Genomic DNA, 57,671 nt, shown 5'->3' with positions numbered 1-57,671 from the left:
AACAGTTGCAACAGGACTATGAAACCGCCAAACAGAACCAGCATCAAGCTAAACAACGGGCTTTTACGCTGGTGGAAGTGGTACAGCGTCGTGCGCATTTTAGCTACAGCGATTCTGCCGGTATGCTCAACGAAAATGCGGATCTGAATGACAAACTGCGTCAGCGTCTGGAACATGCAGAATCGGACCGCAGCCGCGCCCGCGAACAATTGCGTCAACAGCAAGCGCAGTATTCCCAATTTAACCAAGTGCTGGCATCGCTAAAAAGCTCTTACGAAACCAAACAGGATATGTTGAAAGAGTTGCAACAGGAGATGAAAGATATTGGTGTTCAGGCAGATGCCAATGCAGAAGCGCGTGCTCGTGAACGTCGTGATCACCTGCATGAAGCGCTTAGCGCTAACCGTTCCAGAGTCAATCAGCTTGAGAAACAGATTGCCTTTTGCGAAGCGGAAATGGAAAGCTTGCAGAAAAAACTGCGTAAACTGGAACGCGATTACCATCAAATCCGTGAGCAGGTGGTTTCTGCCAAAGCGGGTTGGTGCTCAGTGATGCGCATGGTGAAAGATAATGGTGTTGAGCGTCGTCTGCATCGCCGTGAACTGGCGTATATGGAGGGGGGCGCATTGCGTTCCATGTCGGATAAAGCACTGGGTGCATTGCGTCTGGCAGTAGCTGATAACGAACATCTACGTGATGCGTTGCGTTTATCCGAAGATCCAAAACGCCCTGAACGTAAAATTCAGTTCTTTATTGCTGTGTATCAGCACCTGCGTGAACGTATTCGTCAAGATATTATCCGCACTGACGATCCGGTGGATGCCATTGAACAGATGGAAATTGAGCTGGCCCGTCTGACAGAAGAACTGACCGCTCGCGAGCAAAAGTTAGCCATCAGTTCAAAAAGCGTGGCGAATATTATCCGCAAAACCATTCAGCGTGAGCAGAACCGTATCCGAATGCTAAATCAGGGATTGCAAGCGGTCTCCTTTGGTCAAGTGCGTGGTGTACGGTTGAATGTGAACGTGCGTGAAAGCTACGCGATATTGCTGGATGTGCTGTCTGAACAGCAGGAACAGCATCAGGATCTATTTAACAGCCAGCGATTAACCTTCTCGGAGGCAATGGCGAAACTGTATCAGCGCCTGAATCCGCAAGTAGATATGGGGCAGCGCTTGCCGCAAACCATAGGTGAAGAGTTGCTGGATTACCGTAACTACTTGGAACTGGACGTTGAAGTTAACCGTGGATCTGATGGCTGGTTAAAAGCAGAGAGTGGGGCGTTATCGACCGGTGAAGCTATCGGTACCGGCATGTCGATTTTGGTGATGGTGGTGCAGAGTTGGGAAGAGGAATCCCGCCGTTTGCGTGGTAAAGATATTTCCCCTTGTCGGTTGTTATTCCTTGATGAAGCGGCGCGTCTGGATGCCAAATCCATTGCCACTCTGTTTGAATTATGCGAACGCCTACAAATGCAGTTAATTATCGCCGCGCCCGAAAATATCAGCCCTGAAAAAGGGACCACCTATAAACTGGTGCGTAAAGTATTTAACAACCACGAACATGTTCATGTGGTTGGGCTGCGAGGATTTGGGCAGGATGTGCCGGCAACTCAATTGATTTCAGATGCTATCGCTTAATTAAATGGATGGTTTACGGTCATTATAAGTTGGGAAAATAAAGAAAGTGCGCCACGGATGGCGCAATAGATATGTAGCTTGAAAAATTGTACCATTATTTTCTGCTTATTAAGATTCGGTATTATTGATACGGGAAAAGGACATATTATGCGGAAGACAACATATATACCTAATAGATTTCGAGTTGCAGCGAGGCGGCAAGGGAGCGAATCCCCGGGAGCATAGATAACTATGTGACCGGGGTGAGTGAGTGCAGCCAACAAAGCAGCAGCTTGAAAGATGAAGGGTATAGCGTTGCAAAGGGAAATCTTGCTTCAATTATGGACCAAGCCGTTCAGGATGGTGCGCCAATATTGATCACCAGACAAAACGGTGGAGATTGTGTCATTATTTCAAGTGCAGAATATGCAAGTCTTGAAGAAACCGCTTATTTATTACGATCACCAGCTAATGCAAAACATTTACTTAAATCATTAGAGCAGGTGAGTGGTGGGAGTTTGCAGGAAAGGCAGTCAGATAAATAAACGCGTTAATAAAGAAAATGCGCCAACGGTGGCGCAATAATTATTCTAATCTAGCAACTATTTTTAGTTTATGTCAGAGGCCAATTCAAGAACACCACGCTATCATTGTAATGACTATTGGTACCATTTTCAGCACCGATAATAGCGGTTCCCGGATTTCCATCAAATGTATTATCGAAATAACGAAGTTTGCATGGTTTGCCATCTCCTGCAATCTCAATACAGATTTTGCCTGTACCTGATGTGTAGGCTTTAGTCGCCATGAGATTATTTTGACCTTTACCGGTTAATGTATCTACCAGAAGATCGTCAATATATACTTTTACAGTTTGCGGGATATTTGTATTAGCGTAGGCTATCAGGCCGAATCGAATACTTTGAGGTAACTTGAAACAATATTTACCCGTATCATTAGTACCACATGTTCCATTACAGACTTTACTATTGCCTCCATTATTATCTCGGTGACTGCCTAATAAATCAGTATCGACCGATACTGCCGATTGAATATTTTTGAAGGTTAACCCTCTCCAACCCTGATTATCGCTGGAGATGATGATTGGCCCGGCATCAAGTGCATTCAAATTTGGGTCGAACCGAATAAAAGAATCACCTTTGAAAAAATAAATAAAATTTCCATCGATATCTGGCCATGAAATAACAGCACCCAGATTGCTACTAAATGCTGCATATTTCCCGGTCATTTCCCACCGTTCTGAAATAGTGCTGATCTTAATTGTGTGTAAATCGATGGTGTAATCTACACAATGTTCACCTTTAAAGAAACAGACAGTGTTTGTAGTCAATTCTATGGCTGCATCTATTCCATTTTCCAGTTCTGTTCCTTTTAATCCAGGCCACCCATCTATAATGAAATTCGGTCCATCAACGACCTGTGCTTTCGCGATATCGAATTTAAGATACAGTGAACCTTTAAAAAAATATAAAAAACCATTTAAATTAATAACATCGTCAATATATCTTTGGAACCCGGCAGGCAGGTTGGGCCAATCTTTACCGATGGGTTGGGGGTAACCAATGTATGTATTTAAACATTGATTATTGAATTTAATGTTTTCTTCATTCAGGAAGAAATAACTAGATATATTCATTGTTATATATCCTTTGTAGTTAGAAAGTGATAGATAATTTAAATCTTTTTGGTGCAATGGAATTAAAGTTTCATAATAAAAGCCAATAAATAATAAGGTGGAATAATATCAACACTATGATCATGTGCAAGAGACGATGCCGTTGCCGGGTGATTATGTCCTTGTCCTCCGCCTGTGTTTGATGTGTTGGCATAAATATTAGGTCCTATTGTAGGTTTAAGCCATATTGAACTACTATCGGCATTATTTATTTGATATGCGGTTTTGGGAGTACTGGTAACACCATATTTCATTCCCCAAACAGCATAATAAGGCGTACCCCCAATATGTTCATGACTAGGTATTTGTGACTCTGTTAATATTGTATTTCCCACAGTAACATTTACAGAGACTGTTGTTGATGTTGTATTTTTGGAAAAGTTTTTTTCGGTGCCACTACCATTAGCTTTACTACTGCTTTGCCCGGTTTCAGAAATAGTTTCCCCGCACATGACAAAACGACTTCTTAAATCTGGCGTTCCATTATTACCATCACAAAAAGCCCAGCCTGTAGGAGCATCCATACCGGAGAACATCATAATCATTCCTTTTGGCAGTACATTATTGGGATCAATACTGATGCCGTTACTGTCTACTTTTAAGCCGCCGTTAGGGTTAATTTTTATTGCTTGTGTATAGTCATCACCTGGTTTTCGTGCTGAATGTGGATTATCAGTCCGACCGGGCGTTTTACCAACTGTATGGCGATCCAGAGTATTGGTATTCTCTGTATTGGATTCTGAAGTGGACAGGTTATATTCTTTTTCCATTTTTATCACCTTGTATATGATATTGAGTTGTTTTGTTCAACAATGAAATTGATGATTTTTTCCTTTATTTACTATTTACATTTAAAATATAAAAAACGTTTATTGCTTTGTTTTCATTAGTTTTGATTCAAGGATATAGCTACCGCAATAACATGATTTATAGATGTTATTATTTATATTTAAAAATTTATCCAATAGTTATTTAAATAATTTACTGTGAAACGAAATAATTATGGGAGATGAATTTTTAGACGCAACATCAATTAATAATAGTGACTGTTAAATGTTTAGTGGGTTGTTTATATTAATAAATAGAATAATTATGGTTTGGAGAATAATTTTAGATTATTTTTTGCAATATTTGAATGGAATATCTATGGAGATAGAAATAGAGGGCAGTGGAATTTATTATTTATTTGCTACATTCACCAGCTAATGCTAAATATTTACTTAAATCATTAGAGCAGGTAAGTGGCGGAAATTTTCAGGAAAGATAATTAAATAAATAAGCATTTTGTGGGTAAATTCTGGCAAGATTACCTTTTCTGACAACAGAATGATAAGAAGCTCGTTAAGCGGATTAACGCGCTCCTTAAAAATATAGAAAGTGAATCATCTATTTAAATTACAGGCTCATACTGGTGATTCTTTTGTCTTATAATTCTCAGATATTGTTGATGAAAAATTACTTCCCGCACTTTCTACCTTACCAGTAACAACATTGACTGGCGCTGATAATATTCCGGAGCAATTATGGCAAGCAGCAAAATCACTTCCAGCTTGTCTTGTTGTCAGTCGTTGAGTAAAAATAGATGATTCCAGCATATCCCGCATATATTCGCCTATTTTTCGACTTCCAATAGCTTTCCCTTCCCTTTCATCATTTGAAGTTAATAAATGGTTAAGGGCTTGTACCTCTGCATGTAAACCAGCAATACCAGCCATCGTGGGTAATACACCTGCATTATTAATCATGTGCTTTTTAATTAAGGATTCAATTATTGGATGTAAAGGATTTCCTGCTTTCTCATACATATCCTTTATCCCTGAAATAAAGGATGTAGAGTCAGTGATTATATAAGCTATAGATTCATCTGTTGGTTGAATTTCCGTTTGTCCTTGTCCATTTTTCTTTATTAATTCTTTATGGTGTTTAACTAATTTAATACCAGGAAATAGTTTTCTTTCAGCTAAATTTCTATCATTATCCTTAAGATTGACAAATTCATCATCATAATCATCATTGTGTACATATCCTGCATGGGCAGCGAAATTATCTAAAGATTTTTTTGAATAAATAAAACTTCCACCAGGAGCACCATTATCTTTTAAACCAGATACAGAGAAATTACGTTGCTTTGTTGCAGATTTTTGCTGACCAAATTGTCTTGAAGAGTCGAGAATTAATTGTGTCTTTGCACTAAAATCATATAATTTAGGTGTTTTTTTCTTATAAGCAGACATTATTGCTCTAGAATCAGTAATATCCAGATGTAATGCATCTAATAACGTTTCATTTGAAGTTTTGTTTTCGCAAGATTGGCGTATTTCTTTACAAATATCATTTTTGTACATTATAATTCCCCAGCCGTTGTAATAAATAAGAAACTTCAATATTGGCATGTCTGTCTTGGGCGTCTTTGGTTTCACTGCGTTTGCCGAGAAATATCTAGCCCGGAAACGCTGTTAAAGGGGATTCACTCCCTTGCCGTCGCGATGTATCTTGAAATCTATAGGGTATAAAAGTGGTGATTATATATCTACCCATTTATTTTTCCGCCTTTTAGATGATAGGAAGTGTGGGGGCCTTATCTCGGGTAAATATAATCTGGTGTTTAAAGTTAAATTTTTTCCTCATTTTATTTAAATGTTCCTGCATAGGATTAATACTGAGGTGAGCATCCCCTATGGAGACAACAAATGTATGATTTTCATTTTCAGCGGCATGTTTTGCAATTTTTTCTGCTAACGTTGGATTGACATATTCATCACGCCATCTACCCGAAGTGAAACGCATCATTTCTAGAGCGATTTTATCTAATTCCTTGTTACTTCCAGCTTTCGCCATAATTTCAAGAAATTCATTACTTAATTGCTTAAAATTGGGTAAAAAATGCTGAATAGCAGTCGTATGTAATTCATAAAAGGAGGAAATATCTTTTTCTGTTAATTTCTCTGGTTCACTTATTGATTTTGCCGATAGCTCAAACATCTCTTTCATGGCATTGGATAGCTCTGAATCCTCCCATCCAACAATTCCAGCTTGCCTATTTTTATTCATAAACCAGCTTGGTTTTGCCATAAATTCTTTTGGTGTATACTCCGATCTATTTTTGTTTATCTGTTCATCTGTTGCCTCAATATAAAGTTGAAGTGTACCAGCATCAAAACTGCTATTAACATCAGGTATATTTTTTGCGTATTGAAAGGGTGGTTTATTATGACCATCACCAGCAATAATAATTTTAGGCTGTTTATTTGAGAATATTTCTTTCATTCTTTCTGTAGTCAGTTCCACCTCTTTATCACCTTCATAAGTAAACCATTTTTTATGATGATCGGCAGGTGTGACGGAGTTAGAGTTTTTCTCCAGTTCTAATTCCAATGGATTGCTATCATGATGAGTTGCGTTATTTGACTGTAATTGGCGTCTTTTTTGTTTTTGCTGTGCTTTTTCGCTATATTCGTGTTCCATATTATCACCTGTTAGGTTGATATAAGAAATATATTGAAGATGGTAGATTTACATAATAATCTTTAGGCAGTTGATTATAAGCTAAAAGTCGCTGTGAATTACCTTTTAGCCAAGATTTATCAGTTTTTTCTTGGTTTTTATATGTAGGCATAATTTCTCCTTAATATATTAGGTAAAAGTTTGTTTATATAAAATTATCAATTGGTGGAAATTAGATGAGATAATAATAACCTCTGATGGTTATAACAACCGTTTTTTGAGTGAATTGATAACTTTAATGGCATTGCCTTTCTTGTTTGATGGAACAATAGCATCTTCCGACAATACCTTGACGTTTACTTTTCCTTTATCGTTAGCCAGTAGCGCATAGCTGTAGCCAACCCTGCCAAGATAGGGTTCTGTAGGCTTGCTTTCGTCATAGTTAAAAACGCTGACATTTTCTGTTTCTGCTGGATTGTTAATTTCAACTCCCTTTTTTCCCATATAGGTAATAACACTCTGATCATATGTTGCAAAAACATTGATTAAATCGTTGTTATGTTCGCTAACCGTAATGGGTTCGCTGTTCGGCAAAAGGGCTTTATGGCTTTGATGGGTAGTGGTAACGCCTTGCCGACCTGTTTTCCATTCATCATCACCGGGTTTCTGCCCTGTATGATAGGCAAAGAAATAGTTACCCTTCACGGCATATATCATGGTACAACCGCTCAGCGCGCCGGATGTGACAATGACCGGATATCCGGGCTGAATATCTTTTAAATCAATTCTTATTCCTACGGTTCCCGATGCGCCATTAGCTACATTAATACCGGTAATATTGGGATCCAACGTGTTTTTTCCCCAATGTATTCCTATTGTTCCTGAGCCCGATTCTGAAGATGTCACTTGGTCCCCATGGAATCCTGTAATCACATCATGAAAAGAGTTTTCCTCATTTCTTAAGGATACCGCATGTGCAAGCTCTTGGTTGCTGTCATAACGATGAGCGGTAACTTTTACGTTGATAGGTGTATTACCGCTACCTACTAATAACCCTTTATTCTCCAGCGGGGAAATATGCCCTTTGTTAATTTTTCTATCCGCAAGAAATTGTTTTAATCCTTTTATTTGCCTGTCTGTATGGCCTTTTTTATCTTGCTGGAGAGTCAGGGATTCATTGGGTAGTTGGCTGTCCTCATCTGAATCATTTTTTTGCCATTTATTCTTGTTAGTTTTACTGGTTTTTTCTTGGTTTTTATATGTAGGCATAATCGCTCCTTAATATATTAATGGAAGTCAAATCCCAAGTTTAGCTTTTAAGTTTTCAATATTTTCAAAGAAATTGTTTTTATCATATTCTCTTAAATAAATATTAACTTCTTGATCTCTTTTAAATCTATCTAACTTTACGTTGGATATGTTTTTATTTATTTCAAGTAATTCTGCAATGAGTTCCTTTTGCTCACTTTCAGATAATATATTGAATTCATTACTTAATAGTTTTTTTAGCTTATGAGCATTAATTGGCTCTTTTCCTCTGGAACTTAACCAGTCTACTATTTTAAGTGCAGGTAATATTCCATTGCCTAAATCTGACTGATAAATATATCCTACAATTCCTTGGCTGGTTGATGTAATATCAATCAGAAACATATGTCCAAATCGGTGATCATTAACTAATGCAACATAGCTCCTCGAATCGTTGAATTGATCAAGTTTTTCGGAAAACTCATTGCCGTTTATTTTTTCTTTTTTAAATTGTTCTACAGGATTAACCGCCTGTTCTGCTTCGGTCATTAATTTAAATATATTTTGTGCAGACAAGCCACAAACCGGTTCAATGGGATCATAAGGGTTTTCTCCAACAATATCTTTATAAGCTTCAAGTCCTCCGAATTGAGAAACATTTTCATCAATTGCTTTAAGTATAGCATCAGAATTTCTATCGATGATTTTATCCTCCCAATTATCATACCAAAGTAATTTGTTTCCCTTGGGATCATTATGGAGTTTTATAATATCATCTATTAATTCTGTAGAATTTTCGTTATCGTCTTGGGGGGATAATCTCCCCCTCAGTTTAGATGGTTTGGTGTGAAAACCCACTTCCAGGTGCAAGTCTGTTACTGTATTTTCACTATATTCGTTTTGCATTATTTTACCATTTTATCTATAGAGTGAATTCGAGGAATGAATAGCATATTTATAACATGGAAAGCTGAAATAAATATATTAAAAATAATTAGTTTTAATAAGTAATTATTTATTAGGTGAGTGATTGTTTGTTATTTTAATATAAAAATAATTTTAAATTCCAGTTAATCTATCAGAGTTTTCTTTAGAAATAACAACACCAACACCATTTATCTTAACAATAGCCGCTTGGCTGTTTTTCCATTTTTCAAGTGTATCTTTTATTTGTGGTAAATATGTTGCACTAGTCATACCGGAAACTTCAACAATAACGCTTTCATCTTCTTGATTTTGATTATTTTCTGTATCAGGCTCGGTTGTCAGATTCACTTTAGTAAGGGCAAGACGTACATCTTGTGTGCCGCCTAATTCCATGCATAATTTATCTATTAAAGCCTGGTTTATTTGTGAATTATCCAGACTGGGTTTTTGGTTCACAGAAGCGGATATTTTAATTATTGGGGTTACACTGTCTTCAATATTTTGCAATTTCATCGGTACAGTAATGGAATATAATAGAGAGAGGCGAGGGCGATTACCGAGAGCCTGCCAAAAGTTACCTAAGCTGTTTAAATTTTCCTGTTGTGGGATTACGCGGGTATATGCGCCGGGAATGCCGGTTAATTGGCGATTATTGATTAATGCATTTAAAATCCGTGTCATCACTTGTGCAGCTTGATTATTGGGTTGGCTGTCCGGGCTGGAGCTGTCACTAGAGGGTTTGCTAGCATCCCAGTAGGTAATTAAATAGTTACAATTGATATTGACCCATCCCGGTAATAATGTGTTAGTTGCCGGGTTATAACGTCTTGATTCGGCGGATCGTAATTGTAGATCTTCATGGATTTCATAAAGAAATATACTGACCGTCGGTTCTGATTGAATGGAATTAATTTCGGGTAGATCAAAACGAATATCAATTTTTTGACCGGCAATGTCTAAATATTGAGATAAAACAGTATTTAATGCTTGATTAATCTCGATAATTGCATTGTCAGAAGCAATGATGGTTGTCATGTTTGTTCCTATTCTATTGAATATTTAAAAAGCTAATCGGCCAGTTTTATTTAATTCAAGTATCACGGCTCGATCTATATGTCTATTTTCGATTTGTTCACAGTTATCATCTACTGCTAATATTGACGACAATAAAGCAATATTCCTGATATTAGCACCGGTTAAATCAGCCCGTTTAGCCAAATGGGCAAAATCAATTTCATTGGATAGTGTCAGTTGTTCCGGCCAAATGACTTGCCACATTTTTTTACGTAACGCTTCATCAGGGTAAGTAAAACGGGTAATAAAGGTAAAACGGCGGTTAAACGCGCTATCTAAATGACTGCGATTATTGGTGGCTAAAATCACTAATCCCGGATAATTTTCCAGTCGTTGTAATAAGTAAGATACTTCAATATTCGCATGTCTGTCTTGAGCATCTTTGGTCTCGCTGCGTTTGCCAAATAGGGCATCGGCTTCATCGAAAAACAGTACCGCAGAATCCGATTCGGCCAGATCGAAAATACGGGAGATATTTTTTTCTGTTTCACCGATATATTTATTTACCACGGTAGAGAGATCAACTTTAATCAGATCAACACCAAGATAACCGGCAATTACCTCAGCAGCCATTGTTTTTCCGGTACCCGATTCTCCGTAAAATAGGGCGCTAATTCCGGTGCCGTAACTGATTTTTTCCTGAAATCCGGCACCCAGAATTTGGTCACGGTAATTAATTGCTGCGATAATTTCTTTTAATTGTTGTGTTAATGTGTCTGAAACCACTAAATCGTTAAAACTACGTTTTGGGGTAATTCGCTGAGCCAGTTTGCCGAAATTCTGTTGGGCGCGGAAACTTAATGCTTGACGCAGATCGGTTTCTTCCAATTGGCCTTCTGGTTGTCGGATCATTTGATATTGATAAGCTTCTTCAAGAATGAGCGGTAATGTTTCTGTTGTAAAAGAGAAGCGCTGACAAAGCCGAGTAATATTAATTTTTTGAGCAATATTCTCCGATAAGCTTGTTTTCATTAAGGTTTCTTTATCGGTCAATGTTGCACCGGGCATATTAATTTGCACCATTGGCAGATGCTTAATCCAGACTAATGCATCTCCCGGTTCTACCAGACAAACCACACGTAATTTCGGCTGATTTAGCAAAATAGATAAATCGCGGTGTAATATTTTCTTTGCCTCTGTAAGCAAAGAAAAATTGCGAATTAATAAACAAGCGTTATGTAGCCGGGTTTCTCGTATTGCGTCCGCCAGCAGGCCGGATATTCTGGTTGTATTTTCTTCATCGGTCAGGTGGGCTAAATCAAGCGTTAAGGTATGAATACCATGAGATCCCATAATATTACTGACTGCTAATTCTCTGGCGCTGCCTTCTTTTCCTCTGAGTATGACCAATGGACGTATTCCGTTGGTTTCATTCAATAATATCTTTTCAAATGCATGATAAAGAGTTTGTGGATACCCATTATATGAGGCAGGTGTTCGCCAGTTAGCACAGGTTATCAAGGGGGGCAAAAGGGTTCGTTGTCCCAATAAAAAATGCCAGACAGCACTATGGGTTAAGAATTGCGTTTGTAACCAGATAGATTCTTCGTGATTATTGAGTCGTAATAATTGGTTATTGATTAATGGTGTTTGCGGTAACAAGCTGTTTTGCAGTAATTGCCGATCACTTTGACGTTGGCTAAATAATTCAATGGCTAAAGTGAAGCTGGGCCACTGTTTTTTACTGTTGCCATTCAGAGCGGCAAATAATGTATGGTAACGGCTATCGAAATGGGGTAATAAGCCTAATAATAGAATATCACGCTCAAATTCAGTCAGTTCAAAACGTTCGACCAATAATGATAACGCATCAAGGGCAGGGCTTTCCTCGATTTCTGGATGGCGAATAGGATTATTCGTTTCTGCCAGCCAATGAGGTATACCTTGCGGTGATATTAAACTCTGTTCTACTTCCTCTTCGGTCAGTAAAAAACTTTCCGGTAATGAATCGTATTGGTCTCCCTTTTGATAATAGTATTGCTGTAATAGCAGATCGATACGTTCCAAATGGGGATAAATCCAGCGTAATTCAGCCATGTTACAGGGATTATTTGTTAGTAGGTAGTCCATATAAACCTTCTAAATATTTTTCCAGTCAATCTTTAAAGGATGAGCTAACCAAGGAAGCTTGGCGATATTTAATGGCCAAGGCCAATCGGCTAATAGCACATCAAACGGCTGATGCTCTGGCGTGATTTTGATTTCCTGTTCATTTATCAACAATTCACCTGGTCGTTGTAAAAACAGTTGGCGAGCGTCATTACGGGTTAATTTTTTCCAGCCGGGAAGTTGGCTGATAACGGCGTCTAGCCATTGATCTATAATCAATTGTTTTTCTGGTTCAACAGGCGCTAATCCAATAGGTTTGTTAACCATTAATCCGCACAGAACGTTATTCAATATATTTAATTCTGTCTGTATTTCTTCGTTTCCCCAAATCAGATAGTTAAGGAAATTAACCGCGCTAAATTGTGCTTGACGATGAATAAATATTTTATCATCAAGTAGGAAAAATTGATTAAATAATGCAGGCAGCATCGGCCATAAAACTAATATTCCAGCATTATTTATCTGATATAGAAGAGTTTGTTTAGGCAATAAAGCGTATTCAGAATGTGTTTTATTGATATTATGTAATTGGTTAGAATTATTTCCTGTAATATGTGAGTTATTCGATGTTGATAATATTTTATGGTTTTTGGATATTACCTTCTGGTTTGTTGCATATTTATATCTATGAACATTTTTAATATCAACATGAGTTATGGATAATTTCTTGCTGGATTTATCTTTATCTGCATGGTCTGAAATAAAATGTTCAGGTAAATACTGCTCTTCCTGAATATTGATGCTGTCATGATGAGTAGCAATTAATTTTTTATCGAGTATATCTTTATCCGTATGATCTGAAAAATAATACTCAGGTAAATATTTATTTTCCTGAATGTTAAATTTGTCATGATTAGTGACAATTAATTTTTCACTGAGTATATCTTTATTCATATGATTTGAAATGAAACGCTCGGATAAATATTGATATTCTTTAGCCGATAGGTGTTTTTTACTGAATGTTGCAACAGTAATAGTTTGCCATAACTGTTTTAACCAATTATTCAATGGAATATTGCGAGTGATAATTTGGCGAAATAACGGAATAGTAGATGCTGCATTAAGTATACCGCTATCTAATTCAGTGGTGAGATGTGATAGCACTTTCACATCCAGTTTAGGTATCTCCTGTGTATGATTTAGCTGTATATATTGCAACGCATTGAGTATCAATTGTCCGGGGGAGACAGGCTCCCCAAAGTATTGTGATCTGTTTATCCTTTCGGATAGTCTGTGGTTAATAGAGCTTAATAAAGTGGGTTGTTTGAGCATTAATAACCGTTGTAGACTTGGTTCAGATAAACAGCTTTTTGCTAAAAATAAAGTTAATTTATCTTCTATTCCCGCTAATTGATTAACTAATTGCCGGATATTGATGTCAATATTTTGATGATGAGTTTTAATCTCTATTGAACTCAATGCGGAATTCTTTTGATTTAAATAATGAATGAAATCTTCAACATTAATTGAATTGTTGACATATAATAAAGAAGGTTTGTTGGTTGTTTTTTGCAATTTTGATTCTGTTAAGGATGTTTTTTTCTCCTGATGATTAATTTGATATTGGCTTAATGCTTTATTTAGCGCAGTATTAAGCTTTACAGGGAATAGTGAATTGAAATTATGTAGATTTATTTCACCAAGATCCAGAGTTAATGTTTCTAAATAGATATCCTGATTAATGGGATGTTGAGTAAAGAATGCGTTAAATAACTTATTGATATCAGCTTGATTAAGCAGGGAGCCATGTAATACTTTTTTAGCCACCTGTTGATTATTAGCCTCAATAGTAATGATAATCCGGTTGAACAGATTTGGCTCCCAAGGCATATTAGTATCTCATGTTTAATTGATAAATGTAGTTAATATAAAAGGTTTTATATATGGAGTATATTATACTGATTAACGAGTCTATTTTTTCATTATGAATCTAGCATGAGCTGCATGTATTCTTGGATGATCTCCGGTACTTAAATATGTAAAACTTTCACTTATTTGGTTCCAACCTGAAACTAAGTTGAGATTAGATGATGTATTGTTTAGATCAGGTGTTCCATTATTCCCATCACACCATACCCATCCATTAGGTAAACCACCATCACTATAAAATGGCACAATTGTTCCTGGTGGGATAATTAGGTCTGAGAGTGCTGATACAATTGATTGTATATCAATGCTTACGCCATCACTGTCTACTTTAATACCACTACCAGCCTTAGCTTTTACAGAGACGCCATTACTATCAACGTTAATACCATTACTGGCCTTAACATCCAATCCTCCCCCAACTTTTACCCCCCAACCAAGATTCACAGATATTCCCGTAGGATCAACGCTAATTGTGTTATCTTTGGATTTTACAGAGACACCATTCCAATCAGCGGTAATACCATTGCCGGCCTTAACATCTAATCCATCACCTATTTTTATTCCCCAACCAAGTCTTACGGATATCCCTGTAGGATCAACGTTAATTGTGTTGTCTTTGGCTTTTACAGAAACCCCATTCCCATCAACATTAATACCATTACTCGCTTTAACTTTTACACCGTTTTTACTTAAACTCAAACCACTGGTGCCACTTGATCCATGTGTATCACCTCCTTCTAGTTTTAAATAAATACCCGTATTGTCAGTGACTTGAATACCACCGTTATCCCAACATTTAACATCTACACCCTCGTTATCAACGGCAATAGCGCCATTAGCCTTAGCTTTTACAGAGACGCCACTACTATCAACATTAATGCCATTATTCGCCTTAATTTTTACACCGTCTGACCCCAGGCTCAATCCACTGACACCATTCCAACCATTACCGGAATTACCCCCTGCTAATTTTAAATAAAGACCAGAACCGTCAGTGACTGTTATACCACCGCTCGGCCAACATTTAACAGCTATGCCGCTCGAATCAACAGAAATACCGCCGGCAGGGTTAGTTTTCACCGATAGTCCATGATTATTATCCAGTTCCAGTCCTGAATTTGGATTATCTGTCTGATCTGGTGCTTTACCCACTGCCCGGCGACCGATATCAGCAATATCAATCAGGTCTGAATAATCAGTTTGTAGGGGAATACTTCCCGCTTTAAAACGATTCTTTAATTCATCTGATGAAGGTCCTTTTGATTCAGGATTGGTATTTTCTGTATTGGATTGCGAAGTAGACAGATTATGTTTTTTTTCCATTTTAGTGACCTTATATATAATATTGAATTATTCTATTTTAAATATCCTGTAAATATTGCTTGATCATAAGAGAGTAATCGGAGGATATTTTATTTAGTAATGAAATTGATGGTTGTTTTTATAGTGCGATATTAATTTCTGCGACTATTTTTATTTAGATTGAATATTAGCTTGAATTTTCGGTACATATAATAACTGATTATCTTCTATTACCTTTTCGTTCCATTCGGTTCCTGATTCCCCAATGACTTCTATTCGTTGCTGTTCGGTGGCGATTCGCATATTACCTGTACCGGTGGCTGCCGAAGGTAAACGCCCTAGCGTTAGTGTTTCTAAAATATTATACGCTTCATCACCCAGAGGCGCGCCATTATTCTGCCAACGCTTATAAGTACTGGCAAAATTCTTGAAATGTTCTGGTGATAGCCAGTGGAAAATCATGGAAAGATGGGCGGGAAATTCGGCTAAGATCTCTGTTTTTACCCACGCTTCCAGTTTATAAGGATCGACCTTGTCATTCTCAATAAGCTGACGATTAATCACTACACTGACCATAAATGAAAAGCGGTCAGCTAGGGCATATTTGTCATTGGAAAAGTACCAGTGGTAGCGCCACGCATCTTCTGGTTTTGGAAAATTATATTGTTGGCCTGATATTTTTTTAAGTAATATTCGGCCTTTAATGCGATCAAATTCCACGACTTGTGCTTTGAGTTCATAATAGGTTGGAGAATCACTATTAGCTAATATTGTTGTCGGTGGTCCATCGGGGGTAATAATATATTTCAGGGTGACTTCATCCTTTACTTCGATCATAGTAGGGAAGGGACTTTGGGGGCTGGAGGTGATCCAACGTTCGTCTTCTGCTCCCGTTTGATATGTCTCACTGGCGTAAACCAGTTGATAATCCATATCTTCCATCCATACCGGGCTATTACACCAGCGTAAATTACCTTGTTCAAACGCGGTTTTCACGCGATCTAAATTACGCTCTAGATCAGTACTATTACGGGTATTAAGAGAGAAGGAGTCCCCTGTAATATCGGTGATCATTTGGCCCCGTAATGTGAATTTTCTGTCGCCCTCAATAATAATCAGATTAATTACCTGCCCGTGCAATAATTGGTCCGCTGCTCCTTTTTGGGTAATGATTAATTGATGATTTTTAGCATTGGGCTCACTTTTTATTTCCAGATTATCGGGCTTTTGCTCACTATCGAATTTTTTGTCAGGCTTTACCGGTAATAGCTGACGATGTTCAATCAGATAGAAAGGCAAATTAGCCAAGTTGGGGTTGTCTTTAAAACACTCTCCACCTAAGCCAATACGGGCGGCAATCCGTTTTTGCAGCGCTGACACTTTATCAATACGAATATTATTACGCTGGTAGGTCAATTCAGGTTGTTGAGCCAAATAACCGCGCTGAGTAGAGAGAAAATCCAATGAATCCAGAGTGAGTGGTCTGGCCGCGCGATGAGTGCCAAAATATTCCAATAAGTCATTCAGGATTGATAATTCTTTTGCATAATTTTGCGGATGGATACTGTCATCATTATTAATTTGGGAATCATTATTTAGTTGTTTGATTAAATTGGGCATGATCTCCTGATGGACTTTCTGACCAACAGTATTGGCTTTAAAAGGCCATTGTGCACCATATACTGCATTTCCCCGTTGTTTAAAGGCTAACAGTTTCGGCAAAATAGCGAGTTCGGCGCAGCCGTTAGCCAGCATCTGTTCAAAAGGCAACATAAATTGGTGCAAGTGTACTTGCTGTTGAGTTTCCGCGTAGGTCTGTAATCCATAGCAGGCGGGTAATTTATTGCTGATCGGATAATAGTCCAAGACTTTACGATGTTTGCCCCAGTTTAATAATTCAGGCTGTGTCTCAATCAATGGCTCAGCAATAATTTTGCTCTCTATATCTTGTTTAGATACGGCGACTTTTACTCCACCTTTGGCGGTAATAATGAGTGGACTTGTTGGTGAAGTAATTAAGCTTAAGGGATCGTTACCCCATAGCCTGGGATAATATCCTTGAGCGATTGTCCAGGACCAATTATCGTCCGCCAGCGGAGAAATGTTTTCATCGTGTTTGCCTAATGCCAATCGGGTAATACTTTGTACTCCGGGAATAGCCAATAAACGATTAGCCAAATGGCTGAGCTTTAATTCTGTCGGCTTGGTGTAATCTTTGGTCGCAGGTAGTTCAGGTATCCAGCCGTGATGTAAATAAGGTCCTGCGAATATTTCTTCATTGCTGTAGCCTAATTCTTTCATGGCTTGAGTGGTATAACGTAACGGTTTTGCCAGTATCGTCTGTGCCGTTGTTATATAGACTTTGGCGAAGATGTCAGCAATATCTCTCACATCATCATCCAGCTCAATAGCAAGCTGCAACAGGAAATCCGTGGGTTGTAGCCAGATAATTTTACTGACGGATTCCCCCAGATTACGGTTGTTTTTTAAGAAAGCCGCCAGACTTTGCTGTGCCAGTACCTTATCGGCCTCAGTTTCCCGGCTAGGGAGTAGATAAAGCCAGTAATTGCCTCTTAGTGTTAACTGTTGGCTATCTGGAGTTTTAATGAAACTGTATTCACGTTTTTCTTTGTTATACCAGTATTCATAGCGTTCGCTTGCAGGTTCACGAACTAGCTGTACATCGTTAAAGAAAAAATAACCCGTGCTTTTGTCGTTAATGTTATCGCTGCTATGCAAATCCAGTAAGGCGCGGCGATAATCTTCTGCGGTAATTGGGCCACAGGTCAGCATTTGTTGCGGGCCGAATTCCTGTGGAAAAATACCATTATCCGGTGTCTGTTCCTCTTTTTTAGGTGTGAGGAGATCCCTCAGTGGCAGCGAATGGCGATAGGCTAGATCAGATGCACCGTAACAACAGGCTTCTAATAAAGTGATACCGGGATCATTTTCTGCTGTATTGCTCCAGAGTTGCCCAGACTGTTGTTCAACTACCGTCTTGGCTTGAGTGAGTAAGGTTTCAAAGGCGATATCGTCTTTAATGATGGGAAACAGGGCATCCTGATTATCCATTGTCTGCTCCTTTATTAGCGGAACTCTTTTCTGACCAAACCAAAATCAGTACTTCATTATCAGCGGCCTCTACGCTGTCACCGACTGCTTTTGCGATTTGGGGCAATTTTTTCAACGTTAAGTTGGTGACCCGTTCCACTAAAGGTGACTGTTGAATCGTGGCTAATAACGGATAGTAATCAATGCGATTACCGGTTGTGACGCCGATAGCGCTATCTTCCGCCCACGGCATATATTTTCGGCTGAGTTCCTGCTGTAACTGATGGCGGCCATAGTCGGGATTAACCCCCGTAGCAAATACCAGTTGATAGCTGATCAGTACATCAACGTAGGTGGGGTTGTCGATTTTGAGGGTAGTCCAGGGACTGCTGAGTTGGCTTACCCAGTCGGCCATTTCCGCCAGCCGGGCCGGATTCAGGATTGGGCGTAGCGCATCGTCGTTATCTTTGTAACGGCTGTTAGGGATCACAATCAGTTGTTGCGTTTCAGGAGCCGGGATTTTGGTTAATTCATTGGCGGAAGGGTATTTGACATCAAATATGCTGATAAAATTCTCTTTCAGTAGCGTAACGATATTATCCCAACTTAAAGCACGGTTACGATGGGACAACCGGGGCGGAATTCGCGTGAGAAAAGCGGATTCTGTTTCTTTCGGATGACCGTTCCAAGAAGCCCAGGGTTGCGTCACACGGCTAATGGCGACGGATGCGCTGACTGTCTGCTTAATAGTGTCGGCGACCAAACCATTAATAAAGTGATCATTTTCAATGGCTTCTGGATTGATTAATGTCGCGGTAGTGGCGTTATACAGTATGCCTTGCATTTTTGGGTAATTTTCAGGGGCGGTCTGTTGAGTGATCTCTGCTTTCAGCCAGTATTTTCCTGACGGCATTAAGGTTGCCTGATTTGATGCATTCTGTGGCAATAACGTACTCCATATCCCCCGGTCGAACAGGTTGTGAGTTTGATCATGAACCAGTTGATTTAATGGACTCCAGACATTTTCCTGATTCAGATAAGACCAGAATAGCGTAAGTTCTTGAACACCGACCAGTTGCCAGTATAGGGATAAGGTTTGTCCCGGTAATACGTTGGTGAAGCCCAAATAGAGTGCGTCATTAGCGAATGAAGGCGTTTCAGCGTTCGCGTTTCCCCAACCAAAAGGAGTAAGAGGATAAACGGTGTATTGCTCAGTTTTTGCTTTAACGTTGAATGTGATTTGCAACGCACTGATTTGTGGGGTGTAGGGTAAATTTTTACCGGTCGGATCTTGCCAGTATTGGGTGTGCATAAAGTCCTGTTCAGCCAATTCTAAGCGCACTGACGCGGGCCAGTCATTAGGTGATGGGCTATCAGTAACGGAGTAGTCCATTGCCGGTAAGGTAAAACTCAGGTTTTGTCCTTGTGGTGCATCGGTTCCGCCAAATAACGATGGGGTGCCAGTGAGCTTCTTTCTTTCCTGAGGCGTGACTAAATAGCCTTGGACTTTAAACGCGCTATTATCCGGTTCAGGGGTGTACCCTTTATACCACGCTTTAAAACTCTTGGTGGGCAAGCCAACCCATTGCGGAGTCAGGGTAAGTGTCGCGTTTTCAGAACCATACCATTCAGGGGCAACCAGATTAAAACCGGAACCCAACGAGGGAAATTGACCAAAGGGGAAACTGGTTTTATCTGTCTGTTCAGTTCCGCCATCAGAGGCATAGCGCACACTACGGTTGCCATTAATATTGATTTCAATACTGGTAATTTTGGGCAACATGGGTTGCTGAGTAGTGCCTAATGTTAATACCGGGACGTCGAATGTCATGCCATCAAGGTTATCTGGCGGGCTGATAGGATCAGCCGTGGATGATAGTCCCAGTTCAATGTTCTTTTTATCGATAAGTTTTACCGACAACGATAACCAGTGATCTTCTGCACTGATTTTAGCGGTGAGATGTTCAGCTTGACCTGCCCAATCGTTTTCCAGCGTCAATGTGATATGACGTTCTCCAGCGGACATAGCAAATAGAGATGAGGTAATCAGATAACCAGATAGCACCGCAATATCATTGGCTGTTGGGCTAAAAAGTTGAATACCGTTTTCGGGTAATGCAATATTATCCGAAAGGCTAAAGGGTATCGCTGATTGCCAGCCATTGTTGCCGTTTTTCCGATACCAACGCAGGTCGGTCAGCACCCCTTGATTCGCTAATAAATCCGCATCTGACGCATATTGCAACGAATTACCGGCACCATCTTGCCCGGCATCAAACAGCGTACTTTGTGCTACCAGAAATTCCGCGTTATCTGTATTCAGGACAACGCTGATGGCGACACTATCCGCCTGAGCATTTTTAGGATTCAGCCCTAGTAATTCTCGATAATAAAGGTCGCGGTGTCGTGCCGGAAAGGTGTTTAATAATCGTTTGGTTGTTTCCAGTAGTTTTAAAAAAGCCAATATAAACGCCTGATGTGGCGGTAAAAGGCCATTGGCTTGATTAACTTGTTGGTAAATACAGGCTAATTGCTGAGGATTATTTTTCTGAATAAAGTAAAAACTGTCCCAAAACTGTTTTTTATCTTGATCGAAAGGAATAATTGCGGCGTATTTTTTAAGCCAGTTTAAAATATCCAGCGTACTTCTTTCATCAAGTTTAAAAGCAGTATTTGGCACGATAGCGGAGAGTTTATTATCTAACTCGGCCTGTCCCATATTTATACCACCTGTTATTTAAAAATAAGGTTGAAAAGGTTATTTATCCGGCACTGACGATATATTGGCTGGCAATAAAACGGCCTTTTCCCATACTCGGCGTTGTCACATCCGGGCCACTCGATGGATTATTTGCCGGTTGTGTCGGGGTGAAGCGGGCAGTAAATTGCTGTCCAACTACGATCATTGTGGCAGGGCTGCGGCAAAAGTTTGCTTGCTGGCTGGCATCCAATTGAGCAATGGTGACCATTCCCATACCGGGTATCGGGTGGCTAGGGGTAATATATTGCGCCTGAAATTGGACCTTTTTTTCGTCTCCCACAATGGCGATCTTTTTGCCTTGGATCTGGGCGTGCCCGCTGCCTCTAATGGTGGCCGGTCCCAGAAGGGTGACTTGCCGGTTGCCGAATAACGGTTCAAATAGCAGATTGTCACCATCCACCACACATTGTTTACTCATAGGTTCACCCACACTTGGCCTTCGCTGACCTCAAGGATGCCATCAATTTGTTGGTTGATTTCGCTGCCTCTCAGGGCGTAAGTCACCTGAACATGCAGGGTATTGGGTAAGTCCGTTCTTTGATTGACCTGAATCATCGTGATTTGCGCGCGCGGTTCATAGCGCAGTACCCGTTCTTCAATTCGAGTTTGGATTTCTGCTATCAGTGCATCATTAATATTGGCAAACAGATAATCATTCAGACCACAACCGTAATCTTCACGCATAATGCGTTCGCCGGGTTCAGTGAGAAAAAGAATTTTCATGCTTTGGCGGACATTCTCTGCACCTGATGCCATTTGGACTCCGGTAGGTATTTCTGGATGCGTATTATCTTTAATAAAAAACTGTGGTGGAAAAGCCCAACCCCGGCCATAAATATCGGCTAATATATTGTCTGTCATTTCGTTGTCCTATTATTGTGTTAAGTTAATTTTCGCACCTTTAATATCGACGCCGGACTTTCCAGTGGCTGACAAGGATTTTTCAGCCTGTAGGTTAATTTCCTGGGCTTTGGTGATCAGATTTTTCGCTGAATCTAGCGTGATATCTTTATCCTGTTGCAGTGATAATGAATGTTTTCCGCTATTAAGGGCGGCAATTTTATCTTGATGATTGAACACTAATGCTTGTTGATTATCCCCTTGTTTAATGACCAAGGTTTTTATTGGATTTTTTTCACTGGGTGCTATTGGCGCTTTATTTTTCGGGTTGTGCATAGCGCCTAATATCACCGGGAAGCGGGGATCGCATTCAAAGAAACCGATAATCACCTCATCCCCCGGTTCCGGGTAGAAACAGAACCCGCTTTCATGACTGGCATAAGGTTTACCCAGTCGGGCAAAAAGTACGCTGTTGGTTAAATTTAACGCCGGTATCCTGACCGGAATTCGATCCAGTGACTGCTTGTCTTGTTGGTATTTTTCCACAATCCCCACGTGCAGCTCTTTAACCTGCGGGACCGCCGGTTCTGTCTCCGGCAACAGGCCCAGAGTTAACCGGGTACGCCAGCCTTGTCGCTGATTGATGGTTTGACTGGCGCCGGTGATAACGCTTTTACCATCCATTCCCTGACCAAAGCCGCTTAACGCCAGAACATCCCCCGGTTGATAGCGGCTATTCCCTGCAACTTCAACATTGCCGGAGACGTTATCATTTCGCAGGTTATTCAGGATGCCTTGCGCAAGGTATTTGGCTTGTTCATTATCTTGCGGATAACTGAAAACCCATTGCCATGTCTGATCGGTTAAAGTTGCTAAACTGTCTGGCGCGAGTTGACCACTGCCAAGCCGACTGTTTTTTGCCTGAGTGGCCTGAGACAGTTTTTGTTGTGCGATATCCCAGAATTGTACGCTCACCGTTTTGGGGCTGTGTCGGTTATCCCATTGCAGATCTGCTTCAAACAGCACAATGTCTTGATCGCCGGCACGTTGTTTAATCGTGTGCTCGGTCGATTGATTAAGTGATTCTGGCGTTGCCAGCGTGACCGTCTCGTTACCGGGTAATAACCAGATATTGGTTGCGGCCAGCCGGTTTTTTAAGAATTTCCAGTCATGGCAGCGAAACTGGACCATTTGCTCATGTTCAGTTTTAAGCTGAGGCGCCTGTTTTATCGTGACCGGTATACCCGCCTGACTGAATAGTTTTCTGATAATGGCTTCGTCACTTTGTTGGCTGAATAGCTGTGAATGGAAATTGTTAGTGAGTTTTTGCAGTGGATGTTTCGCTGTTAGGGTAACCAGACTGTCCTGACCTTTGAACTTAAGCGCTTGCCGAACAATGATCCCCTTAAACAACACGGTTTTTTGCAGTTGCACGATCAGTTCTTGATTGGGCCGACAGCTTGTGAGTTCAGCTTGAGCTTTAGCGGTAAAAATCGCGTTGGCGTCACCGGCTACACTAAGCGTGATATTGGCTGTGGGGATACCGTTGATTTGATGGTTTACGGTCAGACTAATGACAGAAAACTGGCTGAGGGTTTTTCCCGCTATTTTAACGTCTATCGCCGGTATCTTCATGCATCCCCCTGTGCCTGTAGCGTTTGTCCCGGGGTGAAATCATCCAGATTATCCAGATTGTTTTGCCAGGCGAGGGTAAGGTAATCAATGCCGCCTGCCAGAGAGGCCCCGGCACCTAAGGCGATTAACGGCAGAGAGAGCATATCGGTCACGCTGACTGCGGTGATCGGCGGTGATTTTAACTGCTGTTCAGTGGCTTGAATAACAAAGCTTTCGTCCGCGATCAGCGATAAAGTCGCGCTGGCTCGTAGTGGCGTAGCGTCCCGATCAAACAGGGTGTAATTGATGGTGAGATCACTGGCCCGGCAAGCGAAATAACCTTTGTTTTCCCAACGCATTTTGCCCCATTTGATTTTGAGGAAGTGGGGCACGTTGGTGCTGGCATCCACCGTACACAGAGTTTTCAAGGTTGAGAGTTGGGTTTCTACCGGGATAGTGTTGCCCGGCATGGTGGCGTCAAATAGCAGGACTAACGTCAAACCGGCGGGTTGTGATAGCACATAGCGGCTGCTTTGGCTGGCATTGTTAACACTTTCATCCTGTTGGTAGCGGGTTTGATAATCGAGCTGAATCCCATCAGGGTTATACATCGCCTGTAAGCTGCCCACGGAGATTTTCCCTTCCCGGTCTTTAAAGGCGGTCAGGGTGAGTTTGGACAGGCTGCGTTCAATTAAGCTCATAATAGCCTCCTGTTTCACGCAACGCCTCTAACACTTCCTGTTTGACGATCTCGATCAGACGGGCGTTATCTAGCGTCTCTTGGGCTAATGTCTGTGGTGTGACGGGATTAAGTGTGATGGGATTACGTTCGGAATCAGTCACTTTGGCCTGAATAATCAGCTCTTTAATTTCGACGGTCATACTTTTACTCCTAACCAGCGCATATCCTGATAACGCAATTCCAGTGAGTTCACCAGAACGGTGTTGCTATTGGCGTCAAAGTCACCGGTGGACCAGCGCACCGGTAGCGCGTTGCTTAATGTCCAGCTTGCCACGGGTAACGCATTTTCATTCAGTAACATAATCACGACATCGGCATAGACCGCTTTTTCGCCACGCAGGACACGATCAAACACCAGCGTGAGGGGTGTCACTGTCATCACGCCACGCTCCAACATTAGACTGCCATGCTGGATCTTCTCAGCCAGCCAGACATTTCTGGCATTTTCCCCTCCTTGGCTGTGTTGGCTAGTTTGTAACTCACGGCTCAGGCCCGATATTCGTTGAAAGGCGATATCCAGCGGGCTGGGAATGTTGTTAAAAAGAAAACTGGCGATAAAACGGTGTGACACAGCCGGGGTGTAGAGGTTGTTCATATTTTGCCTCTGTTTAACTTAGCGGGTGATACCGATATAGGTATCGAATGTCAGGTTTAGCTCAATAAATTCCGCTGGAATTAAGACCGCAAGGCTGATTTTTATGATCATTTTTCCGGCCTGTATATCGGCTTCACTCATTGATTCACCCACACCCAATAACACCTTGAACGCTTGATCTTCTTGGGTGCCTCGTAGCCCGCCGTTTGACCATAACTGACGCAGCCAGTTATGGGCTTGCCCTTTAAACTTCATCCAGGTGATGGCGTTATTGGGTTCAAAAACGAAAGCCCGGCCGAGTTGGGTCATATGGGCTTCGATATAAGAAACCAGACGACGGATTTGGATATAACGCCAGAGGGAACCGGGAGTATTGTCCAAGGTTCGGCATCCCCAGATCCTAATGCCTTTGCCGGGAAAGCTGCGGACCAGATTCAGCGAGGCGCCATCCGGGTTAAAGAGCGCATTCGCTTCAATATAAGAGTGTACCGGGCTAATGACTTTGGCTAAGGCAATGTTGGCCGGAGCGGTCCATACGCCTTGTTGGTTATCGTTACGCTGGATAACGGCAGCTACTGCGGCGGTTGGTGAAAGCACGATAGGGTTTTGCGCTTTATCCTGATAGGCGCTTTTTAGTCGCGGCCAGTATACGGCGCCCCATTGTCGATCAGCGGAAGAGAATTGAGTTAAACACTCGGCGGCTAATGTCGGATCGTCCGGCGCATCCAATAACCCCATAATGCCGCGTCGGCTTTTGCAAAGATTGAGCGCCGATTGCCAAAATTGTAACCAAAGATCTCTTTGAATATAGGAAATCTCTGTCTGATTAAAGCGGATAACATCCGGGGTGATAATCAGGGTAATGTCGTTCTCTGCGGCAATCGTTTGAGTCAGCCACGCTTGTTGCAAGGCAGTGATCAATGACGAAAAATCGCTTAATAGATTCTCCGTACCCAGTGACAGCACATAAGCTTGTTGACCGCCGTTTTCAAAGAAGTGGCGCACGGAATAGTACATTAATCCTGACTCAGGAAATGACTGGGCAAAATCGGCCAGACTGTTAAGTTTGATAGCCGTTTTATCGCCATCGTTTTTATTGACTGATGATGAGGTATAACCAATAAAAACCGGTATACCGATAAACGTGTCATCTTGCTTTGGGGATATCAGATTTTCTGTGACGGTGACGCTCGGCTGTGTTATCTCCATTATCGTCTCCTTAACGACTGAATAGACGCGGTGTTTAACCGCGTCTCAGTACGATTACTGTGCTACATTTTGTGAAAACTGAAGGATAATAAATTCAGCTGGACGTACCGCGGCCATGCCCACTTTGACAATCATTTTCCCTTGTTTAATGTCGTCGTCAGACATGGTGATGCCTTTACCAATCTGAACAAAATAGGCTTCTTGCGGTTTATTTCCGGCTAATGCCCCTTGTTGCCATAAGGAATAGAGATAGTTGTCAATGGCTGACTTCACCCGTTCCCAGGTGGGCTGGCTGTTGGGTTCAAAGACAGCGGATTGCATAGCTTGTTTGATATCCCGCTCTGCGCTGTTAAAGAGACGCCGTACCGGAATGTAGCGCCAGTTGTCATCATTTTGCAGAGTACGTGCGCCCCACACGACAAATCCCCGATGGTTGAAGTAGCGAATGGCATTGATGCCCTGCTGATTCATGGTGCCTTGTTCATCGTCATTGAGTCGTTCAGTGACATCACTAATTCCGCTTAGCACGACATTCGCCGGGGCTTTCCAGACACCACGGCTGGCGTCAGTGGCGCAGTAGACCCCCGCCATGACAGCACTGGTAGGAATAGTATTGCCGTTGGCGGCTATTTTGTCCTGTATTGCTTTAGCTGCTTGCTGGTAGACAGTGAGGTTTTTCTGTTTGAGTTGCGCCAGATTTTTGATTGCATCGGGTTTTGTTTCTGCATCTTCATAACCTGAAACTGCAATCAGGCTATCTTCCACAGGAATAAGTTGTGAGACTTTCACCGCCGGATAGTAAGTTGCGGTTTGCGATTGCACATTAACGCCAGGTATGCTGGTTTTAGTTTGGCTGTCAGCGATAAGGAAATACCCGGCATTCAATAATGCGGGTGTTAAGCTGTTGTATATTGCGCTCTGGTAAGAAGAATCCTGTTCAGGGCAGACGATTAAAGTAATCTCCAGAGCTTGCTCAATTAATTCGGGGATTAATGCCGAAGTGGCAGTGTCTTGGGGATTCGCAACCGGCAGGATATAACAAGGTCCACCGCCATTTTGAAAATAAAGTTTTATCGCATCACTACTTGTTGTGTAGGTACCAACAGCTACAGCGTAAGTGTAACCGGAGCTTGTATTACCTGCGTTAAGAGCGATATCGGTTGTAGCAACAACTGTTGTATCGCCCGCAACTTTCCCGGAAGGCGGAGTGGGGGGCGGTGGCGTTGGCTTGGTCGATGTGATGGCGATTGACGTAATACAACCGACATTAAATAGATTCGTAAAATCCAGCCAGCTACTAACACGTACCGCTTTTGGGGTTGTGCTGGTTTTTTTAGGTTGGAAACGGCCAATAAAAACGGGTATTGCGGTGTTCCCGTGGCTGACAGAGAGCGATAATGACGCATCTTCTTCAATATAAACGCCGGGATAGGTCGGTGTTGTTGGCATGAGACCTCCGATTATTGTGCGATATTCTGTGTGAACTGCAAGATAATGAATTCGGCTGGACGAACAGCGGCCATGCCGATTTTGACGATCATTTTGCCCTGCTTGATATCGTCATCAGTCATAGTGATGCCTTTACCGATTTGAACAAAATAAGCCTGTTCAGCTTTGCTGCCCATCAATCCGCCTTGCTGCCAGAGGGAATGGAGATAGTTATCAATCGCCCGGCGCACAGCTTCCCAGGTTGGTTGGCTGTTAGGCTCAAACATCGCGAAACTCATGGCGTTTTTAATGTCCCGTTCAGCGCTGTTAAACAGGCGGCGAACCGGGATATAACGCCAGTTATCGCTGTCCTCAAGGGTTCTGGCTCCCCAGACCAGCGTACCGCTCTTAGGAAAGGTACGGATCATATTCAGCGCCTTACCTTGGTTATATTTTCCTTGCAGGTCGTCGGTCATCGGATATTTAGGTTGTAATCCTCCTTGAACAGGAACATTAGCGGGAGCTTGCCAGACGCCTCGGCTGTTATCGACACTGGCATAAATACCGGCCATGACGGCACTCGGTGGAATATCAACCAAGGTTCTCTTTTCTCCCCATTCAGCGGTCAGCCAGGGGTAGTAAACCGCGCCATATTGGGTTGCTGAATAAGATTTAAGAACATCGTCTGGTTGTAGACTTGAGGTTATTTGGGTGGTTGGGCCATCAAAAATGGCGAATAATCCTTTGCCTAATTGGCAAAGTGTCCCGACGGCGGTGGTGATCTCTTCTCCGGCAGCAACCAATAGCGTGACATCATCAAGTACTGGAACTTGCTTTTCTAAATCTTGCGTTTTGACGAGATAAGCATATCCACCGCCGTTAATAAAATAGGCACGCAGTGCGATATCCAGTTTATCGGAAGGATTAAATTGTCCACCTTTTAGTGTTAAATACTCCAGCCAGTTACTGACGCGAATATAGGGCTTACTTGATATTAATGAATGATTATTTGCGACGGCAAAAACAGGCACTGCCGTTGCACCCGAACGAACCGAAAGTGCGGGTGAAGCGTCCTCTTCAATATAAACGCCGGGATAAGTTGGGGTTATTGGCATATTGTCTCCAAGTTCTTGTGCGATATTTTGCGCAAACAGTAGGATGATGAATTCGGTCGAACTAATGGGCCATGCCAATGTTGATCATCATGTATTAGCGCATGGATAATTGGCGATGTCAGACGATTATCTTCTTCAATATAAACAACGTAATAAATCGTTATTGTCGATCTATTAAGGTGCTTGAATGGTGACTCGATCCGCGACCAGTGCGATTTCTTGAATAGCGATATCGTTGCTGGTGGCATCAAAAGAGGGGGAGGTGAATGACGTTGGGAAGGCATTTGTCACATTCCAGGTCATCAGAATTTCGGTGCCGGCTTCATTGGTCAGGCTAATTGCGATATCTTTTTTCTCAACTTGATTAAGTTGAATAGAATTAATCCAGTCAAAAAGCTTAGTGTCGCCGGAGAAGACGCCTTTACGTAGGGTAATATTGATCGATTGACGTTGGCCCGGCATTTTATAGTAATTACCGGTACCATCTTTATACTCGATGACGTCATGAGAAATATCTAGCCCGGAAACGTTGTTAAAAGGGATTTTCTCATCACCAATAGAGACAACAAACCGATAAGCAGGAATGGGATAGTCAACAGCAATTTGTTCTGGAGTTATAGCCATGATTTTTTCCTTGATTGTTTACATTTGAAATATAAGGAAAACGTCTATTACTTTGTTTTCCTTAGTACCTAACGATTGGGTATAGCTACCGCAACAACCTGATTTATAGAGGTTATTTTTTATATGAAATAATTTAGAGCCTATTCCTCTTCATTACAAAAAGGCCAAATAAAATAGCCTCAATGTGCTAGGTAGTTATTTGACGATTATTTAAATCACCTCTCGTGAAACGAAATAATTATAGATACGGAATTTCCAAGTGCGATTATCAATTAATAATAATAATGATTGTTAATTGATATAGCAGGTTTTGATAATTTTATGCATCAGCATATCTTGATTGATTTCTATAAATAGGGAAATAAAAACGCCCGTAACTTTAATCTGGATTAATACTTCAAATCCATGCTATCGCTTATTGCCAGATGGTTGTGTTTTGTTTTTCAAGTTATACCCGTTATCTTTCAAGTTGCCTCTTTGTTGGCGGCATTCGCTCACCCCGGTCACATAGTTTGCTATGCTCCCGGGGATTCACTCCCTTGCCGTCGCGATGCATCTTGAAATCCATAGGGTATATCACTATTTCATTTTGGTACAATTGACGCCATGTAACAAAGATGTCTGGAGGCAATTGTAACTTCGGGGATATTTGATTTATTCATTCAGAGTTTCCCTGCTATCATCAGCGCTGCGTGGATTGTTTTAAACGGCAGCAACAGTGATAAAGGAGCATCCAATAATGGAACAGCACTATATCCCGCATACCAGTTAGCGACACGCTCATTTTTAGCATCAATCAGCAACGCAATCCCACCTGCCTGAGCTGCAAGTGACTGCTCCCCGCCGTAAAAAACGGCGAGGCTTCCCACTTCTCAGGCTCATGATTCTGCCTTGCATGGCGATATAAAAACTGATTCAACAAACCATCGCCACAATCGAAGGCTGCACGATCATGATGCTTGCTGATGGGTTCTTCGTGCCAAGATAGTAACGTTATGGCAGTTCCGGCAAAGCAAAGGCAACAGCCATGAGCTTATTGTTGGGAGCCGGTGGATTATCCAAAAGGTCCAGGACATATAAACTGTCTTTCTCTGTCAGTTCAAGCTGTTCGTTCTCATCGATAATCTTCCGCGTTGCCGAGACGACGTTGCGGATCACAAATTCGGTCAGATTGGTGTGTTGTATGGCTGCTGCACGCATCAACAGTGATTTTTCTTCAGAGGCAATACGCAACGACATACGGTTATTGGTTTCTACTGGGATTTGAGGCATGATTGAAGTTCTCCATTTTGTACGCATTAAAATAGTACACATACTAGGTGTGGGTATATAACAATCAGTACACTTTCAAAGTGTACATGATGAGTGTCAAATACAAACGTTTTTAGTACAACTGCGACGGCTATTGATCAGACTCCGCATATTCCAGGTGAATGTCACATCTGGCAGACTATAACAACCGTTTTTTGAGTGAATTGATAACCTCAATACTATTACCGTCTTTACCAGGTGAAACGATAGCATCCTCCGATAATACTTTGACGTTCACCTTACCGTTATCATTAGCCAGCAGTGCATAGCTATAGCCGGCTCTAATAACCGGTCTTCCCGGCTTGATTTCATCGTAGTTAAAAACACTGACATTTTCTGCGGTATTATCAATCACAACCGCCTGTTTTCCCATATAGGTAATAACGCTCTGATCATATTCTGCAAAAATATTCACTAAATCGTTATTTTGTTGGTTAACCGCAATCGGTTTGCTATCCGATAAAAGGGCTTTGTGACTCTGACCGGTAGTGACAACGCCATCTTGGCCGGTTTTCCATTCATCATCACCCGGTTTCTGGCCCGTATGATAGGCAAAGAAATAATTATCCTTCACGGCATACACCATGGTACAACCGCTTAATGTCCCGGACGTGACAATGACCGGATACCCAGGCCGAATATCTCGCAAGGCAATTTTTATTCCTACGGTTCCCGATGCGCCATTAACTACATTAATGCCGGTAATATTGTGGCCTAATCTATTTTTTCCCCAATGTCTTCCTATCGTTCCAGAACCCGATTCTGAAGAGGTCACTTGGTCACCACTAAATCCCATAATAACATCATGAAAAGGGTTCTCCTGACCAGAGTCACTATTTCTCAAAGACCTTGCCTGAGCAAGTTGCTGATGGCTGTCATAGCGATGCGCTATCACCGGTATGTCGATTGGGGCATTATCGCTACCCACTAATAACCCCTTGTTCTTTAGCGGGGAAATATGCCCTTTATTAAGTTTGCTGTCTGCGGTAGAGTGTTTGAACATTAATAAGTCCTCTAATTAATTAAATTTGCTACGTTTAAGATTTATCTGAAAATAATTATTCAGATGATCTGATGCTATGAGTTTGAAATCCATAAGGCATATGTATTTAATCATAAATTTAAAGAGTAGATATTTAATTGAGATCTATTTTCAGATTTGTCTGGTTTTTACTATCAACATTTTAATGTAATAATTACCTGACTAATCAGAAAATAATAGAATAGATGGATTTAAAAATTAATTATTATGGAAAATAACGGGAGCTATGTTATCAAATACAGCTCCCGGTTTTTCCATGTAAGTTATTATAATCTAGAATACTTGTTTCAAGTTTACTATTTTCTATTTTTACGACTTTAGAATATTGGGGGGCTGTTTGTTAATTTTATAATGATGAACATATTAGGAATAAGTAATATATAAATTAATTATCATTGATATTCTTCCTATTATACCCAGAAACTTTCATATCTTTAGAGATAAAGGTGTCGGCTTCAATTGAAGGCTTACTGAATGACCACCGATTAGATTTAGGTTTTATATTTATGATATTAGGGGCTGCGGCTATTTTCTGATAGTGAAGTTGCCATTGTTTTTCCTCCGGGTTAAATTTTAGGAATGCAGAACCATAGGTATTTTCCATAACTTTGCCATCGGCTTCGTGGTATCCATAATCGCAGAATTCCATTGCTGCAATCATACCCATTCCGTGATCAATATTTTGGTTATTATATTCAACGTCTTCTTGACCACCTTGTACGTGCCGAACCCGGAGAATATCTTTATTCATTTTATCGACAACAAATGAACATCCACTGAATCCTGGGGTGAATACATACTGTGGATGGCGACTGAGATTGGGTTGTGTTGGGATATCAACATATCCTCCTTGTGGGGCCCAATAAGCTAAAATGGACATGTCTTTATCCGGTATTTCATTTTGCCAGGTATCGACAATTTTTAATGCGTTGAATGGCACAGTTTCATCTGATGGTTTAATTTGTAGTGCCTTGAACACCAGATTTCCGCCTCCTTCTTTGTTATTTAAAATATCTTTTACTCCTTCTGACATTTTTATCTTTTGCGGATTAATTAAATCGGTAATAATCGGTTGTGAAGTTAGTGCACTTTCACTTAATATATCAGACATTGCTATTGGAATTGCGCTATATTGTTTTTGTTTAGAATGAGACGGAATAAAAGGTTGTGCACCTTCTATATTCCGTTCATTCCCTGTTCTTAACTTTTTCTCTAACGGTAAATCCAATCCTAATCCTAGTGAGCAGCTACTCATAGTATTATATTCGTTAGGATATATCGAGCGTTTTTCCATTCTATTTCCTGAATGTTGAATTTTTTCACTGTATTTGTTGTTTGGCATATTATCATCTGTTAGTTTTTAGTGGGAATAAATAATGTATTTTTATTCTATTGATATATACCCAATGGATTTCAAGATGCATCGCGACGGCAAGGGAGAGAATCCCCGGGAGCATAGCAAACTATGTGACCGGGGTGAGCGAGTGCAGCCAACAAAGAGGCAACTTGAAAGATAACGGGTATATTGTGTTTTTACATAAAGGTGTCAGCTATATTAATAATGAAGATAAAATTAAACTCCAATTAATTTGTCAGAGTTCTCTTTGGAAATAATAATACCGACACTATTGATCTCAACAACAGCACTTTGACTATTTTGCCATTTTGCAAGAATATCTTTTATTTGTGGTAAATGAATTGAATGGGTAATGCCAGAAGTTTCAAGAATAACACTTATATTTTGCTGACTTTCATTATTGCCTATAGCGAATTCAGTGATCAGATTGACTTTAGCTAGGGCAAGGCGAATATCCTCCGTACCACCTAAATCGGCACACAATTTATCTTTCAAAGCTTGATTTATTTGTGAATTATCTATATTTGGTTTTTGATTCACAGAAGAGGATATTTTTCTGATTGGTATTACACTGTCTTCAATATTTTGTAATTTCATTGGTACGGTAATGGAATACATTAAAGAGAGGCGAGGGCGATTACCGAGAGCTTGCCAGAAATTACCTAAGCTATTTAAATTCTCCTGTTGGGGAATAATTCGAGTATAGGCACCGGGAATGCCGGTTAATTGACGGTTGTTAATTAATGCATTCAGAATACGAGTCATCACTTTCGCCGCCTGATTATTGGGCTGACTATCCGGGCTTGAACTGTCGCTTGATGGTTTATTGGCATCCCAGTAAGTAATTAAATAGTTACAATTGATATTGACCCATCCCGGTAATAGTGTGCTGGTCATCGGGTTATAGCGTCTTGGTTCGGCAGAACGTAATTGAAGATCTTCATTGATATCATAAAGAAATACACTAACCGTCGGTTCCGATTGAATGGAATTAATTTCGGGTAGATCAAAGCGGATATCAATCTTATTGCCATTGGTATTTAAATACTGGGATAAAATAGTATTTAATGCATTATTTACTTCAATAATTGCATTGTCAGAAGCAATTAGGGTTGTCATGTTTATTCCTATTCTATTGAATGTTTAAAAAGCCAATCGGCCTGTTTTACTTAATTCGAGTGTAACCGCCCGATCTAAATGTTGATTTTCGATTTGTTCACAGTGGTCATTTTTCGCTAACATTGATGCTAATAAAGCAATATTTCTGATATTAGCCCCGGTCAAATCAGCTCGTTCAGCCAGATATTCAAAATCAACTTCATTGGATAATGTCAGTTGTTCCGGCCAGATGGCTTGCCACATTTTTTTACGCAATGTTTCATCAGGGTAAGTAAAACGCGTAATAAAGGTGAAGCGACGATTAAACGCACTGTCTAAATGACTACGATTATTGGTGGCTAAAATCACCAATCCCGGATAATTTTCTAGTCGTTGCAATAAATAAGAAACTTCAATATTAGCGTGTCTGTCTTGGGCGTCTTTGGTTTCGCTGCGTTTGCCAAATAGAGCATCCGCTTCATCGAAAAATAGCACTCCAGAATCCGCTTCGGCTAAATCGAAAATACGGGAGATATTTTTCTCCGTCTCACCAATATATTTATTCACCACGGTAGAGAGATCGACTTTAATTAGATCAACACCGAGATGCCCGGCAATCACTTCTGCGGCCATGGTTTTTCCGGTCCCGGATTCTCCGTAAAATAGTGCACTAATGCCGGTGCCATAACCGATTTTTTCCCGAAAGCCAGTAGCCAGAATTTGGTCACGATAATGAATAGCAGCAATAATTTCTTTTAATTGTTGCGCTAATGCGCCTGAAATGACTAAATCATTAAAGCTACGTTTGGGGGTTATTCGTTGAGCTAATTTACCGAAGTTTTGTTGGGCGCGGAAACTTAATGCCTTTCGCAGATCGATTTCTTCCAATTGACCGTTTGGTTCTCGGAGTATTTGATATTGACTCGCTTCTTTAAGGATTTGCGGCAATGTTTCTGCGGTAAATGAAAAACGTTGGCATAACTGAGTAATATTGATTTCCTGAGCGATATTATCCGGTAAGCTTGTTTCGAGCATGGTTTTTTTATCTGCCAGAGTAAGTGCGGGCATATTAATTTGCACTATTGGCAGATGTTTAATCCATATTAATGAATCTTGTGGTTCTGCTAGACAAACTACGCGTAATTTTGGTTGGTTTAATAATGTAGATAACTCGTTGTGCCATATTCTCTTTTCCTCTGTCAATAAAGAAAAATTGCGGATTAATAAGCAGGCATCGTGTAACCTGACTTCCCGGACTGCATCCATCAGCAAGTTAGATATTGCTGCGGTGTTCTCTTCGTCCGGCAGACGGGCTAAATCCAGGGTTAAGGTACTAATATCATGAGACGCCATAATATGACTGACAGCTAATTCTCTGGCGCTATCCGGTTTTCCTCTGAGTATGACCAACGGGCGTATTTCATCGGTTTCATTTAGTAATATCTTTTCAAGTGAATGACAAAGAGTTTGTGGATACCAACGATGTGAGGCCGGAGAATGCCAATAAGTACAGGTTGTCAACGGCGGTAAAATAATTTGCTGGCCTGATAAGCAATGCCAGACAGCGCTATGAGTTAGAAATTGGGTTTGTAGCCAAATAGACTCTTCGTGATTATTGAGCCGTAATAGTTGGTTATTGATTAACGGTGTTTGTGGTAAAAAGCTGTTTTGCAGTAATTGCCGGTCACTTTGGCGTTGGCTAAATAATTCAATAGCTAAAGCAAAACTCGGCCACTGTTTTTTACTGTTACCGTGCAGAGCGGCAAATAATGCATGATAACGGTTATCGAAGTGCGGTAATAAACCTAATAATAAAACATCCTGTTCAAATTCAGTGAGATCAAAACGTTCGACTAATAGTGATAATGCATTGGGGTTTTCTTCGATTTCAGGGACATTAATAATATCATCCTGTTTGGTTATCCAATGAGGAATACCTTGTGGCTTTACCAAATGCTGCTCTAATTCATCTTCGTTAAGTAGAAAGCTTTCCGGTAAATAATCGTATTTTTCTCTGTTTTGGTAATAGTAATGCTGTAACCGCAAATCAATACGTTCCAGATGGGGATAAATCCAGCGTAATTCTGTCACCATATGGTGGTTGTTTTTAAGTAAAGAGTTCATATAAACCTGTTAAATGTTTCGCCAGTCGATTAATAAAGCGTGGTCCAGCCAGGGAAGTTTGGCGATATTTAATGGCCACGGCCAATCGGCCAGCAATGCATCAAATGGTTGTTGCTGAATGATGATTTTAATTTCCTGATCATTGATCAGCAATTCACCTGGTCGTTGTAAAAACAGTTGGCGGACGTCACTGTGGCTTAATTTTTTCCAGCCGGGAAGTTGAGTAATAACGGTATCTAGACATTGCGCGGTTATTAATTGTTTTTTTTGTTCAAGAGAGATTGATTCACTTTTTTCATCAGCCGTTAATCCACACAGAATATTATTGAGTCTCTTACGTTCTGCCGGTGTTTCTTCGGTTCCCCAAATCAGATGGTCAAGGAAATTAACGGCGCTGAATCGGGCTTGACGATGAATAAATTTTTGCTTCTCAAGTAAACCAAGTTGATTAAATAGTGCGGGCAACATCGGCCATAAAATTAATATTCCCGCATTACTGACTTGGCATGGAAGGACTTGTTCAGGTAATACAGTTCGTTCAGAGTGTGGTCTGTTAATAGTTCGAAGTGGGTTAGGTCTATTTCCTCCTGTAACCGATGTTGATAATGCTTGCTGATCTTCGGCAATTATCTTTTGGTTTGTCGAATGTTGATATTGCTGAACGTTTGAGAAATTAACGTTATTCATGGTTGATTTTTTACTGGGTAGATTTTTATCTGTGTGGTTTGGTATAAAATATTCCAACAGATATTGGTATTCTTCAACCGATAGATGATTTTGGCAAAGTCGTGAAATAGAAACGGTTTGCCAGAGTTGTTTCAGCCAACTATTTAATGGAGTATTGTCGGTCATAGTTTGGCGAAATAATGTAATAACAGATGTAGCATTAAGTACGCCGTTATTGAGTTCAGTTGTAATACGTGAAATGATTTTCGCATTGGGTTTAGGTATATCCTGTGCATTATGTCGATGTAGATATTCCAGTACATTAAGTATCAGTTGCCCGGAGGAGACAAGCTCCTCCTGATGTTGTGGTTTGTTTACTCTTGCGGATAATCTGCGGTTGATGGCGCTTAATAAAGCGGGTTGCTTGATCGCCAAAAATCGTTGTATACCGTGTTCAGATAGGCAGCTTTTTGCCAATAGCAATATCCATTGGTTCTCTATCTGTGCTAATTGATGGGTAAGTTTATTAATATCTTTATTATTGGTTATTGCCTCCAGTGTATTTAATTGGGGATCTTGTTGATATAACGAGTGAATAAAATTCTCTGCATTAATGAAATTATTATCGCCAGATAAAGATAACTTATTGATAAATTTACTGGATATTGATTTATTCAGTAGAATTTCTTCTTTATGATCGTTTACCTGATATTGGCTAAGTGCTTTATTCAGCTCTATCTTTAGACGAGCGGGAAATAATGAATTAAAGTTATGGAGACTTATTTCACCAAGGTTCAGGGTTAATTTCTCTAAAGAGATATCTTGATGAATGTTATATTCATCAAAATAGGAATTGAGTAATTTATTTATACTGGTTTGATTAAGCAGGGAGCCATGCAATACTTTTTTAGCCACCTGTTGACTGTCAGCCTCAATAGTAATGGTAATCTGATTTAACAGATTTGGCTCCGAAGTCATATCGATATTTCCTTGGTAATGAGTAAATAATAGGTAATTTAAGTCTGTATTTGTAGAATAGAATTAGAGTTTCATAATAAAGGCTAATAAATAATAAGGCGGAATTACATCAACGCTATGATTATGTGAAGAGGATGATGCTGTTGCCGGGTGATCATGTCCTTTGCCTCCTCCTGTGTTTGATGTATATGGGTGATAATCTTCTCCGGTTGAAGGATAACACCATATTGAACTGTTTTCTCTATTATTTATTTGATAACTGGTTTGTGAGAAAGAGGCATAATTATATTTTATTCCTCGATTCTGATTATAAGGCATACCCCCAATATGTTTATGACTAGGTATGTGTGATTCTTCTAATATAGTATCTTCCACAGTAACACTTACCGAAATTGTCTTTGATGTTGTATCTTTGAAAAAATTTTTTCCATTACCACTACCATTGGCTTTATCGCTATTTCCTTTATCAGAAAAGTTATTTCCACACATGACAAAACGACTTCTTAAATCTGGGGTTCCCTGCGTTCCATCGCAAAAAGCCCATCCAGGAGGAGCGCTATCACCAGAGAACATTACAATCATTCCTCTGGGGAGTACTTTATTGGGATCAATACTGACACCGTTTGAATTAACTGTGATACCGTTACCGGCTTTGACTGATACTGTCTGGTTACCTACAATAATGCCATCACCCTGACCAATTGTTATTCCACCAGATCTGTCAATCAGACCATCATTAAGTTCTACAGAGAAAACATTATTTCTGAGTCTTAATGAAGAATAACGGGAATTTTTAGTTTCCCCAATATTTAAACTGACTCCGTTACTGTCTACCTTAATACCTTCACCAGCTTTAACTTTTATCCCTTCATTAACTATTTCAATACCGTAATGATTATCGACTTCAAGTTTATCGTTGTTAATTCTCAATCCTCTGCCGGTATTGACTGCTAATCCGCTATTATCAGCTAATAAGCTTTTATTTTTGATTTTTACGCTCACACCATTGTTATCAGCTTGTAAGCCGCCGCTAGAGTTAACCTTTACCGCTAGTCCGCTATTATTATTCAGAACTAAGGCTGAATTTGGATTATCCGTCTGATCGGGCGCTTTACCAACAGCCCGGCGGCCCATATCAGCAATATTAATTAGGTCGGCATAATCGGTTTGTAATGGAATACTGCCTTCTTTGAAGCGTTTTTTTAAATTATCTGCTGATGGGCCATTTGATTTGATATTTTCCATATTGGATTCTGCATTAGATAGATTAGGTTTTTTTTCCATTTTTATTACCTTATATATGATATTGAATTATTCTGATTTAAATGTCTTGTATACCCTTCATCCTTCAAATTGCTGCTTTGTTGGCTGCTTTCACTTACCCCAGTCACATAGTTATCTATGCTCCTGGGGATGCGTTCACTTGCCGCCGCGCTGCAACTTGAAATCTATTGGGTATAGATGTTTCTGTATAATTAAACAGGAAGAGATATTTAATGTTAAAATAAATTTTTTGTGATGATATATTCATTTGTTTTTATATGGGATAAATTAATTTCTATTTTTGATATTATTTTTATTAATCATTGCATTTAGTTTAGTTATTCCTCCGGTATAAGGTACATATAATAATTGATCACTTTTTATGACTTCTTCATTCCATTTATCTCCAGACTTACCAATTACCTCAATACGTTGCTGTTCAGTGGCAATTCGCATATTACCAATACCGGTTGCATCAGAAGGTAGGCGTCCCAAGGTTAAGGTTTCTAAAATATGATATGCCTCGTCCCCTAAAGGTGCGCCATTGTTTTGCCAACGTTTATAGCTGCTGGCAAAATCTTTAAAATGTTCCGGTGATAGCCAGTGAATAATCATCGAAATATGCGCGGGAAATTCAGCGAGAATCTCCTTTTTCACCCAAGACTCCAGCTTGTAAGGGTCAACTTTGTTATTCTCAATTAACTGACGATTAACGACCACACTGACCACAAATGAAAAGCGATCGGCCAAGGCGTACTTTTCGCTGGAGAAGTACCAGCGATAGCGCCATGCTTCGGTCTCTTTTGGAAAGTCTTTATGCTGTGAGTTTTGATTGCGTTTAATTAATATCTTGCCTTGAATACGATCAAATTTAACCACCCGTGCTTTGAGTTCATATTCAGGCGGTTCAGGGAGAATTGTACGAGCTGATATTTTTTGGGTTGGCCCAGATGGGGTAATGACATATTTCAGGGTGATTTCATCATCGACTTCGATCATGGCAGGGAAGGGGCTTTGAGCACTGGAAGTAATCCAACGTTCATCTTCGGTAACATTTTTATATGTCTCATCGGCATAAACCAATTGATAATCCATATCTTCCAGCCACACTGGGCTATTTTGCCAGCGCAGATTACCATCATTAAATGCCAGTCTTATTCTGTCAAGATTGCGTTCCAAATCGCTACTGTTACGGGTGTTAATGGAGAATGAATTTCCTGTCACTTCGGTGATCATTTGGCCCCGTAATATAAACTCTCTATCACCTTCAATAATAATCAGGTTAATTACCTGACCTTGTAATAACCGACCTGCAATACCTTGCTGGGTGATGATGAGTTGATGATTTTTAAAGCCTGAATTCTCTTCAATTATCTTTAGATCGTCAGGTTTATGTTTATCATTGAATTTCGCATCGGGTTTTATTGGTAAAAGCTGACGATGCTCAATTAAATAGAAAGGCAGGTTAGCCAGATCGGGTGTGTCGCTGAAACATTCTCCGCCCAAACCTAACCGGGCAGCAATTCGTTTTTGTAGCGCCGACACTTTATCAATCCGAATATTATTACGTTGATAGATTAGTTCGGGTTGTTGAGCCAGATAGCCTTGCTGAGTAGACAGAAAATCTTTGAAACCCAACAGTGAGTTTGATGTGAGTGGTCTGGCGGCAAGTTGAGCACCAAAATAGCCTAACAGATGATTCAGAATTGTCGCCTCTTTTATATAGTTTGACTTCTGAATATGGTTATCAGTATAGATTTGTGAATCACGGCTTAGTTTTGCGGTTAAATCAGCAATGATCTGTTGATGAACGTTGTCACTGACCGTATTGGCTTTAAAAGGCCACTGCACACCATGTACCGTTTCCCCTCGTTGTTTAAAGGCCAGTAATTTCGGTAACAGGGCCAGTTCGGCACAGCCGTTAGCCAGCATTTGTTCAAATGGCAGCATAAATTGGTGCAACTGCACTTGCTGTGGAGTTGGTTTACTGGTCTGCAATCCATAGCAGGCAGGTAATTTATGACTCACTGGATAGTAATCCAGGACTTTACGATATTTACCCCAATGCAGTAATTCTGGCTGTGTATCAATCAGTGGCTCCGCAATAAGCTTTTCCTCTATATCTTGTTTAGAAACGCTAATTTTAACGCCCCCTTTGGCGGTAATGGTAAGCGGGCTGTTTACTGAGGTAATTAATGCCAGTGGATCGTTGCCCCATAATCTGGGGTAATATCCCTGAGTGATTTTCCAGGACCAATTATCGTCCGACAATTGAGTAATAGTTTTGTCGTGATTAGCTAATGCCAGCCGGGTTACACTTTGAATACCTTTAATCGCTAATAATCGGTTAACCAGATGGCTGAGATTTAATACGGTAGCGCCGGTGTAATCTTTGACTTGAGGTAATGTCGGTATCCAACCGTGATGTAAATAAGGGCCGGAAAATATCTCTTCATGATTGTAACCCTGATCTTTCATGACTTGAGTGGTATAACGTTCGGGTTTTGCCAGCACCATCTGTTCCGCCGTCATATAAACTTGGGCGAAAATGTCGGCAAAATCGATGACGTTCTCTTCAAGTTCAATATCAATCTGCAAAGGGAGATCAGTAGGTTGCAGCCAGATAATGTGACTGACGGATTCCCCCAGATTACGGTTATCTTTTAGGAAAGCGTGGAGCTTTTCCTGAGCCAGCTTATTATCGGCCTGCGTTTCCCGGTTAGGGAGTAAATAGAGCCAGTAATTTCCTCTTAGCGCTAATTGGCTGTCTGATCCGGAGTTTTTAAAGCTATATTCACGTTTCTGTTTGTTATACCAATATTGATAACGTTGATTTTCAGGTTCACGAATTAATTGGACATCATTAAAGAAAAAATAATCTTCGTGGGTGTCATTAATCGTGTCACTGCTGTGCAGGTCTAGCAAAGCCCGGCGATAATCCTCCGCGGTGATGGGGCCACAGGTCAGCGTTTGTTGTGGGCCAAATTCTTGGGGGAAAATACCGTCGCCGGGTATCTGTTCCTCTGGCTTTGGAGTAAGAAGATCTCTCAGTGGTAATGAGTGGCGATAGGCCAGATCGGAGGCACCATAACAACAGGCTTCCAATAAGGTGATACCGGGATCATTTTCACTGGTATTGCTCCAGCATTGGCCGGATTGCTGCTCAATCACCGTTTTGGCCTGAGTGAGTAAGGCATCGAAGGTAATATCGTCTTTGACGATGGGAAACAGGGCATCCTGATGATTCATTGGTTAACTCCTTGGTTTAAGGGGCGCGGCTCTGGCCAGACTAAAATCAGCACTTCATCATCGGCGGCTTCGATACTTTTACCCACGGCACCGGTGACTCGGTTAGCGATGGTTATGCTTAAATCGGTGACGCGTTCCACCAGAGGAGATTGCTGGATCGTGGCTAATAACTGGTAATAATCAATGCGATTACCGGTTGTCACGCCGATAGCGGCATTTTCGCCCCACGGCATATATTTGCGGCTTAACTCCTGTTGTAGCTGATGATATCCGTAGTCGGGGTTAACACCTGCGATAAAGGTCACTTGGTAGTTCACATTAACGTCAACGTAAGTGGGATTGCTGATCTCAAGGGTTGCCCAAGGGCTGCTGAGTTGTTTGATCCATTCGACCATCTCTGCCAGCCGAGCGGGGTTTAATTTTGGACGCAGCGCATCATCGTTATCTTTGTAACGGCTGTCAGGAATCACAATCAGTTGCTGTTTTTCCGGTGCCGGGATTTTGGTTAATTCACTGGCAGAAGGGTATTTGACATCAAACAGGCTGATAAATTGCTCTTTTAATAAAGTGACAATGTTGCCCCAACTCAGCGCCCGGTTACGGTGAGATAGCCGGGCAGGGAGTCGGGTCAGGAAGGCTTGTTCGGTTTCTGGCGGGCGACCGTTCCACGAGGCCCAAGGTTGAGTTATTTCATCGATTCCAACAGATGAGTTCACCGGCTGTTTAATGCTGCCGACAGCTAATCCATTTAGCAAGTGATCCGACTCAATGGTTTCTGCGTTAATTAGAGTAGCGGTTATAGCGTTATACAACAGTCCTTTAATTCTTGGATAATTAGGCGGTTTTTCACCAGATACCGTTGGTACCATCTCAGCTTTTAGCCAGTATTTATCTGTTGGCATTAGAGAGGTTTGATTTGAAGCGTTTTGTGGTAACAAAGTTCGCAAAGTTCCCCGATCAAACAGGTTGCGGGTTTGGTCGTGAACCAGTTGGGTTAATGACTGCCATGTATTGTCTTTATTAAGATAAAACCAGGATATGGAGAATTCCTCAAAGCCGTCTAACTGCCAGTATAGAGATAACGTTTGCCCCGGTAATACATCGGTAAAGCCTAAATAGAATGTATTATTGGCTAGTGATGATATATTTGCTTCTCCCCAATTTATGGTGGTAGATTGAACTTTGACATCATGGGATGTTTCGCTAAAAAGTTTAATACCGTTTTCAGGTAATTTAATATTATCTGAGTGGCTTAATATTATTGCCGATTTCCAGTCGGTGTTATCTTTCCGATGCCAACGCAGATCGGTCAATTTTCCTTGATTCGCTAATAGATCGGTATCTGATGCATATTGTAACGGATTTCCGGCGCTATCCTGTCCGGCATCAAATAGGGTTCCTTTAGGGATAAAATATTCTGCATTATCTGTATTTAAGGTAATGCTTAAAGCAACGCTATCTGCTTGCGCTTTTTTAGGTTTCAGCCCCAATAATTCCCGGTAGTAAAGATTACGGTGCCGGGCCGGAAAAGTATTTAATAATCGATTAGTTGTTTCTAATAATTTTAAAAAAGCCAAAACAAAAGCTTGATGGGCCGGTAAAAAGCCATCCGCCTTATTAACATTTTGGTAAATGTCGGCTAATTGTTGAGGATGATTTGCTTGAATAAAGTAAAAGCTATCCCAGAACTGTTTTTTCTCTTGATCAAAAGGAATTTTTTCAGCATAAGCTTTAAGCCAGTTTAAAATATCTAGCGTGCTTCTTTCATCAAGTTTAAATTCAGTATCTGGCACAATTGCAGAGAGTTTATTTTCTAACTCAGCCTGTCCCATATTTTACCACCTGTTATGCAATTATTCCCGATATACCCTTCATCTTTCAAGCTGCTGCTTTGTTGGCAGCTTTCACTCATCCCAGTCACATAGTTATCTATGCTCCTGGGGATTCGTTCACTTGCCGCCGCGCTGCAACTTGAAATCTATTAGGTATAGATTTTCAGGGGATCGTGATTATTTAAAATTAAAGTTGGAAAAATTATTTATCCGGCAGTGACCGCATATTGACTGGCAATAAAACGGCCTTTGCCCATACTGGGGGCTGTTACATCCGGGCCACTCGATGGATTATTGGCTGGCTGTGTCGGGGTAAAACAGGCGATAAATTGTTGTCCGACTACAATCACCGTGACTGGACTACGGCAGAAGTTTACCTGCTGGCTGGCATCCAATTGAGCAATGGTGACTATTCCCATGCCGGGAACCGGGTGGCTTGGGGTAATATATTGCGCTTGCAGTTGGACCTTTTTTTCATCACCCACTATGACGATCTTTTTGCCTTGAATTTTGACGTGTCCGCTACCCCGGATGGTTGCTGGCCCCAGAATGGTGACTTGTCGGTTGCCAAATAACGGTTCGAACAGCAAATTGTCGCCATCCACCACCAGTTGTTTGCTCATAAACTCACCTGTACCCGGCCTTCATTAACTTCAAGGGCGCCTTCAATTTGCTGGCCGATTTCGCTGCCTCTCAAGATGTAAGTGACCTGAATATGCAAGGTATTGGGCATGTCTATTCTCTGATTTACCTGGATCTCGCTGATATCGGCGCGGGGTTCATAGCGCAATACTCGTTCTTCAATACGGGTTTGAATTTCGACCATCATTTCGTCACGGATATTGGCAAACAGATAATCATTCAGGCCGCAACCATAATTCTCATGCATAATTCGTTCGCCGGGTTCGGTGAGAAAAAGAATTTTCATATTTTGGCGAACGTTTTCTGCCCCTTCCGCTATTGCTACGCCGGTTGCTATTTCAGGATGCGCATTATCTTTGATAGAAAATTGCGGCGGAAAGGCCCAACCCCGACCATAAATATCGGCTAATACTGTGTTGGTTAATACTGTGTTTGTCATCTCATTACCTTAATTATTGGGTTAAATTAATTTTCGCACCTTTAATATCCACCCCGGATTTCCCGGAAGCAGACAGCGATTTTTGGGCCTCTATTTTAATTTCCTGAGCATTGGTAATGAGGTTTTTAGTCGAATTAAGCGTGATATCTTTATCTTGTTGCAGAGATAAGGTATGTTTTCCGCTATTTAATGCGAGGGTTTTATCTTTATTATTAAATAATAATTCCTGCTGGTTCTCCCCCTGTTTAATCACTAAGGTTTTCACCGGATTTTTTTCACTCGGTTCTAACGGTGCCTTGTTTTTAGGGTTGTGCATGGAGCCTAATATCACTGGGAAGCGGGGATCACATTCAAAGAAGCCGATAATCACCTCATCCCCCGGTTCCGGGTAGAAGCAGAAGCCGCTTTCATGGCTGGCGTAAGGTTTACCCAGGCGGGCGAAAAGGGTGCCGTTGGTTAAGTTTAAGGCCGGTATTTTGACCGGAATACGACCTAATGACTGGCTATCTCGCTGGTATTTTTCCACGATCCCGACATGCAGCTCTTTCGCCTGCGGTATAACTTGCTCTGTTTCCGGTAGTAGCCCCAGCGTTAGCCGGGTACGCCAGCCTTGCCGCTGATTGATGGTCTGACTGACGCCGGTGATAATCGCCTGACCATCCATCCCCTGACCAAAGCCGTTTAATGCCAGCACATCACCGACGTGATAACGGTTATTGCCTTCGACCTCAAAATTACCGGAGACGTTATGACTTCGGCGGTTATTCAGGATACCTTGAGCAAGCTGTTTGGCCTGTTCATTGTCCAGCGGATGGCTGAAAACCCATTGCCATGCTTGGTTGGTCAATGATGTCAGGTTATCTGTGGCGAGTTGATTGCGACCCAGTCCGCTGCTTTTTGCCTGATGGGCTTGAGACAGTTTTTGTTGGGCGATATCCCAGGATTGTACACTCACGGTTTTGGGGCTACGTTGATTATCCCATTGTAAATTAGCCTCAAATAACACCGCATCCTGATGGTTAGCCCGCTGGTGGATGGTATGTACGGTTGACCGATTCAGTGATTCCGGGGAAACCAGCGTCACGCTATCGTTACCGGGCAGTAGCCAGGTGTGGGTCGCGAACAGCCGATTTTTTAGAAAAGCCCAGTCATTACAGCGAAACTGCACCATTTGTTCATGCACCGTTTTAAGCTGCGGGGCTTGTTTTATCGTGACAGGGATACCCGCTTGGCTAAACAGCTTCTTGATAATCGCCTCATCACTCTGTTTGTTGAACAGTTGCGAGTGGAAGTTGTGAGTTAATTTTTGCAACGCATGCTTGGCGGTCAAAGTAATGATGCTGTCCTGACCTTTAAGCCCCAGTGCTTGTCGAACGATGATCCCCTTAAACACCACGGTTTTTTCGATCTGTACGCTAAGTTGATGATTGGGGCGGCAACTTGCCAGTTCAGCTTGTGCCTTGGCATCAAAAATATGGCTGGCATCACCGGCGATCCCCAAAGTAATGTTGGCCGAAGGGATGCCATTAATGTGATGGTTAACGGTCAGACTGATAACCGTAAATTGATTGAGGGCTTTGCCATCGATTTTGATCGTTATCGTCGGTATCTTCATGCTTTCCCCTGTGCTTGCAACGTTTGTCCGGGGATAAAGTCATCAAGATTATCCAGACCGTTTTGCCAGGCCAGCGAGAGATAATCAATCCCACCCGCCAAAGACGCTCCGGCGCCTAAGGCGATCAATGGCAGGGAGAGCATATCCGTTACGTTAACCGCAGTCGCCGGGGGAGATTTTAATTGCTGCTCGGTGGCTTGAATAACCAAGCTTTCATCTGCCACCAGAGATAGGGTCGCGCTGGCCCGCAACGGTGTGGCATCCCGGTCGAACAGGGTGTAATGAATGCTGAGGCCACTGGCGCGGCAGGCAAAATAGCCTTTGTTTTCCCAACGCATTTTGCCCCATTTGATGTTAAGAAAGTGGGGAACGTGAGTACTGGCATCCACGGCACATAAGGCTTTTAGCGTTGCCAGTTGGGTTTCTACCGGCGTGTTGTTGCCGGGCATGGTGGCATCAAATAACAGGATTAATGATAGACCCGCCGGTTGGGATAACACATAGCGGCTGCTTTGGCTGGCACTGTTAATGCTTTCATCCTGCTGATAACGGGTTTGATAATCGAGCTGGATGACATCAGGGTTATACATCGCCTGTAAACTGCCTACGGAGATTTTCCCCTCGCGGTCTTTGAAGGCGGTGAGGGTGAGTTTGGACAGGCTGCGTTCAATTAAGCTCATAATGACCTCCTGTTTCACGCAATGCATCTAATACTGCTTGTTTCACCTTTTCAATCAGGTGGGCGTTATCCAGCGCTTCCTGCGCCAGTGTTCGTGGAGTGACCGAGTGACTCGCTGAATCGGTGACTTTGGCCTGAATAATCAACTCCTTAATTTCAACAGTCATGCTTTCACTCCTAACCAGCGCATATCCTGATAACGTAATTCCAGTGCATTCACCAAAACGGTATTGCTATTGGCATCAAGGTCGCCGGTAGACCAGCGAACCGGCAGGGCGTTACTTAATGTCCAGCTTGCTACGGGAACTGAATGTTCATTCAGTAGCATGATGACCACATCGGCATACACCGCTTTCTCGCCGCGCAGGACGCGATCAAATACCCAGGTCAGCGGCGTAACGGTCATCACGCCGCGTTCCAGCACCAAACTGCCGTGTTGGATCTTCTCGGCTAGCCAAACGTTTCTGGCATTTTCTCCGCCCTGACTGTGTTGGGTGGTTTGCAGTTCGCGGCTGAGGCCCGATATTCGTTGGAAGGCAATGTCGAGTGGGCTAGGGATGTTGTTAAACAGAAAACTGGCGATAAAACGGTGTGACACCGACGGGGTGTATAAGTTGTTCATATTTTGCCCCTGTTTAATGGGTGATGCCGGTACGGGTATCAAATGTCAGACTCAGCTCAATAAATTCCGCCGGAATTAATAGCGCCAGCCTGATCTTCATGATCATTTTCCCGGCCCGCAGATCCGCTTCGCTCATCGATTCATCAACGCCCAGTAACACCTCAAAGGCTTGATCTTCCTGAGTGCCCCGTAGCCCGCCATTTAGCCATAACTGACGTAACCAGTTGTAAGCCTGACCTTTAAACTTCATCCAGGTGATGGCGTTATTCGGTTCAAACACAAAGGCTCGGCCCAGTTGAGTCATATGGGCTTCGATATAGGAAACCAGACGGCGTGTCTGGATATAGCGCCAAGGAGAGTCGGGGGTGTTGTCCAGCGTGCGGCATCCCCAGATCTTTATCCCTTTGCCGGGAAAACTACGCACCAGATTCAGTGAGGTGCCATCCTGATTAAACAGGGCATCTGCTTCAATATAAGAGCGTATTGGGCTTATCACCTTGGCTAATGCGACGTTCGCGGGAGCGTGCCAGACCGCCATTTGGTTATCGTTACGCTGAATAATGGCGGCCACCGCCGCAGTCGGCGAAAGAACAACAGACCGATCTTGTTCCTGATAGGCACTGTTCAATCTTGGCCAGTATACGGCACCCCATTGCCGATCACTGGAAGAGAGCTGCGTTAAACATTCCGCAGCCAATGCGGGATCATCGGGGGCATCCAGCAATCCCATGATGCCACGTCGGCGCTGGCAGAGGTTAAGTACTGATTGCCAAAATTGTAGCCAGAACTGAATCTTGTCGTATTGATCGATTTCTGAATCGGGAGCATCCATCTGATTCAGATAGACAATATCGGGGACCACAATCAGCGTGATAGCACTCTGTGCCGCAATCGCTTGTTTAACCCAATCTTGTTGTAGGGTAAAGCTCAATGATTGAAAATTGCCGCGTGGTTCATCAGATCCTAACGACAGTACATAGGCTTGTTGACCCCCGTTGTCAAAAAAGTGACGCACGGAATAGTACGTTAATCCTGATTCACCAAATGACAGGGTAAAGTCGGTCAGGCTATTTAACTTGACGGCGGTTTGGTTGTCTGGACTTTTTGCGGTGTAACCAATAAAAACCGGTATACCGATAAATGCCTCATCTTGTGGCTGGGATATCAGGTTCTCCGTGATAGTGACGCCGGGCTGTGTGATTTCCATTCTCGGTTCCTCAATAGAACAGGCGCGGCGAACCGCGCCTCAGTACGGTTACGGTGTTACATTTTGCGAAAATTGCAGGATGATAAATTCAGCCGGACGGACCGCTGCCATGCCAACTTTGACGATCATTTTGCCTTGCTTAATATCAGTGTCGGACATGGTGACACCTTGACCAATCTGGACAAAATAGGCTTCCTGCGGGCTATTACCGGCCAGCGCTCCTTGTTGCCAGAGTTGATGCAGATAGTTATCAATGGCTGACCGAACGCGTTCCCAAGTAGGTTGGCTATTGGGTTCAAAAACGGCAAATCGCATGGCTTGCTTGATATCCCGTTCTGCCGCATTAAATAAACGCCGAACCGGAATGTAGCGCCAGTTGTCATCATCTTGCAGAGTACGAGCGCCCCAGACGACAAATCCTTTGTTACTGAAATAACGGATAGCATTGATGCCTTTTTGATTTATGGTGCTTTGTTCATTGTCGCTGAGCCGATCCGCTACATCACTAATTTCGCTGAGAACAACATTCGCCGGTGCTTTCCAGACGCCGCGGCTGGCGTCAGTGGCGCAATAGACACCAGCCATGACTGCACTGGCAGGAATGAGGTTTTTGTTCTCTGCAATTTTTTGTTCTATTGCCTTGGTAACTTGTGTATGGAGTTTTGGGTTTTGCTTTTTGAGTTCTGCCAGATGGGTAACTTTTTCATCCCGATAACCTTCAACTGCAATGGTACTCTTTTCCACCTGAATAAGTTGTGAGACTTTAACCGCAGGATAATAAGTTGCGGTTTGTGATTGCAGGCTAACATTGAGTGCGGTTTCTTTATCCTGATTATCAGCGATAAGAAAATATCCTGCCTTTAATAAAGGGGTCAGGCTGCCATATATTGCACTCTGATAAGAAGAATCCCGTTCAGGGCAGACGATCAAGGTAATTTCTAAAGCCTGCTCAATTAATTCAGGAATTAATGCCAGAGTAGTATCTTTGGTATCAGCAATTGGCAGGATATAGCAGGGACCGCCACCATTTTGGAAATAAAGTTTTAAAGCATCACTGCTTGTTGTGTAGGTGACGGCAGTTATATTGTAAGAATCACTGTTATTTTTATCGTCTGTATCAAGCGTACTCTTTTGGGCGGCAAAAGTTTCTACATTGCTTTTGGCTTTTGTATTGTTTTCGGTTTCTGCATCGTCCTTGGTTTTTACATTATTTTCAGTTTCTACATTGTCCTTATCTTTTGTATTATTTTCGGTTTTTTCATTACCTTCGTTTTTCTCAGGAACGGAAGGGGCTGGTGGCGGAGTAGGTTCAGTTAATTTGATTGCTACCGACCTAATACAACCCACATGAAACTGGTTAGTAAAATCTAACCAGCTACTCACGCGTGTTATTTGTGGTGTTGCGCTGATTTTTTTCGGTGAGAAACGGCCAATAAAAACCGGGATTGCCGTATTCCCTTGGCTAACGGAGAGAGCCAGTGATGCATCTTCTTCAATATAGACGCCAGGATAGGTTGGTGTTGTTGGCATGTTGCCTCCGATTATTGAGCGATATTCTGCGTAAATTGCAAGATAATAAATTCGGCTGGACGAACTGCCGCCAGACCCACTTTGACAATCATTTTGCCCTGCTTGATATCGTCATCGGTCATGGTGAGACCTTTACCGATCTGGACGAAGTAAGCCTGTTCGGCTTTGTTACCCATTAAGCCGCCTTGCTGCCACAGGGCATAGAGATAGTTATCGATAGCGCGGTGAACCGCTTTCCAGGTGGGTTGGCTGTTGGGTTCAAATACCATAGCACTCATGGCATTTTTAATATTTTTCTCTGCACTGTTAAACAGACGGCGAACCGGGATATAACGCCAGTTATCGTTGTCCTCAAGTGTACGAGCCCCCCAAACCAGCGTGCCGCTCTTAGGAAAGGTACGGATCATATTCAGTGCCCTGCCTTGGTTATATTTCGTTTGCAGGTCGTCGGTTACCGGGTATTTAGGTTGTAATCCTCCTTGAATAGGAACGTTAGCAGGCGCTTTCCAGACCCCTCGGCTGTTATCGACACTGGCATAAATACCGGCCATCACTGCACTGGGCGGAATATCAATGGCGGCTTTATTTTCTCCCCATTCAGCGGTTAGCCAAGGGTAGTAAACTGCGCCATAAGCGGTAGGAGAATAAAGTTTGAGGACTTTTTCTGGTTCTTTTATGTCAGTATCATTTTGTGGGCCATCAAAAATGGCAAATAATCCTTTGCCCGGCTGGCAAAGTGTACTTACTGCATCTTTAATTTCTTCGCCGGTGGCAACCAGTAATGTCACATCGTCGAGTTTTGGCACTTGTGTTTCTAAGTCTTTAGTTTTGACGAGATAGCAATATCCACCACCGTTAATAAAATAAGCACGCAGTGAAACGTCGAGGATATTCTTGGGATTAAATGGTTCGCCTTTTAATGTTAAATAGTTCATCCAACTACTAACACGAATATAGAGTTTATCTGATATTGATGAACCGTTGTTTGCAACAGCAAAGACCGGCACTGCTGTTGCACTGGAACGAATGGAGAGTGCGGGTGAAGCGTCCTCTTCAATATAAACGCCGGGATATGTTGGTACCGTTGGCATGTAGCCTCCAATTATTATGCAATATTCTGAGTAAACCGCTTTATAAATGCGCCTTAAGCTGCTTGAATGGTGACTCGATCTGCGGTCAGGCTAATTTCCTGAACAGCAACTTCGTTGCTGGTGGCATCAAAAGCAGGAGCGGTTAATGAAGTTGGGAAAGCATTTGCCACGCTCCAGGTCATTAAAATTTCAGTACCGGCTTCGTTAGTCAGGCTAATTGAAATATCTTTTTTCTCGACCCGATTAAGTTGAATAGAATTAAGCCAATCAAAAAGTTTAGTATCACCGGAGAAGACACCTTTACGCAGGGTAATATTGATCGCCTGACGTTGGCCGGGCATTTTATAATAATTGCCTGTGCCGTCTTTATATTCGATGACGTCATGAGAAATATCGAGCCCGGAAACGCTGTTAAAGGGGACTTTTTCATCACCGATTGAGACAATGAAGCGGTAAGTAGGGATAGGATATTCAACAGCGATTTGTTCTGGAGTTGTAGACATAATTTTTTCCTTATTGGTTATTTACGTTTAAAAGATAAACAAAGTGTTATTGCTTTATTTTGATTAACACTGAGGTTTTGACTAGCACTGAGCTATGGGTATAGCTACCGCAGCAACCTGACATATAGGTTATTATTTATACTGAAAAAATTTACTTCGCGATTATTTAGTTCGCATTTAATAAAGCGGCATGATTATAAGTAATGAATCTTTAGAGGGAATATTAATTAATAATGAAGGCTAATTATTAATTGGTATGGTAGAGGTTAACCATTTTAGGTATTTGTGCTGTTTTATTTGGTTTTAGGGGTAGAGAAATTATGAATGGAGAATTATTTTCTGTTTCATCGATTAATTTATGATCAAAAAATCGATAGGTAAGTATGATTATACAAATCGCTATAGGAGAAAATAATCTTGGTGGTATAAGAGGAAAAGTATCTCTTCCGATTAGAGAAGAAAAAGATAGTCTTATTGCAGTGCTAATAAAATGGATTTTTTACGGTAGTAATAAATAGATAAAATGAAATCATGTTTGAAGTTAGATTGTTTCTTTAGGGCGACAGATAATACGTCTATTATAGTTTGAAATTTGAAATCAATATTAATTATGTTCAGTAATTGGTACTTTTTTGATTACTTATTGATTATGAGATTTAGTAGTAATTCGATTTAATCGATTTTCTACGAAGTTCAGTAAATAGTTAAAATTGATATTTGTTCATTAAGACAATAATTGGTTTATTATAAAATTATAATTTTTTTTATAAACCGTGATTTTGTTTCCGCAAACAACTCACCTAATCGCGTTCCCCATGCTCTTAAGGTGTCATTTTGCTCCCTATAAATAAGAACAAAAATGCCGATTTTGAATATCGGCATTTTTCTGTGAAAAAGAAGATTAATTTAATGCTTTAACGCTTCAATTTTATCCCGGCTCAGTCCGGTACTGGTGACAATAATATCCAGGCTAACGCCATGCCGTAATAAGGCTTGAGCCGTTTCCACTTTACCTTTCTCTCGGCCTAGTTCAATACCTTCCTCCCGGCCTAGTCCAATACCTTCCTCTCGGCCTAGTTCAATACCTTCCTCTCGGCCTTGCTCAATACCTCGCTCAAGCCCTTTTTGTTCAAGCTGTTCTGCAATAGTCATCAACATCGTTTCATGCTCCGGAGATTGTTCAATCAATTGATGGACAAATTGGGAGAGATCCAGCGTATGTCCATTCAGTAAAATATAGCGTAACACCACATTGCGCTGCTCGGCTGTATTATACCCTGCATTCAAGAGTTCCACCAATTGGGGGACCCATTCCAGCATATCCCGACATCGGATGTGTTTTTGCACCAGCTCCATCAGGGCAACGCCTTTATGTGTCAGGATTTCTTCATCGCTGAGCACACTGACGTCCACTAACGGAAACGCCTGACGGTATAAGCGAGCAGCTTGTTCAGGGAGCGTAAAACAATCCAGCCACCGGTTTGAGTAAGGATAAGGACGAACCTCACCATGATAAAACAGCAGAGGCGCCACCAAAGGGAGTTCAGTATGGCCTTTTTTCAGGTGAGCCGCCATGGCTGACATGGCGTAATACATCAACCGCCAGGCCATCAATGGGTCAGGAGTGGACTGATGTTCAATCAGACAACAGATATAGCCTTGTCCTCGAACTGTTTTAACCGAGTACAGCACATCACTGTGCAGTTGACGTAAATGCCGGTCCACAAAACTGCCGGGTTCCAGTTTCAATGTGGCTAAATCACACAACGACTGGACCTCTTCGGGCAGATAAAGGGATAAAAATTCCCTGGCCGTTTCGGGCTGCGTTAAAAAATGCTTGAATAATGCATCATGGTGAGGCCGTTTTTCTTTCTTTGCCACAATCTGTTTCTCTGTCTTATCAGTTAGTCATTACCACTCATTGTCAAGGTATAGTATTTCTACCAAGTTACAAAAAACATTGTTTCAGATTTCCTCAGGCAAATCTTTACCGAATACATTAATATAAAAGCCTAAAGAATAAAATACTATATACCCGTCATCTTTCAAGTTGCTTCTTTGTTGGCTGCACTCACTCACCCCGGTCACATAGTTCTCTATGCTCCCGGGGATTCGCTCCCTTGCCGTCGCGATGCATCTTGAAATCCATAGGGTATAAAATAAAAAACGAGAAAATATTATATTTACAACAACTACTCAATGAAAGTTATTTATTTAAGTAAGTTTTTAACTTACATTCGCATAATAATAACCATTTTATCAAAGCATCGATTACTTATATTTACGTTAATATTGGATGTTCAGAACGCAAAAATTTAACTGAACTCCCTTCAGATGATCTATTATTTTGAAATGTTACTTAGGAAGCAACAAAACCTTTGCTTCATTGAGCTTTAATTTTATCAATTTACTTCTGTACATTTTGCTGTTGCTGACTGGAATGATAACGTACTACAGTATTTTGTTTATTTGGACTGCTAATTCGTTTTGGTGGCTTGGTAATGAACACCGAGATTCCTTGTTTTTAAATAATATTATTATTGCGCGTTTTCCTATTGGTATCTTTAATGGCAGGTTCGGTTTTATTCTTAAAATGATGATTCCTCTGACATTAATTGCGAATCCTGCTGCTATGGCGTTAATTGGAAATGTTGGATGGGAATTAGGAATAATGTCGGTTTTCATTTCGCTTTTTTTCTTAACCCTATCATAAGCCAGAACGTCTCGATATTACGTCACAATCTCTTGTAAAACAGACCACGCGGTGGTTTGAAAGGTAAAACGCTTTATGGGATTATTTTTGAAAAAATGAGAACGTAAAAATGCTCTATCTTTTGTCAGTGAGTCTGTACACTATTATGCTATTCCTCAACAATAGGATTATTTGCTTTTTTTATTTCTTCTTTTATTGCCGGCAGCAATGCGAGCTTGTATCTCCTCTTGAGATAATGGTGTTTTAGCTGGTGATATTTGTGGCGTAATATCAAAAATATTCCTATCATCGAATTCAGGATGGTTAATAAATGGCAAATATCCGGCAGGAACAGTCAGTCTCCCTCGGTAATCACATGACTACATCTTATGCTTTACTTGATATTGAAACTAATGTAAAATCAGTCATTAATGATTAATCTGTTTGCACATAATACCACTTAATGGCTGATTTTAAGTTGAGAATAAAACCAGACTAGCCGGATTTTATTCTTACATTCTACTTTTTCCTCTTTTTCATATTTTTTTGATAGCTTACTATCAATATAATGGATATTATTATTGATAGCATTGATGATGTATCTAGATATAAATCCATAACATTCTCAATACCATATATTCCCCAAAAACTGGCGAATGATGTAATGAAGCTAGTCGGCGTTATCATATCTATGATTTTCATCGTTATAATGAAAATCACAGAAGCCGCTATTATGTATTTTATAAAAGATAAAGTTTTCTTCATCAGTTGGCGGATTCGACTAATAAGTGCAATTTTTCAGAAAGGCGGTCAGTTGCTATAGTAGGCACCTTTCCCGCCACAGGAAAATGCACTATGGCCTATACACAACTGACCGAGACAGAAAGATATCAGATTTCCAGTTTAAAAAAAGCGGGTTTTTCACAGCGTTTCATTGCTGAGTCACTTAAGCGAAGCCCATCGACCATCAGCAGAGAATTGAAGAGAAATCAAGAAGTCCAGACATACTGCCCCGAACAGGCTCATTTAAAGGGATTGGCTCGTCGTCATTTTGCTAAGAAAGCCGTGAAAATCACACCGGAAGTAAAAAAATGGATAAAACGGTTAATTTGGAAAGATTTAAGTCCTGAGCAGGTGGCTGATTATTTGAAGCAACATAAAGGGATATTTTTGCATCATGAGACGATTTATAGGCTGATTTATCAAGATAAAATAGAGGGGGGTGATTTATGGCAACATCTACGAATTGCTAGAAAACCCTATCGTAAACGCTATGGTTGCTATGAAAAAAGAGGCAAAATTAAAAATCGGGTCAGTATTGATAAGCGCCCGGAACTCGTTGATAAAAAAGAGCGTATCGGCGACTGGGAAGGTGATACGATAATTGGGAAAGATAAAAAAAGTGCCTTATTAACCCTGGTTGATCGTAAAACGCTGTATACAATTATTGTTAAACTGGATGGCAAGCGAGCATCAGAAGTCACGAAAGCGGTGGTGAAAGTATTATATCCGTTAAAACAAAGGGTTAAGACCATCACCTTCGATAACGGTTTGGAGTTCGCAGATCATGAAACCATGAGTAAAAAATTAGAAACCGAAATTTACTTTGCCCACCCTTACTCGCCTTGGGAAAGAGGGATCAATGAGAATATCAACGGGTTAATTAACCTGAACTCTGGATAAAAAAATGGAACTAAGTGCCTGTTCCAAGATCAAAATTTTCGACCAAGAAAAAAACGACCTTATTAGGAACAGGCATGGATAAACTAGTTGAACTCTTCTGCGATGTCGATGATTTTTGCCGTGTATTCATTCCACTCTGGGAACAACAGTGTATCGAGGAAGGACATCGTCAACGCAGACGTCATGGCCGCATGAGTGCCAGCGAGATTATGACCATTGTGATTGCTTTTCATATGTCACATTATCGCGATTTCAAAAATTTCTACTTTGGACTAGTCCGACGATACCATCAACAAGACTTTCCCACCCTGCTCAGCTATACCCGGTTCTTAGGCGTCGTTTCCTCAGTTTTAGGACCGCTTTGTAGCTATTTGACGCAGGTGAAAGGGAAACCCACGGGACTCGCTTTTGTCGATTCCACAAGTATTCGTGTTTGTCATAACATTCGTATCCCTCGCCATAAGGTGTTTGACGGCATAGCGAAACGAGGAAAAGGGTCAATGGGATGGTTTTTCGGTTTTAAGCTGCATCTGATAGTCAATCATCAGGGAGAAATTGTGTCAGCCAAACTCACTCCGGGTAATGTCGATGATCGGGAGCCTGTCCGTGAGTTAGCAACGGGATTAACAGGAACGCTTTACGGCGACAAGGGATATATCAGTCAGGCTCTGTTTGATGATTTAAACGCAGCAGGGGTGACATTGATAACGGATACGCGCAGTAACATGAAGGCAAAAGCGCTCTCAGTGTGGGATAAGGTGATGTTATCAAAGCGTTTCAT

49 protein-coding genes and 2 pseudogenes (1 of these 51 running past the window's edge) are annotated in these 57,671 nt (G+C 41.4%); 6 read left to right on the top strand and 45 right to left on the bottom strand.

Features of this window, described 5'->3' with window-relative positions; translation table 11 throughout:
* A protein-coding gene (gene mukB, locus LG003_RS13520) for a chromosome partition protein MukB (protein WP_262980964.1) crosses the window boundary here: on the top strand, nt 1–1,640 show its 3' portion. 2,809 nt of this gene lie to the left of the window's left edge; only the last 1,640 of its 4,449 coding nucleotides appear in the window; the start codon falls outside the window, past its left edge; it ends in the stop codon at nt 1,638–1,640.
* 272 nt (nt 1,641–1,912) lie between these two features.
* Nucleotides 1,913–2,164, top strand: coding sequence for a type II toxin-antitoxin system prevent-host-death family antitoxin (locus tag LG003_RS13515; protein ID WP_262980963.1), 252 nt, complete (start codon nt 1,913–1,915; stop codon nt 2,162–2,164).
* 68 nt (nt 2,165–2,232) lie between these two features.
* Here the strand turns inward: LG003_RS13515 and LG003_RS13510 are convergent, their stop codons facing one another.
* From LG003_RS13510 to LG003_RS13305, 43 genes and pseudogenes are all read right to left on the bottom strand, one after another.
* On the bottom strand, nt 2,233–3,276 hold the full coding sequence (locus tag LG003_RS13510) for a fucose-binding lectin II (protein WP_262980970.1): 1,044 nt from the start codon (nt 3,274–3,276) through the stop codon (nt 2,233–2,235).
* Nucleotides 3,277–3,338: 62 nt separating this feature from the next.
* A complete protein-coding gene (locus LG003_RS13505; protein ID WP_262980962.1) occupies nt 3,339–4,085 on the bottom strand; it encodes a phage tail protein in 747 nt (248 codons plus the stop codon).
* Nucleotides 4,086–4,718: 633 nt separating this feature from the next.
* The gene (locus LG003_RS13500; protein WP_262980961.1) at nt 4,719–5,660 is read right to left on the bottom strand and encodes a YwqJ-related putative deaminase; all 942 of its coding nucleotides are present in this window, start codon (nt 5,658–5,660) and stop codon (nt 4,719–4,721) included.
* Between the two features lie 208 nt (nt 5,661–5,868).
* Complete coding sequence (locus tag LG003_RS13495) at nt 5,869–6,780, bottom strand: hypothetical protein (protein ID WP_152962861.1); 912 nt, start codon at nt 6,778–6,780, stop codon at nt 5,869–5,871.
* Between the two features lie 240 nt (nt 6,781–7,020).
* Nucleotides 7,021–8,028 (bottom strand): cytotoxic necrotizing factor Rho-activating domain-containing protein, encoded by a 1,008-nt coding sequence (locus LG003_RS13490; RefSeq protein ID WP_262980960.1) that lies wholly within the window; start codon nt 8,026–8,028, stop codon nt 7,021–7,023.
* 27 nt (nt 8,029–8,055) lie between these two features.
* Complete coding sequence (locus tag LG003_RS13485) at nt 8,056–8,913, bottom strand: cycle-inhibiting factor (RefSeq protein ID WP_262980959.1); 858 nt, start codon at nt 8,911–8,913, stop codon at nt 8,056–8,058.
* Nucleotides 8,914–9,066: 153 nt separating this feature from the next.
* On the bottom strand, nt 9,067–9,969 hold the full coding sequence (locus LG003_RS13480; protein WP_262980958.1) for a DUF4255 domain-containing protein: 903 nt from the start codon (nt 9,967–9,969) through the stop codon (nt 9,067–9,069).
* Nucleotides 9,970–9,993: 24 nt separating this feature from the next.
* Nucleotides 9,994–12,078, bottom strand: coding sequence for an ATP-binding protein (locus LG003_RS13475; protein ID WP_262980957.1), 2,085 nt, complete (start codon nt 12,076–12,078; stop codon nt 9,994–9,996).
* A 9-nt stretch (nt 12,079–12,087) separates the two neighbouring features.
* Entirely contained in the window at nt 12,088–13,947 is a 1,860-nt protein-coding gene (locus LG003_RS13470; protein WP_262980956.1) for a contractile injection system tape measure protein, read from the bottom strand.
* A gap of 81 nt (nt 13,948–14,028) precedes the next feature.
* The gene (locus LG003_RS13465; protein WP_112876603.1) at nt 14,029–15,309 is read right to left on the bottom strand and encodes a tail fiber protein; all 1,281 of its coding nucleotides are present in this window, start codon (nt 15,307–15,309) and stop codon (nt 14,029–14,031) included.
* A gap of 150 nt (nt 15,310–15,459) precedes the next feature.
* Nucleotides 15,460–18,360: a hypothetical protein gene (locus LG003_RS13460; RefSeq protein WP_262980955.1), complete on the bottom strand. Its 2,901-nt coding sequence runs from the start codon at nt 18,358–18,360 to the stop codon at nt 15,460–15,462.
* The gene (locus LG003_RS13455; protein WP_262980954.1) at nt 18,353–21,058 is read right to left on the bottom strand and encodes a hypothetical protein; all 2,706 of its coding nucleotides are present in this window, start codon (nt 21,056–21,058) and stop codon (nt 18,353–18,355) included. Before LG003_RS13455 ends, LG003_RS13460 begins: the two co-directional genes overlap by 8 nt.
* 43 nt (nt 21,059–21,101) lie before the next feature.
* Nucleotides 21,102–21,518, bottom strand: a complete 417-nt coding sequence (locus tag LG003_RS13450; protein ID WP_262980953.1) for a hypothetical protein — start codon at nt 21,516–21,518, stop codon at nt 21,102–21,104.
* Nucleotides 21,515–21,961, bottom strand: coding sequence for a GPW/gp25 family protein (locus LG003_RS13445; protein WP_112876599.1), 447 nt, complete (start codon nt 21,959–21,961; stop codon nt 21,515–21,517). Before LG003_RS13445 ends, LG003_RS13450 begins: the two co-directional genes overlap by 4 nt.
* A gap of 12 nt (nt 21,962–21,973) precedes the next feature.
* Nucleotides 21,974–23,575 carry a phage baseplate assembly protein V gene (locus LG003_RS13440; protein ID WP_262980952.1) on the bottom strand — a complete coding sequence of 534 codons (1,602 nt, stop codon included), beginning with the start codon at nt 23,573–23,575 and terminating at the stop codon, nt 21,974–21,976.
* On the bottom strand, nt 23,572–24,255 hold the full coding sequence (locus LG003_RS13435; RefSeq protein WP_112894764.1) for a CIS tube protein: 684 nt from the start codon (nt 24,253–24,255) through the stop codon (nt 23,572–23,574). Before LG003_RS13435 ends, LG003_RS13440 begins: the two co-directional genes overlap by 4 nt.
* A complete protein-coding gene (locus LG003_RS13430; protein ID WP_112876596.1) occupies nt 24,242–24,436 on the bottom strand; it encodes a DUF5908 family protein in 195 nt (64 codons plus the stop codon). The genes LG003_RS13435 and LG003_RS13430 overlap by 14 nt, the downstream gene beginning before the upstream one ends.
* Nucleotides 24,433–24,891: a phage tail protein gene (locus LG003_RS13425; protein ID WP_262980951.1), complete on the bottom strand. Its 459-nt coding sequence runs from the start codon at nt 24,889–24,891 to the stop codon at nt 24,433–24,435. The genes LG003_RS13430 and LG003_RS13425 overlap by 4 nt, the downstream gene beginning before the upstream one ends.
* Nucleotides 24,892–24,909: 18 nt before the next feature.
* Complete coding sequence (locus tag LG003_RS13420) at nt 24,910–26,100, bottom strand: phage tail sheath family protein (RefSeq protein WP_262980950.1); 1,191 nt, start codon at nt 26,098–26,100, stop codon at nt 24,910–24,912.
* 54 nt (nt 26,101–26,154) lie between these two features.
* Nucleotides 26,155–27,549: a phage tail sheath family protein gene (locus LG003_RS13415; RefSeq protein WP_262980949.1), complete on the bottom strand. Its 1,395-nt coding sequence runs from the start codon at nt 27,547–27,549 to the stop codon at nt 26,155–26,157.
* Between the two features lie 11 nt (nt 27,550–27,560).
* Nucleotides 27,561–28,643: a phage tail sheath family protein gene (locus LG003_RS13410; RefSeq protein ID WP_262980948.1), complete on the bottom strand. Its 1,083-nt coding sequence runs from the start codon at nt 28,641–28,643 to the stop codon at nt 27,561–27,563.
* 174 nt (nt 28,644–28,817) lie between these two features.
* A complete protein-coding gene (locus tag LG003_RS13405; RefSeq protein ID WP_088372255.1) occupies nt 28,818–29,267 on the bottom strand; it encodes a phage tail protein in 450 nt (149 codons plus the stop codon).
* A gap of 662 nt (nt 29,268–29,929) precedes the next feature.
* Nucleotides 29,930–30,136: a hypothetical protein gene (locus tag LG003_RS23490; RefSeq protein WP_390894141.1), complete on the bottom strand. Its 207-nt coding sequence runs from the start codon at nt 30,134–30,136 to the stop codon at nt 29,930–29,932.
* 8 nt (nt 30,137–30,144) lie between these two features.
* Nucleotides 30,145–30,264, bottom strand: a pseudogene (locus LG003_RS23485) (GNAT family N-acetyltransferase); the annotation flags it as partial.
* Nucleotides 30,261–30,539: a type II toxin-antitoxin system TacA family antitoxin gene (locus LG003_RS13395; RefSeq protein ID WP_262980947.1), complete on the bottom strand. Its 279-nt coding sequence runs from the start codon at nt 30,537–30,539 to the stop codon at nt 30,261–30,263. The gene LG003_RS13395 and the pseudogene LG003_RS23485, both read right to left, overlap by 4 nt.
* 178 nt (nt 30,540–30,717) lie before the next feature.
* Complete coding sequence (locus LG003_RS13390) at nt 30,718–31,581, bottom strand: cytotoxic necrotizing factor Rho-activating domain-containing protein (protein WP_112876590.1); 864 nt, start codon at nt 31,579–31,581, stop codon at nt 30,718–30,720.
* A gap of 424 nt (nt 31,582–32,005) precedes the next feature.
* A complete protein-coding gene (locus LG003_RS13385; protein WP_262980946.1) occupies nt 32,006–32,914 on the bottom strand; it encodes a hypothetical protein in 909 nt (302 codons plus the stop codon).
* A 279-nt stretch (nt 32,915–33,193) separates the two neighbouring features.
* Entirely contained in the window at nt 33,194–34,096 is a 903-nt protein-coding gene (locus LG003_RS13380; protein WP_112876588.1) for a DUF4255 domain-containing protein, read from the bottom strand.
* A gap of 24 nt (nt 34,097–34,120) precedes the next feature.
* On the bottom strand, nt 34,121–36,199 hold the full coding sequence (locus LG003_RS13375) for an ATP-binding protein (RefSeq protein WP_262980945.1): 2,079 nt from the start codon (nt 36,197–36,199) through the stop codon (nt 34,121–34,123).
* 9 nt (nt 36,200–36,208) lie between these two features.
* Nucleotides 36,209–37,843, bottom strand: coding sequence for a contractile injection system tape measure protein (locus tag LG003_RS13370; RefSeq protein ID WP_262980944.1), 1,635 nt, complete (start codon nt 37,841–37,843; stop codon nt 36,209–36,211).
* Between the two features lie 63 nt (nt 37,844–37,906).
* On the bottom strand, nt 37,907–39,127 hold the full coding sequence (locus tag LG003_RS13365; RefSeq protein WP_262980943.1) for a phage tail protein: 1,221 nt from the start codon (nt 39,125–39,127) through the stop codon (nt 37,907–37,909).
* Nucleotides 39,128–39,394: 267 nt separating this feature from the next.
* Nucleotides 39,395–42,355, bottom strand: coding sequence for a hypothetical protein (locus LG003_RS13360; RefSeq protein WP_262980942.1), 2,961 nt, complete (start codon nt 42,353–42,355; stop codon nt 39,395–39,397).
* Complete coding sequence (locus LG003_RS13355; protein WP_262980941.1) at nt 42,352–44,187, bottom strand: hypothetical protein; 1,836 nt, start codon at nt 44,185–44,187, stop codon at nt 42,352–42,354. Before LG003_RS13355 ends, LG003_RS13360 begins: the two co-directional genes overlap by 4 nt.
* A 206-nt stretch (nt 44,188–44,393) precedes the next feature.
* Nucleotides 44,394–44,810, bottom strand: coding sequence for a hypothetical protein (locus tag LG003_RS13350; protein WP_112876582.1), 417 nt, complete (start codon nt 44,808–44,810; stop codon nt 44,394–44,396).
* Nucleotides 44,807–45,268 carry a GPW/gp25 family protein gene (locus LG003_RS13345; protein WP_262980940.1) on the bottom strand — a complete coding sequence of 154 codons (462 nt, stop codon included), beginning with the start codon at nt 45,266–45,268 and terminating at the stop codon, nt 44,807–44,809. The genes LG003_RS13350 and LG003_RS13345 overlap by 4 nt, the downstream gene beginning before the upstream one ends.
* Before the next feature lie 13 nt (nt 45,269–45,281).
* On the bottom strand, nt 45,282–46,883 hold the full coding sequence (locus LG003_RS13340; protein WP_262980939.1) for a phage baseplate assembly protein V: 1,602 nt from the start codon (nt 46,881–46,883) through the stop codon (nt 45,282–45,284).
* Nucleotides 46,880–47,563, bottom strand: a complete 684-nt coding sequence (locus tag LG003_RS13335) for a CIS tube protein (protein ID WP_262980938.1) — start codon at nt 47,561–47,563, stop codon at nt 46,880–46,882. The genes LG003_RS13340 and LG003_RS13335 overlap by 4 nt, the downstream gene beginning before the upstream one ends.
* Nucleotides 47,550–47,729, bottom strand: coding sequence for a DUF5908 family protein (locus tag LG003_RS13330; protein WP_112876578.1), 180 nt, complete (start codon nt 47,727–47,729; stop codon nt 47,550–47,552). Before LG003_RS13330 ends, LG003_RS13335 begins: the two co-directional genes overlap by 14 nt.
* The gene (locus tag LG003_RS13325; protein WP_112876577.1) at nt 47,726–48,184 is read right to left on the bottom strand and encodes a phage tail protein; all 459 of its coding nucleotides are present in this window, start codon (nt 48,182–48,184) and stop codon (nt 47,726–47,728) included. The genes LG003_RS13330 and LG003_RS13325 overlap by 4 nt, the downstream gene beginning before the upstream one ends.
* 13 nt (nt 48,185–48,197) lie before the next feature.
* The gene (locus tag LG003_RS13320) at nt 48,198–49,391 is read right to left on the bottom strand and encodes a phage tail sheath family protein (protein WP_262980937.1); all 1,194 of its coding nucleotides are present in this window, start codon (nt 49,389–49,391) and stop codon (nt 48,198–48,200) included.
* 48 nt (nt 49,392–49,439) lie between these two features.
* The gene (locus tag LG003_RS13315) at nt 49,440–50,921 is read right to left on the bottom strand and encodes a phage tail sheath family protein (RefSeq protein WP_262980936.1); all 1,482 of its coding nucleotides are present in this window, start codon (nt 50,919–50,921) and stop codon (nt 49,440–49,442) included.
* 11 nt (nt 50,922–50,932) lie between these two features.
* A complete protein-coding gene (locus tag LG003_RS13310) occupies nt 50,933–52,012 on the bottom strand; it encodes a phage tail sheath family protein (RefSeq protein WP_262980935.1) in 1,080 nt (359 codons plus the stop codon).
* A 53-nt stretch (nt 52,013–52,065) separates the two neighbouring features.
* Nucleotides 52,066–52,515: a phage tail protein gene (locus tag LG003_RS13305; RefSeq protein WP_112876573.1), complete on the bottom strand. Its 450-nt coding sequence runs from the start codon at nt 52,513–52,515 to the stop codon at nt 52,066–52,068.
* 383 nt (nt 52,516–52,898) lie between these two features.
* On the opposite strand from LG003_RS13305, the gene LG003_RS13300 reads away from it, so the two are divergent.
* A complete protein-coding gene (locus tag LG003_RS13300; RefSeq protein ID WP_255566867.1) occupies nt 52,899–53,033 on the top strand; it encodes a hypothetical protein in 135 nt (44 codons plus the stop codon).
* A gap of 388 nt (nt 53,034–53,421) precedes the next feature.
* Here LG003_RS13300 and LG003_RS13295 read toward each other — a convergent pair whose 3' ends face one another.
* The gene (locus tag LG003_RS13295) at nt 53,422–54,396 is read right to left on the bottom strand and encodes an Rpn family recombination-promoting nuclease/putative transposase (protein WP_262980934.1); all 975 of its coding nucleotides are present in this window, start codon (nt 54,394–54,396) and stop codon (nt 53,422–53,424) included.
* A gap of 466 nt (nt 54,397–54,862) precedes the next feature.
* Here LG003_RS13295 and LG003_RS13290 point away from each other — a divergent pair, with 466 nt between their 5' ends.
* Entirely contained in the window at nt 54,863–55,228 is a 366-nt protein-coding gene (locus tag LG003_RS13290) for an ABC-2 family transporter protein (RefSeq protein WP_315903388.1), read from the top strand.
* 167 nt (nt 55,229–55,395) lie between these two features.
* On the opposite strand, the gene LG003_RS13285 is transcribed toward LG003_RS13290, so the two are convergent.
* Complete coding sequence (locus LG003_RS13285) at nt 55,396–55,545, bottom strand: hypothetical protein (protein ID WP_262980933.1); 150 nt, start codon at nt 55,543–55,545, stop codon at nt 55,396–55,398.
* A 517-nt stretch (nt 55,546–56,062) separates the two neighbouring features.
* Here LG003_RS13285 and LG003_RS13280 point away from each other — a divergent pair.
* Together LG003_RS13280 and LG003_RS13275 are read left to right on the top strand one after the other, a co-directional pair.
* Nucleotides 56,063–56,872, top strand: a pseudogene (locus LG003_RS13280) (IS30 family transposase); the annotation flags it as partial.
* 92 nt (nt 56,873–56,964) lie between these two features.
* Nucleotides 56,965–57,671 (top strand): IS982 family transposase (locus LG003_RS13275; RefSeq protein WP_262980932.1); only part of this gene is annotated, 707 nt, incomplete at its 3' end.

This window comes from Photorhabdus kleinii (assembly GCF_025384885.1).
GTDB classification, from domain to species: Bacteria; Pseudomonadota; Gammaproteobacteria; order Enterobacterales; family Enterobacteriaceae; genus Photorhabdus; species Photorhabdus kayaii.
The sequence above is the reverse complement of the archived record's forward strand: the minus strand, read 5'-3'. Positions and strand labels throughout refer to the sequence as shown.

Coding starts and splice junctions, on each gene's coding strand:
- LG003_RS13500 (WP_262980961.1), bottom strand. CDS start 5,660: ATGTACAAAAATGATATTTGTAAAGAAATACGCCAATCTTGCGAAAAC.
- LG003_RS13335 (WP_262980938.1), bottom strand. CDS start 47,563: ATGAGCTTAATTGAACGCAGCCTGTCCAAACTCACCCTCACCGCCTTC.
- LG003_RS13460 (WP_262980955.1), bottom strand. CDS start 18,360: ATGGATAATCAGGATGCCCTGTTTCCCATCATTAAAGACGATATCGCC.
- LG003_RS13445 (WP_112876599.1), bottom strand. CDS start 21,961: ATGACAGACAATATATTAGCCGATATTTATGGCCGGGGTTGGGCTTTT.
- LG003_RS13325 (WP_112876577.1), bottom strand. CDS start 48,184: ATGAACAACTTATACACCCCGTCGGTGTCACACCGTTTTATCGCCAGT.
- LG003_RS13470 (WP_262980956.1), bottom strand. CDS start 13,947: ATGCCTTGGGAGCCAAATCTGTTCAACCGGATTATCATTACTATTGAG.
- LG003_RS13370 (WP_262980944.1), bottom strand. CDS start 37,843: ATGACTTCGGAGCCAAATCTGTTAAATCAGATTACCATTACTATTGAG.
- LG003_RS13450 (WP_262980953.1), bottom strand. CDS start 21,518: ATGAGTAAACAATGTGTGGTGGATGGTGACAATCTGCTATTTGAACCG.
- LG003_RS13435 (WP_112894764.1), bottom strand. CDS start 24,255: ATGAGCTTAATTGAACGCAGCCTGTCCAAACTCACCCTGACCGCCTTT.
- LG003_RS13430 (WP_112876596.1), bottom strand. CDS start 24,436: ATGACCGTCGAAATTAAAGAGCTGATTATTCAGGCCAAAGTGACTGAT.
- LG003_RS13315 (WP_262980936.1), bottom strand. CDS start 50,921: ATGCCAACAACACCAACCTATCCTGGCGTCTATATTGAAGAAGATGCA.
- LG003_RS13305 (WP_112876573.1), bottom strand. CDS start 52,515: ATGTCTACAACTCCAGAACAAATCGCTGTTGAATATCCTATCCCTACT.
- LG003_RS13385 (WP_262980946.1), bottom strand. CDS start 32,914: ATGGAAAAACGCTCGATATATCCTAACGAATATAATACTATGAGTAGC.
- LG003_RS13365 (WP_262980943.1), bottom strand. CDS start 39,127: ATGGAAAAAAAACCTAATCTATCTAATGCAGAATCCAATATGGAAAAT.
- LG003_RS13410 (WP_262980948.1), bottom strand. CDS start 28,643: ATGCCAATAACCCCAACTTATCCCGGCGTTTATATTGAAGAGGACGCT.
- LG003_RS13420 (WP_262980950.1), bottom strand. CDS start 26,100: ATGGAGATAACACAGCCGAGCGTCACCGTCACAGAAAATCTGATATCC.
- LG003_RS13465 (WP_112876603.1), bottom strand. CDS start 15,309: ATGGAAAAAAAACATAATCTGTCTACTTCGCAATCCAATACAGAAAAT.
- LG003_RS13380 (WP_112876588.1), bottom strand. CDS start 34,096: ATGACAACCCTAATTGCTTCTGACAATGCAATTATTGAAGTAAATAAT.
- LG003_RS13440 (WP_262980952.1), bottom strand. CDS start 23,575: ATGAAGATACCGGCGATAGACGTTAAAATAGCGGGAAAAACCCTCAGC.
- LG003_RS13300 (WP_255566867.1), top strand. CDS start 52,899: ATGATTATACAAATCGCTATAGGAGAAAATAATCTTGGTGGTATAAGA.
- LG003_RS13345 (WP_262980940.1), bottom strand. CDS start 45,268: ATGACAAACACAGTATTAACCAACACAGTATTAGCCGATATTTATGGT.
- LG003_RS13390 (WP_112876590.1), bottom strand. CDS start 31,581: ATGTTCAAACACTCTACCGCAGACAGCAAACTTAATAAAGGGCATATT.
- LG003_RS13475 (WP_262980957.1), bottom strand. CDS start 12,078: ATGGACTACCTACTAACAAATAATCCCTGTAACATGGCTGAATTACGC.
- LG003_RS13405 (WP_088372255.1), bottom strand. CDS start 29,267: ATGGCTATAACTCCAGAACAAATTGCTGTTGACTATCCCATTCCTGCT.
- LG003_RS13505 (WP_262980962.1), bottom strand. CDS start 4,085: ATGGAAAAAGAATATAACCTGTCCACTTCAGAATCCAATACAGAGAAT.
- LG003_RS13350 (WP_112876582.1), bottom strand. CDS start 44,810: ATGAGCAAACAACTGGTGGTGGATGGCGACAATTTGCTGTTCGAACCG.
- LG003_RS13425 (WP_262980951.1), bottom strand. CDS start 24,891: ATGAACAACCTCTACACCCCGGCTGTGTCACACCGTTTTATCGCCAGT.
- LG003_RS13495 (WP_152962861.1), bottom strand. CDS start 6,780: ATGGAACACGAATATAGCGAAAAAGCACAGCAAAAACAAAAAAGACGC.
- LG003_RS13330 (WP_112876578.1), bottom strand. CDS start 47,729: ATGACTGTTGAAATTAAGGAGTTGATTATTCAGGCCAAAGTCACCGAT.
- LG003_RS13480 (WP_262980958.1), bottom strand. CDS start 9,969: ATGACAACCATCATTGCTTCTGACAATGCAATTATCGAGATTAATCAA.
- LG003_RS13310 (WP_262980935.1), bottom strand. CDS start 52,012: ATGCCAACGGTACCAACATATCCCGGCGTTTATATTGAAGAGGACGCT.
- LG003_RS13395 (WP_262980947.1), bottom strand. CDS start 30,539: ATGCCTCAAATCCCAGTAGAAACCAATAACCGTATGTCGTTGCGTATT.
- LG003_RS13375 (WP_262980945.1), bottom strand. CDS start 36,199: ATGAACTCTTTACTTAAAAACAACCACCATATGGTGACAGAATTACGC.
- LG003_RS13490 (WP_262980960.1), bottom strand. CDS start 8,028: ATGCCTACATATAAAAACCAAGAAAAAACCAGTAAAACTAACAAGAAT.
- LG003_RS13320 (WP_262980937.1), bottom strand. CDS start 49,391: ATGGAAATCACACAGCCCGGCGTCACTATCACGGAGAACCTGATATCC.
- LG003_RS13415 (WP_262980949.1), bottom strand. CDS start 27,549: ATGCCAACAACACCGACCTATCCCGGCGTTTATATTGAAGAAGATGCG.
- LG003_RS13360 (WP_262980942.1), bottom strand. CDS start 42,355: ATGAATCATCAGGATGCCCTGTTTCCCATCGTCAAAGACGATATTACC.
- LG003_RS13340 (WP_262980939.1), bottom strand. CDS start 46,883: ATGAAGATACCGACGATAACGATCAAAATCGATGGCAAAGCCCTCAAT.
- LG003_RS13355 (WP_262980941.1), bottom strand. CDS start 44,187: ATGGGACAGGCTGAGTTAGAAAATAAACTCTCTGCAATTGTGCCAGAT.
- LG003_RS13510 (WP_262980970.1), bottom strand. CDS start 3,276: ATGAATATATCTAGTTATTTCTTCCTGAATGAAGAAAACATTAAATTC.
- LG003_RS13485 (WP_262980959.1), bottom strand. CDS start 8,913: ATGCAAAACGAATATAGTGAAAATACAGTAACAGACTTGCACCTGGAA.
- LG003_RS13455 (WP_262980954.1), bottom strand. CDS start 21,058: ATGGGACAGGCCGAGTTAGATAATAAACTCTCCGCTATCGTGCCAAAT.